Source organism: Burkholderia sp. Bp9031, assembly GCF_003857965.1.
GTDB classification, from domain to species: domain Bacteria; phylum Pseudomonadota; class Gammaproteobacteria; order Burkholderiales; family Burkholderiaceae; genus Burkholderia; species Burkholderia ambifaria_A.
This window is the reverse complement of the sequence record NZ_QTPW01000027.1, coordinates 1-55,594: the sequence shown is the minus strand read 5'-3', so window position 1 is coordinate 55,594 and position 55,594 is coordinate 1. Positions and strand designations below refer to the sequence as shown.

Below are 55,594 nucleotides of genomic sequence, written 5' to 3'. Positions count from 1 at the left end.
ACGAGTTACCGGGCGGCCGCACGATGGCTCGCGCGGATTGCGGCCGGCCAGCGCGACTGGCGATTCGATATCGGTGCGCTGACGCCGGCTTCGGTCACGCCGGTCACGGGGGCAGTCGTGCCGTTCCGGTTTTCCGTACAGGTGCGCTGGCACGACGCGTCGCCGCGGCAGGGCGCAGCGGGAGGCGGTGCATGACAGCGGTCGCGCAACGGTTCATGCCAGGCGTTGCCGGGTCGCTCGGCCGCATGACGCGGGTGTCGCCGGCCACGGCACACGCCGTTGGCTGCGTGGTGGCATTCGTGTTCGTGATGGCGGGCGGCATTCATCTGACGGATGCCGTCGACTGGAGCGGACTCGCACGCAGTCGCGCGCTGCTGGCAACGGCACAGGTGCGTGCCGCCGACACACAGCGGTTGCTCGCGACCGCCGCGCGGCGGCGCGACACCGACCCGGCTGCCGGGCGCAATGTCCGCTCGCCGAGTGCGCTGGCGTGGCCCGCGCTGATGCTGGAGCTGGCCGACTTGGCCGGGGCGAGCGGATTGCGGATCGTGTCGATCGAGCCGCGGCGCCCGGACGAGGCGGCGCCGGATGGCCGGCGCACGGTGCGGATCGTCGCGGACGGTGGCTTTGCAGCGCTGCTGCGGCTGATGGGCGGGCTGGCGGGTTTTCCCGCGCTGGTGGTGCCGTCGGTGCTGTATATCGAGCGAAAACCGCCCACGTCGCGGGTGGACATGACGATCGACGTGTTTCCGGCGCTGACGGGTGCCCGTTTTCCGGGCGGCTCGCTGCCCGTGCTGGCCGGTACACCCGGCGACGATCCATTCGGTGGCGCAGGTTTGCCCACGGTGGCCGACGATGCTGTGCCGCGCCTGGCCGGTACGTTTCGCGACGCGCGCACCGGGCTTGCGTTGTTCGACGCCGGTGACGGCGTGTTCGCGGCCGTCGCGCCGGGCGAAGCGCTCGGGGCGTCGCGAGTGATGCGTGTCGACGCCGAAGCCGTTACGCTTGCGACGGCCGATGGCGCGCGCCGGTTGGTCGTGGACGACGGAGGCCGCCCATGACGAAGTTCGGAGGATGGGCAATCACGTGCTGGATCGGATTGGGCGTGGCTGCGGCACACGCGGCGCTACCGCCTCTGCCGCCCTTGCCACCGGCAGGCTGGCCGATCGCACCGCCGCAGGTGCTCACTCAGGACACGCCGCTGCCGCAGGACGCGCTCGATGGCGCGGCCGGTATGAATGGGACCGCATCCGCGCAGGAGGGGCCACCGCCGTTCGATCAGGCAGCACGTGCAGCGCGTCAGGCGGACACAACCGCACCGGTGCCGCTGCTGGAAGGGCCGCCGGTCCCATTGCCGCCGCCGACGCGCATGAGCGACGCCGCCGCGCGGCACCCCGGCGATGCGGACGACGCGCGGCGGATCTCGCTGAATCTGCAAGGCGCCGGGCTCGCGGCCGCGTTCGACGCGCTCGCGCGCTTCACCGGACTCAACATCATCGTCGGCGAACAGGTGCGCGGCACCGTGACGTTACGTCTGAACAATGTCCGCTGGCGCGATGTGTTCGATACGTTGCTCGACACGCACGGGCTCGCGATGTCCCGGCGCGGCAACGTGATCTGGGTCACGCCGGCGGCCGAGCTCGCCGCGCGGGAGCGCGAGCGCTTCGAAACGCACGCCCGTGCGGCCGAACTGGAGCCGCTCGCGAGCCGGACCTTCGCACTGCGCTACCCGCGCGCGCTGGACGTGCAGCGGCTGCTGGCCGGTGCGACCGGCCAGCGCCTGCTGTCGAAACGTGGTGCCGCCGCGGCCGATCCGCGCACGAACCTGCTGTTCGTCACCGACCTCGAGCCGCGCATCGTGCAGATCGCGGGCCTGATCGACGCGATCGACCGGCCGTCGCGGCAAGTCCGGATCGAGGCGCGCATCGTCGAAGGCGAACAGGGCTTCTCGCGCAACCTCGGCGCACGCGTCGCGCTGCGCGCGCAGGGGCGGGCGCCCGCCACCGACGGTGCGGCATTCGCGACAGACACGCGTAACGCGCTCGACCTGGCCGCGCGGCCGCTCGGCGGGTTCGAGGCGGCGACGGCGGGCTTCACATTGTTCGCCGCGCCGCTCAGCCGCGTACTCGACGTCGAGCTGAGCGCGCTCGAGGCACAGGGGCGGGGCCAGATCGTCTCCAGCCCGCGCGTGGTGACGGCCGACCGCGTGAAGGCGATCGTCGAGCAGGGTTCGGAGCTGCCGTACCAGGCCAAGGTCGGCAACGGCGTGAGCGGCGTGCAGTTCCGCCGCGCGACGCTGAAGCTCGAGGTTGAGCCGCAGATCACACCCGACGGGCGCGTCGTGCTCGACCTGGACGTGACGAAGGACAGCATCGGCGAGCCGACTGCTGCCGGCCCGGCGATTCATACGAAGCACGTGCAGACGCGCGTGGAGGTCGAGGATGGCGGGACGGTTGCGATCGGCGGGATTTATGAGCAGTTGAACAGAGACGATGTGACGCGGGTGCCGCTCTTGGGCAAAATACCGGTTCTGGGCGCGCTTTTCCGGCACCGCGCGCGGCGCGACCAGCGCAGCGAACTGGTCGTCTTCATTACGCCGACGGTCGTCGGCGCGCGTTGCGAGACAGCCAGCGCGGGCGACGCGGATGCAGGAAAAACGGGGCCTGAAGCCGATGGCGCAGGCTCGACAAGGCAGCCGCTTTGCCAGTAAGCTGCGCCACACACCAGCAAGATTCAAGCAGAGGAAGCCGTTGCAAGCGCGGGACCCACATGCAAACGTATTTTTCGTCGGCCTTATGGGAGCGGGTAAGACCACCGTGGGCCGTGCGGTCGCGCGCCGGCTCGACAGGACGTTCTTCGATTCCGACCACGAAATCGAGGCCCGCACGGGTGCGCGCATTCCTGTGATCTTCGAGATGGAAGGCGAGGCCGGCTTCCGCGACCGCGAATCGCAGGTGATCGCCGATCTGACGCAGCGCGAGAACATCGTGCTCGCGACGGGCGGCGGCGCGGTGCTGCGCCCCGAAAATCGCGATTGCCTGAAAGGCAACGGCATCGTGATCTATCTGCGTGCCAATCCGCACGATCTGTGGCTGCGCACGCGCAAGGACAAGAACCGCCCGCTGTTGCAGACCGAAGATCCGAAGGCGCGTCTCGAAGCGCTCTACGAAGTGCGCGACCCGCTGTACCGCGAATGCGCGGACTTCATCATCGAGACCGGCCGTCCGTCGGTCAACGGCCTCGTCAACATGGTGCTGATGCAACTCGAACTGGCAGGCGTCATCGCCAAGCCGCTACAAGCATGATTACCGTCAACGTCGATCTGGGCGACCGCGCCTACCCGATTCACATTGGTGCCGGCCTGATCGGCCGCACCGAACTGTTCGCTCCTCACATCACCGGTTCGTCGGTCACGATCGTCACGAACACGACGGTCGATCCGCTCTACGGCGACGCGCTGCGCGCGGCGCTCGCGCCGCTCGGCAAGCGCGTATCGACGGTCGTGCTGCCTGACGGCGAGGCCTACAAGAACTGGGAAACGCTGAACTTGATCTTCGACGGCCTGCTGACCGAGCGCGCCGATCGCAAGACGACGCTCGTCGCACTCGGCGGCGGCGTGATCGGCGACATGACCGGCTTTGCCGCTGCGTGCTACATGCGCGGCGTGCCGTTCATCCAGGTGCCGACGACGCTGCTGTCGCAGGTCGATTCGTCGGTCGGCGGCAAGACCGGCATCAACCATCCGCTCGGCAAGAACATGATCGGCGCGTTCTACCAGCCGCAGGCGGTGATCGCCGATATCGGCGCGCTGACCACGCTGCCCGATCGCGAGCTGGCGGCCGGCATGGCCGAGGTCATCAAGACGGGCGCGATCGCCGATGCGGAATTCTTCGACTGGATCGAGGCGAACGTCGACGCGCTGAACCGCCGCGAGCCGGCCGCGCTCGCGCATGCGGTGAAGCGCTCGTGCGAGATCAAGGCGAGCGTGGTCGCGGCAGACGAACGCGAAGGCGGCCTGCGCGCGATCCTGAACTTCGGCCATACGTTCGGCCACGCGATCGAAGCCGGGCTCGGCTACGGCGAGTGGCTGCACGGCGAAGCGGTCGGCTGCGGGATGGTGATGGCGGGCGACCTGTCGGTGCGGCTCGGCCTCTTCGACGAAGCGTCTCGGCAGCGGCTCGATGCGGTGATCGCCGCCGCGCACCTGCCGGTCCGCGGGCCGGCACTCGGCGACGCGCGCTACATGGACCTGATGCGTGTCGACAAGAAGGCCGAAGCCGGCGCGATCAAGTTCATCCTGCTGAAGCGATTCGGCGATACGCTGATCACCCAGGCGCCCGACGAAGTCGTATTCGCTACTCTGGCGCAGACGACCCGGTAACGGCGCCCCGGATGCCCCGGCGCCCCTGACGTGGAGGAGACGTGAGCGAGACATCCAGCAGCAAACTGCCCGAGGCCGGCCGTGCATCCGTCGCGGCGCCGGCCGAGCCGCCGACGCTGGCGGCGCTGGAAGCCCATCTCGCTCCGTATGCCGCCCACGCGTCGCAGTCGCGCGGCCGCCGTCATCAGGAAACGCCGCCGGCGGCACGCACCGAATTCCAGCGCGACCGCGACCGCATCGTTCATTCGACCGCGTTCCGCCGGCTCGAATACAAGACGCAGGTCTTCGTCAATCACGAAGGCGACCTGTTCCGCACCCGCCTCACGCACAGCCTCGAAGTCGCGCAGATCGCGCGTTCGGTCGCGCGCAACCTGCGCCTGAACGAGGATCTCGTCGAAGCGATCTCGCTTGCGCACGATCTCGGCCATACGCCGTTCGGCCATGCCGGACAGGACGCGCTGAATGCGTGCATGCGCGAGCACGGCGGCTTCGAGCACAACCTGCAGAGCCTGGCCGTCGTCGACGAGCTCGAGGAGCACTACGGCGCGTTCAACGGCCTGAACCTGTGCTTCGAGACGCGCGAAGGCATCCTCAAGCACTGCTCGCGCGAGAATGCACGCAAGCTCGGCGCGCTCGGCGAGCGTTTCCTGCAAGGCCGCCAGCCGTCGCTGGAAGCGCAGCTCGCGAACATCGCGGATGAAATCGCATACAACAACCATGACGTCGACGACGGCCTGCGCTCCGGCCTGATCACGGTCGAGCAGCTCGCCGAAGTCGAGCTCTGGCAGCGCCACTACGACGCCGCGCTCGCCGAATTCCCGCACCTCGAAGGCCGCCGCCTCGTGCACGAGACGGTGCGCCGCATCATCAACACGCTGATCGTCGACCTGATCGACGAGACCACGCGCAATCTCGCCCGCGTCGCGCCCACGTCGCTCGACGACGTGCGCGCGGCGCCGCCGCTCGTCGCGCACAGCGAAGCGGTCGCCGCGCAGGCGGCCGCCCTCAAGCGCTTCCTGTTCAAGAACCTGTACCGCCACTACAAGGTGATGCGCATGGCGAACAAGGCGCAGCGTGTCGTCACCGGGTTGTTCGACGCGTTCATCGACGATCCGCGCCTGCTGCCGCCGCCATACCAGTCGGACGACGGCGCGCAGCAGCCACGCCTCGTCGCGCACTACATCGCCGGCATGACCGACCGCTTCGCGCTGAAGGAATATCAGCGCCTGTTCGTCATCAACGACAACTGACTGTCACAAACGATCACTAGACTTCGCCGGTTCAATGGCGACGGGAATGTTGCACACGCTGTTGGTAACGTTTTCATAGGAGAGAGGTCGATGAAGAAGAAGCCTGCGGGGACCCTGGTTCGTTCGATCGCGCTTGGCGGCGCGCTGATGTTCGGTGTGCAGCATGCGGCGTTCGCCGTGACGGAGATCCAGTTCTGGCATGCGATGGAGTCGGCGCTTGGCGAGCGCGTGAACGAGCTCGCCGCGCAGTTCAATGCATCGCAGAGCGACTACAAGATCGTGCCGGTCTTCAAGGGCACCTACGACCAGGCGCTCGCGGCGGGCATCGCCGCGTATCGCAGCGGCAATGCGCCGGCGATCCTCCAGGTCTATGAAGTCGGCACCGCGACCATGATGCAGGCGAAGAAGGCCGTCGTGCCCGTCTACGACGTGTTCAAGCAGGCCGGCATGCCGCTCGACGAAAAGGCGTTCGTGCCGACCATCGCGAGCTACTACAGCGATGCGAAGACGGGCCATCTCGTGTCGATGCCGTTCAACAGCTCGACGCCGGTGCTGTACTACAACAAGGACGCGTTCAAGAAGGCCGGGCTCGATCCGAACCAGCCGCCGAAGACGTGGGCCGACGTGCAGGCCGACGCGGAGAAGCTGCGCAAGTCGGGCATGGCGTGCGGCTTCACGACCGGCTGGCAAGGCTGGATCCAGCTCGAGAACTACAGCGCGTGGCATGCGCTGCCGTTCGCGAGCCGCAACAACGGCTTCGACGGCACCGACGCGGTGCTCGAATTCAACAAGCCGCAGCAGATCGCCCACATCGCGTTCCTGCAGCAGATGATGAAGGACGGCACGTTCACGTATGCGGGCCGCAAGGACGAAGCGTCGGCGAAGTTCTACAGCGGCGACTGCGGGATCATGACGACGTCGTCCGGCGCGCTCGCGAACGTGCAGAAGTTCGCGAAGTTCAGCTACGGCACCGGGATGATGCCGTACGACGCGAACGTGAAGGGCGCACCGCAGAACGCGATCATCGGCGGTGCGAGCCTGTGGGTGCTGGCCGGCAAGGATCCGGCGACCTACAAGGGCGTCGCGAAATTCCTCGCGTTCCTGGCCTCGCCGCCGATCGCCGCGAAGTGGCACCAGGAAACGGGCTACCTGCCGGTCACGACGGCCGCGTACGACCTCACGCGCCAGCAGGGTTTCTATGCGAAGAACCCGAGCGCGGAAACCGCGATCAAGCAGATGATGAACAAGCCGCCGCTGCCCTACACAAAGGGGCTGCGTCTCGGCAACATGCCGCAGATCCGCACGGTCGTCGACGAAGAGCTGGAGCAGGTCTGGGCGCAGAAGAAGTCGCCGAAGGACGCGCTCGACTCGGCGGCCTCGCGCGGCGACGAGCTGCTGCGCCGCTTCGAGAAGTCGGGCGGCTGAGCCCGCATCGCGTTCGTGCCGCCGGCCGCCGCGTCGCGCGTGCGCGCCGGCGGCGCGGCTCCCTTTCCGTTTTGCCTGACCGGATGCCCGCGATGCAATCCCGTTCCCGTTTCGGCGCGAGCCTGCTGCCGTACCTGCTGATCGCGCCGCAACTCGCGATCACCGCCGTATTCTTCCTGTGGCCGGCCGGCGTCGCGCTGTGGCAGTCAACGCAGATGCAGGACGCGTTCGGCACGTCGAGCGAATTCGTCGGCTTCGCGAACTTCACGCACCTGTTTGCCGATCCGCTGTACCTCGACTCGTTCCGCACGACGCTGGTGTTCAGTTCGCTCGTCACGGTCAGTGGGCTCGTCGTGTCGCTGCTGCTCGCCGCGTGCGCCGACCGCGTGATCCGCGGCGCGCGTGTGTACCGCACGCTGCTGATCTGGCCGTACGCGGTCGCCCCGACGATCGCCGCCGTGCTGTGGGCGTTCCTGTTCAACCCGAGCATCGGCCTCGTCACCTATGCGCTCGCGAAGGGCGGCATCGTGTGGAATCACGCGCTGAACGGCGGCCAGGCGATGTTCCTCGTCGTGCTCGCATCGGTGTGGAAGCAGGTGAGCTACAACTTCCTGTTCTTCTACGCGGGGCTGCAGGCGATCCCGCGCTCGCTGATCGAGGCGGCGGCGATCGACGGCGCGGGGCCGGTGCGGCGCTTCTTCAACATCGTGCTGCCGCTGCTGTCGCCGACGAGCTTCTTCCTGCTGGTCGTGAACCTCGTCTACGCGTTCTTCGACACCTTCCCGGTGATCGACGCGGCCACCGCGGGCGGCCCCGCGCAAAGCACGAAGACGCTGATCTACAAGATCTTCACGGAAGGTTTCCAGGGGCTCGACATCGGCAGTTCGGGTGCGCAGTCGGTCGTGCTGATGATCATCGTGGTCGGGCTCACGGTAATCCAGTTCCGCTTCGTCGAACGCAGGGTGCAATACGCATGATCGAAAATCGCAAGGGCTTCGACCTGTTCTGCCACGCGGTACTGATCGCGGGCGTCGTGCTGATCGTGTTCCCCGTGTACGTCGCGTTCTGCGCGGCGACGATGAACGCGCAGGAAGTGTTCACGATCCCGCTGTCGCTGGTGCCGAGCACGCACCTGCTGGAGAACATCGCGTACATCTGGGGGCACGGCAGCGGCGGCACGACCGCGCCGTTCGGCCGGCTGCTCGTGAACAGCTTCGTGATGGCGCTCGGCATCGCGGTCGGCAAGATCGCGATGTCGATCCTGTCCGCGTACGCGATCGTCTACTTCCGCTTCCCGTTCCGCAACACGGCGTTCTGGCTGATCTTCATCACGCTGATGCTGCCGGTCGAGGTGCGGATCTTTCCGACGGTGCAGGTCGTGTCGACGCTGCATCTGACGAACACCTACGCCGGACTCACGCTGCCACTGATCGCGTCGGCGACCGCGACGTTCCTGTTCCGCCAGTTCTTCATGACGCTGCCCGACGAGCTGATGGACGCCGCACGCATCGACGGCGCGGGGCCGCTGCGCTTCTTCTGGGACGTCGTGCTGCCGCTGTCGAAGACGAGCATCGCGGCGCTGTTCGTGATCACGTTCATCTACGGCTGGAACCAGTATCTGTGGCCGATCCTGATCACGACGGAGGCGTCGCTGTCGACGGCGGTGGTCGGCATCAAGACGATGATCGCGAGCGGCGACGCCGCGACCGAATGGCAATACGTGATGGCGGCGACGCTGCTGGCGATGATTCCGCCGCTCGTCGTCGTGCTGGCGATGCAGCGCTGGTTCGTGCGCGGCCTCGTCGATTCCGAGAAGTAACCAACGACGGTAACCGGGAGAAGGACCAGGTATGGCTGCGCTGAGCTTGAAGGGCGTCAGGAAATCCTACGACGGCAAGCAGCACGTGTTGCATGGCATCGACGTGGAGATCGCCGATGGCGAATTCATCGTGCTGGTCGGCCCGTCGGGCTGTGGCAAGTCGACGCTGCTGCGAATGATCGCGGGGCTCGAGACGGTGACGGACGGCGAGATCGCGATCGGCGATCGCGTGGTCAACGCGCTGGAGCCGAAGGATCGCGACATCGCGATGGTGTTCCAGAACTACGCGCTGTATCCGCACATGACGGTCGCGCAGAACATGGGCTACGGGCTGAAGATCCGTGGCATCGAGCGCGCGGCGATCGACGCGCGGGTGGCAGCGGCCGCGAAGATCCTCGAACTCGAGCCGCTGCTCGCGCGGCGGCCGCGTGAGCTGTCGGGCGGCCAGCGGCAGCGCGTCGCGATGGGGCGTGCGATCGTGCGCGAGCCGTCGGTGTTCCTGTTCGACGAGCCGCTGTCGAACCTCGATGCGAAGCTGCGCGTGCAGATGCGGCTCGAGATCCAGCGGCTGCATGCGCGGCTCGCGACGACGAGCGTGTATGTGACGCACGACCAGATCGAGGCGATGACGCTCGCGCAGCGCGTGATCGTGATGAACCGCGGCTATGCGGAGCAGATCGGCGCGCCGGTCGACGTGTACGAGAAGCCGGCGACGGTGTTCGTCGCGGGCTTCATCGGCTCGCCGGCGATGAACCTGATGCACGGCCGGCTGTCGGAGGATGGCGCGACGTTTACGGTCGCGGGCGGCGGCCCGGCGCTGCCGGTCGCCGGCGCGCCCGGCATCGGCACCGCGATCGCCACCGGGCGCGACTGGGTGCTCGGCGTGCGTCCCGAACACATGACGCCGCAGCCGGGTGTCGCGCAGGCGGCGCTGCCGGTCGACTCGTGCGAGCTGCTCGGCGCGGACAACCTCGCGCACGGCCGCTGGGGCAACCACGACGTCGCGGTGCGCCTGCCGCACGCGGATCGTCCCGCGCGCGGCACGGCACTCGCCGCCGCGCTGCCCGCGCACCGGCTGCATTTCTTCGATCCCGAGACCGGCAAGCGCGCCGGCTGATCCTGACGAACCTGCTGCGAGGCCCACGATGACTTCCCGTACCGACTGGCCCTATCCGCGCGTCGTCGCCCATCGCGGCGGCGGCACGCTCGCGCCGGAGAACACGCTCGCCGCGCTCGACGAGGGCGCGCGGCGCGGTCACCGGATGGTCGAGTTCGACGCGAAGCTGTCCGCCGACGACGTGACGTTCCTGCTGCACGACGATACGGTCGACCGCACGTCGAGCGGCAGCGGGCCGGCGGCGGGCATGCGTTATGCGGCGCTGGCCGCGCTCGACGCGGGCGCCTGGTTCGACGCGCGCTTCGCAGGCGAACGGATGCCGACGCTCGAGGCGGCGGCGGCGCGCTGCATCGCGCACGGGCTGGCGGCGAACGTCGAGATCAAGCCGTGCCTGGGCCGCGAGCGCGACACGGGGCAGCGGGTGGCGGCCGATGCGGCCGCGTACTGGCGTGGCGCGGCGGTGCCGCCGCTGCTGTCGTCGTTCTCGTTCGACGCGCTGCAACAGGCGCGCGCGAGCGCACCGGCGCTGCCGCGCGGGATGCTGTACGAGGCGGTGCCGGACGACTGGCACGCGCAGGTCGTCGGCGCGCTCGGCTGTGTATCGTTGCACGCAAACCACAAGGAACTCGACGAACCACGCGTGCGAGCGATCAAGGCGGCCGGGCTGCGCATCCTGGTTTATACGGTCAACGACCTCGCCCGGGCGCGCGAACTCGTGCGCTGGGGTGTCGATGCGGTCTGCACGGACCGCATCGACCTGATCGGCCCGACGGCACTCGACGACATCGTGTAACGCTGCGCATCCGGCAAAACCCTGCACGGGAACGTGCCTGACGCGAAAAAACGACGCCCCGGCGGGATTCCGACCGGGGCGTTTTGCATCGCGGGCCCGTTACTCGAGGAAAAATCCGCTACAAATTGCAGCAGGATTAACCATTCCCCAAATATTCGACTACGCTTAGAAGCGGTAGCCGACGTTGAGGTACGTGACGATCGGGTTGAGCGAGATCTTCGCTTTCGACGTCTCGGTCAGGGTGCCGACCGGCGTCCGGCGGGCCGTCGTGAAGGTTGCGGTCACGCTGACCGGAATGTACGAGATCGACAGCCCCCCGAACCAGTGTTTCGTGAAGTTGTACGTGAAGCCGGCATTGAACACGGGCGCCCACTGGTTGCTGGTCGTAGCGCTGGTCGGGCCACCGAGCACGCCGTTCTCGAAGCTGCTGTTTGTGATCTTTGCGCCGGTGAACCAGACATACGTCGCGCCGACGCCGACATACGGACGGAACTTCGCGTTGGCGTCGTTGAAGTGGTAGCGAAGCAATAGGGCGGGGCTCCACTGATACGCGCGGCCGAGTACGCCGAACTTTTCGAACTGACCCTTGCCGGTAATGTCGAACTTCGGCGGTATCCCCATGACGAGTTCGGTGGAGATGTGGTCGGTGACGAAGTAGCCAGCTGCGAGCCCAATCGTATCGGCGTCGTTGATGCCGGCTCCCGTGTTGGGGATCGATTGGTTGATGGGCGTGCCGCCGACACCGTACAGGAACAGCGGGTCGCTGCTGTCCTGCGGCGAAAGGTGCAGCCAGCCGGTGCTGACGTAGAAATCACCGGCGGATTGTGCATGTGCCGTACCGCCCGCGAACGTAAATGCGAGCGCTGCAGCCCCCGTAATGGCCAGTTTTCGTTTCATTGTGTCTCCTCCGATCAAAAGGCGTGCTCATTATGACGACTGCGTTTAAAACCAAACAAGCTCGCAAGTTAGAGTTTTCACCCTAGGATTAGTACGACCGTACGCTTCCGCGCCCCGCAGGGACAGGCATTCTACGCAGGTGCGCAATTTCGGACCTCCGGGTATTTCCTAACGCGTTCAAACGGACATTCAGCATGGCACGGTTAGCACGACTCTACGTTCCCGACCAGCCGCAGCACGTGATACTGCGCGGCCTGGATCAGCAACCCGCGTTCGTCGACGACCAGGACTACGAACTCTTCATCGATTGTCTGAAGGCCGCGGCACGCGATCACCATCTTTCGGTACATGCCTATGTGCTGCTCCCGCGTCAGGTGCAGCTTCTCGTGACGCCGAGCGACGAGGCGAGCCTGCCGAAGGCGATGCAGGCGGTCGGTCGCCGCTACGTCGCGCATTTCAACCGGCGCTACTCGCGCCGCGGCACCTTGTGGGAAGGCCGCTATCGCGCGACCGTGATCGAAGGCGAGCGCTATTTCCTGCTCGCGAGCCGCGTGGTCGAGATGAGTCCCGTGCGTTCGCAGCTGGCCGCGACGCCCGAGGCCTATCGCTGGTCGAGCTACCGGCACCACGTCGGGCTCACCGTCGACAGCCTGATCACCGACCATCCGCTCTACTGGGCGCTCGGCAACACGCCGTTCGACCGTCAGCGCGCGTACAAGGAGCTGTGCGAACAGCCGCTCGACGAACGGCAGGCCGATCAGCTCCAGCAGGCGACGCTCAAGGGCTGGGTGCTCGGCGGCGAGAACTACCGCGAGTGGGCGGCGCGCACCGCGAATCGCCGCGTGTCGCCGCTGCCGCGCGGACGCCCCAGAAAGGTGCGTGAAAACACACCGCCGATCCAGCAGTAATGCAGGAACGGCGGTTCAGGAGGCGGCGCTGCGGGCGCCGCTTCTTTTTGCACCAAGTCGATACAGCCCCAATAAAATGGCACCAGATAGAGGCATCCGTTTAATTGGGGTTCGATCATGCGGTTTTTGTTGCTATTCCTTTGATTCGTCGCGTATATTCCGAATTCCGGTGGCCTGGGCGAAGCTCGCCCAACCACTGTCGGCCGTGCCGTCTCCCGTCGGGAGCGGGATCGACGGCAACAAAAAAATGGTTCAACGGCCCTCGAGGCCCCTTTACGACGGTGTCCCCATGAACGACCACCAGAAGCCGCTCGCCGCGGTGCCCGCCGCACAAGGTCTGTACGACCCGCAAAACGAACATGACGCCTGTGGCGTCGGTTTCGTCGCTCACATCAAGGGCAAGAAGAGCCACGAGATCATTCAGCAGGGTCTGAAGATCCTCGAGAACCTCGATCACCGTGGCGCGGTCGGTGCCGATCCGCTGATGGGTGACGGCGCCGGCATCCTGATCCAGATTCCGGACGCGTTCTATCGCGAGGAAATGTCGAAGCAGGGCGTGACGCTGCCGCCGGCCGGTGAATATGGGGTCGGCATGATCTTCCTGCCGAAGGAAAACGCGTCGCGTCTCGCGTGCGAGCAGGAGCTCGAGCGGACGGTGCGGGCAGAGGGCCAGGTCGTGCTCGGCTGGCGCGACGTGCCGGTCGACCACGCGATGCCGATCTCGCCGACGGTCAAGGCGAGCGAGCCGCTGATCCGCCAGATCTTCATCGGCCGCGGCAAGGACATCATGGTGACGGACGCGCTCGAGCGGAAGCTGTACGTGATCCGCAAGACCGCGAGCCACCGCATCCAGGCGCTGAAGCTCAAGCACGGCAAGGAATACTTCGTGCCGTCGATGTCGGCGCGCACGATCGTCTACAAGGGGCTGCTGCTGGCGGGCCAGGTCGGCGTGTACTACCGCGACCTGCAGGACGAGCGCGTCGTGTCGGCGCTCGCGCTCGTGCACCAGCGCTTCTCGACCAACACGTTCCCGGCATGGGAACTCGCTCACCCGTACCGGATGATCGCGCACAACGGCGAGATCAACACCGTGAAGGGCAACGTGAACTGGCTGAACGCGCGTACCGGCGCGATCGCGTCGCACGTGCTCGCCGATGATCTTCCGAAGCTGTGGCCGCTGATCTACCCGGGCCAGTCCGACACGGCATCGTTCGACAACTGTCTCGAGCTGCTGGTGATGGCCGGCTACCCGCTCGTGCACGCGGTGATGATGATGATCCCGGAAGCGTGGGAACAGCACACGCTGATGGACGAGAACCGCCGCGCGTTCTACGAATACCACGCCGCGATGATGGAGCCGTGGGACGGCCCCGCCGCGATCGCGTTCACCGACGGCCGCCAGATCGGCGCGACGCTCGACCGTAACGGCCTGCGCCCGGCGCGCTACATCGTGACCGACGACGACCTCGTCATCATGGCGTCGGAAGCCGGCACGCTGCCGATCCCCGAATCGAAGATCGTCAAGAAGTGGCGCCTGCAGCCGGGCAAGATGTTCCTGATCGACATGGAACACGGCCGCATCATCGACGACAAGGAGCTCAAGGACAACCTCGCGAACGCGAAGCCGTACAAGAGCTGGATCGACGCCGTGCGCATCAAGCTCGACGAGATCGAGCCGAACGCCGAGGACGTCGCGGCCGGCCGCACGCAGGGCGCCGCGCTGCTCGATCGCCAGCAGGCGTTCGGCTACACGCAGGAAGACCTGAAGTTCCTGATGGCGCCGATGGCGCAGCAGGGTGAAGAGGCCGTCGGTTCGATGGGCAACGACTCGCCGCTCGCGGTGATGTCGAACAAGAACAAGACGCTCTACCACTACTTCAAGCAGCTGTTCGCGCAGGTCACGAACCCGCCGATCGACCCGATCCGCGAGAACATGGTCATGTCGCTCGTGTCGTTCATCGGCCCGAAGCCGAACCTGCTCGACACGAACAACATCAACCCGCCGATGCGTCTCGAAGTGTCGCAGCCGGTGCTCGACTTCAAGGACATCGCGAAGATCCGCGCGATCGACCAGTACACGGGCGGCAAGTTCAGCGCATACGAACTGAACATCTGCTACCCGGTCGCATGGGGCAAGGAAGGCATCGAGGCGCGCCTCGCATCGCTGTGCGCGGAAGCCGTCGACGCGGTGAAGTCGGGCTACAACATGCTGATCGTGTCGGACCGCAAGACGGACGCCGAGCACGTTGCGATTCCGGCGCTGCTCGCCACGTCGGCGATCCACTCGCACCTCGTCCAGCAAGGGCTGCGCACGAGCACGGGCCTCGTCGTCGAGACGGGCTCCGCACGTGAGACGCACCACTTCGCGCTGCTCGCGGGCTACGGCGCGGAAGCCGTGCACCCGTACCTCGCGATGGAAACGCTCGCGAAGATGGCCGAAGGCCTGTCGGGCGACCTGTCGCCGGAGAAGGCCGTCTACAACTTCACGAAGGCGGTCGGCAAGGGCCTGCAGAAGGTGATGTCGAAGATGGGCATCTCGACGTACATGTCGTACACGGGCGCGCAGATCTTCGAAGCGCTCGGCCTGTCGAGCGACCTCGTCGAGAAGTACTTCAAGGGCACGGCCTCGAAGGTCGGCGGTATCGGCCTGTTCGAAGTCGCGGAAGAAGCGATCCGCCTGCACCGCGATGCATTCGGCGACAGCCCGGTCCTGCGCGACATGCTCGACGCGGGCGGCGAGTACGCATACCGCGTGCGCGGCGAAGATCACATGTGGACGCCGGACTCGATCGCGAAGCTCCAGCACGCGACGCGCAGCAACTCGTACCAGACGTACAAGGAGTACGCGCACCTGATCAACGACCAGACCAAGCGTCACATGACGTTCCGCGGCCTGTTCGAGTTCAAGGTCGAGCCGACCAAGGCCATCCCGATCGACGACGTCGAGTCGGCGAAGGACATCGTCAAGCGCTTCGCGACGGGCGCGATGTCGCTCGGTTCGATCAGCACGGAAGCGCACGCAACCCTCGCGATCGCAATGAACCGGATCGGCGGCAAGTCGAACACCGGTGAAGGCGGTGAGGACGAGAAGCGCTATCGTAACGAACTGCGCGGCATTCCGATCAAGTCGGGCGAGACGCTGAAGTCGGTGATCGGCGATGAAATCGTCAGCGATATTCCACTGAAGGACGGCGATTCGCTGCGCTCGAAGATCAAGCAGGTCGCGTCGGGCCGCTTCGGCGTCACGGCCGAGTACCTCGCGTCGGCCGACCAGATCCAGATCAAGATGGCGCAGGGTGCTAAGCCGGGCGAAGGCGGCCAGCTGCCGGGCCACAAGGTATCCGAATACATCGGCAAGCTGCGTTACTCGGTGCCGGGCGTCGGCCTGATCTCGCCTCCGCCGCACCACGACATCTACTCGATCGAGGATCTGGCGCAGCTGATCCACGACCTGAAGAACGTGAACCCGAGCGCGAGCATCTCCGTGAAGCTGGTGTCGGAAGTCGGTGTCGGCACGGTCGCGGCCGGTGTCGCGAAGGCGAAGGCCGATCACGTCGTGATCGCCGGCCATGACGGCGGCACGGGTGCGTCGCCGCTGTCGTCGGTCAAGCACGCAGGCACGCCGTGGGAACTCGGCCTCGCCGAAACGCAGCAGACGCTGGTGCTGAACCGCCTGCGCGGCCGCATCCGCGTGCAGGCCGACGGCCAGATGAAGACCGGCCGCGACGTCGTGATCGGCGCGCTGCTCGGCGCGGACGAATTCGGCTTCGCGACGGCGCCGCTCGTCGTCGAGGGCTGCATCATGATGCGCAAGTGCCACCTGAACACGTGCCCGGTCGGCGTCGCGACGCAGGATCCGGTGCTGCGTGCGAAGTTCAAGGGCCAGCCCGAGCACGTCGTGAACTACTTCTTCTTCGTCGCCGAGGAAGTGCGCGAGATCATGGCGCAGCTCGGCGTCGCGAAGTTCGACGACCTGATCGGCCGTGCCGACCTGCTCGACACCCGCAAGGGCATCGAGCACTGGAAGGCGAAGGGCCTCGACTTCTCGCGCGTGTTCTACCAGCCGGAAGAGTGCGAAGACGTCGCACCGCGTCACGTCGACGTGCAGGATCACGGCCTCGAGCGCGCGCTCGACCACGTGCTGATCGAAAAAGCGAAGGCCGCGATCGAGAATGGCGAGCACGTGTCGTTCATCCAGCCGGTGCGCAACGTGAACCGTACCGTCGGCGCGATGCTGTCGGGCGTGATCGCGAAGAAGCACGGCCACGACGGCCTGTCCGACGACGCGGTGCACATCCAGCTGAAGGGCACGGCCGGCCAGAGCTTCGGCGCGTTCCTCGCGAAGGGCGTGACGCTCGACCTCGTCGGCGACGGCAACGACTACGTCGGCAAGGGCCTGTCGGGCGGCCGGATCATTATCCGTCCGACCAACGACTTCCGCGGCAAGTCCGAGGAAAACATCATCTGCGGCAACACGGTGATGTACGGCGCGATCGAAGGCGAATCGTTCTTCCGCGGTGTGGCGGGCGAGCGCTTCTGCGTGCGCAACTCGGGCGCGACGGCGGTCGTCGAAGGCACGGGCGACCACGGCTGCGAATACATGACGGGCGGCACGGTCGTCGTGCTCGGCGAAACCGGGCGCAACTTCGCGGCCGGCATGTCGGGCGGTCTCGCGTACATCTACGATCCGGAAGGCACGTTTGCGGCTAAGTGCAACAAGTCGATGGTCGCGCTCGAGCCGGTGCTGCAGCAGGCCGAGCAGGAGCGCACGGTCGACCGCGCGCTCTGGCACGAAGGCACGACGGACGAAGCGCTGCTCAAGGGGCTCGTCGAGCGTCATTTCCAGTTCACGGGTTCGCCGCGCGCGAAGTCGCTGCTGGAAAACTGGGACGCGGCGCGCCGCCAGTTCGTGAAGGTGTTCCCGCACGAATACAAGCGCGCGCTAGGCGAGATCGGTGCGAAGAAGGCGGCGAAGGAAGTGCTGGCCGCCTGAGCGACGAACGACATAGCGAATGCCGCGCGCGCATGATTGCCGCGCGCGGCTCCCCCACCCGATACACCGAACAGAAGAGCACCTTATGGGCAAGGCAACCGGTTTTCTGGAGTTCGAACGCCGCCACGAGGCGTACGAAGCACCGCTCACGCGCGTGAAGCATTACAAGGAATTCGTCGCGGCGCTGACCGACGCGGACGCGAAGGCGCAGGGCGCGCGCTGCATGGATTGCGGCATCCCGTTCTGCAACAACGGCTGCCCGGTCAACAACATCATTCCGGACTTCAACGATCTCGTTTACCGCCAGGACTGGCAGCAGGCGATCGAAGTCCTGCATTCGACCAACAACTTCCCCGAGTTCACGGGCCGCATCTGCCCGGCGCCGTGCGAGGCGGCATGCACGCTCGGGATCAACAACGATCCGGTCGGCATCAAGTCGATCGAGCACGCGATCATCGACAAGGCCTGGGCGGAAGGCTGGGTGAAGCCGCTGCCGGCCGAGAACAAGACGGGCAAGAAGGTCGCGGTCGTCGGTTCGGGCCCCGCCGGCCTCGCCGCCGCGCAGCAGCTCGCGCGTGCGGGCCACGACGTGACGGTGTTCGAGAAGAACGATCGCGTCGGCGGCCTGCTGCGTTACGGGATCCCCGACTTCAAGCTCGAGAAGTGGCTGATCGATCGCCGCATGCGCCAGATGGAAGCGGAAGGCGTGACGTTCCGCACCAGCGTGTTCATCGGCAAGGATCCGCTGCCCGAGTCGATCGGCAGCCTCGCGAAGGAAACCATTTCGCCGGAGAAGCTGAAGGAAGAGTTCGACGCGGTCGTGATCGCGGGCGGTTCGGAAACGCCGCGCGACCTGCCGGTGCCGGGCCGCGAGCTCGCCGGCGTCCATTTCGCGATGGACTTCCTGCCGCAGCAGAACCGTGTGAACGCGGGCGACAAGCTCGTCGACCAGCTGCTCGCGAAGGGCAAGCACGTGATCGTGATCGGCGGCGGCGATACGGGTTCGGACTGCGTCGGCACGTCGAATCGTCACGGCGCGAAGCAGGTCACGCAGTTCGAGCTACTGCCGCAGCCGCCGGAAGAGGAAAACAAGCCGCTCGTGTGGCCGTACTGGCCGATCAAGCTGCGCACGTCGTCGTCGCACGAAGAAGGCTGCGAGCGTGACTGGGCGGTCGCGACGAAGCGTCTCGAAGGCAAGAACGGCAAGGTCGAGAAGCTGATCGCGGTGCGCGTCGAATGGAAGGACGGCAAGATGCAGGAAGTGCCGGGCTCCGAGTTCGAGATGAAGGCCGACCTGGTGCTGCTCGCGATGGGCTTCACGCAGCCGGCAGCCACCGTGCTCGAGGCGTTCGGCGTCGCGAAGGACGCGCGCGGCAACGCACGTGCGGCGACCGAAGGCGATCGCTCGTACTACACGTCGGTCGACAAGGTGTTCGCGGCAGGCGACATGCGTCGCGGCCAGTCGCTCGTCGTCTGGGCGATCCGCGAAGGCCGCCAGTGCGCGCGCTCGGTCGACGCGTACCTGATGGGGCATTCGGAACTGCCGCGCTGAGCTGAATCGCTCGAGCGGGTTTCGATGACAACCGGGCGTCCGAAAGGGCGCTCGGTTTTTTTATGGTCGGCACCTGCTGGTGCCGATGTCGGCCAGCCAGCCTCCGGTTCCGCTCGCGCGTGTTCGCGGTTGCCGCATCCCTCGTCATTTTCCCGAGGCGTCGCCTAACCTGATCACATCGGGCGTCGATTTTCCACGATCCTGTTATCTTTCATTTTGTAATGTTCGTTGGAAACGGTCATGTCATGGCGCCCCTTCGGCCGTGTTCGCGCGGTTGCCGCATATGACCGACGCCATTTACAAGGACTCTGGATGGAAGCATTCGTGCAAGGGTTGATCCGGATGCCCGGCGTGTTCGTCGACACGATCGTGATCTGCAGCGCGACCGCATTCGTGATCCTGCTGTCGGGCCAGTACGAGCTCGGCACCGGTATGGTGATGTCCGGCAGCGTCGGGCAGTTGCCGCTCGTGTGGGCGGTGGCCGATACGAGCATGGGGCTGATGGCGATCATCAATCTGGTCGCGATCCTCGCGCTCGGCAAGCATGCGCACGCGGCATGGCGCGATTATCGTCGCCAGCGCGCGGAAGGTGTCGCCGATCCGGTGTTTACGCGCAACATGATCCCGGAACTCGCGAATGTGCCGCCGCCCGACGTGTGGGGCGAGCACGGCCCGCTGCCGCAGCGTCCGGCCGCGGCCGATGCGGACAATACCGTGCGCGTGGCGGTGCGCGCGTCATGAACGGTGACCGGCTGCGCGTGTTTGTCGCGCTGATGCCCGATGCGGCGTCGCGCGATGCGCTGCATGCGTTGCCGGTCACCCGAGGCGCGCGGCGTCCGCTGCCCGCACAGCTGCATGTGACGCTTGCGTTCGTCGGCGCGATCGAACGGGCGCGCTGCGACGCACTGGCCGCGTGCATGCCGGCGCTCGCGGCCGCGCATCCGCTGCCGTCGATGCCGGTCGAACGGATCGCGTGGTGGCCGAGCCTGCCGCGCGCCCGGCTGATCGTCGCGGAACTGGCTGCCGTGCCGGCATGCGAGGCGTTGAATGCCGCGCTGTCGGCAACATTGCGCGAGCTCGGCGTGCCGGCCGACCGGCGGCCGTTCCGTCCGCACGTAACGCTCGCGCGGCTGCCGCACGACGCGGTCGGGCAGCCGGCGCACGGCGGCGCGGTGGGGCGGCCGGTCGCGCTGCGGTTCGACGCGCTCACGCTGTTCGAAAGCCGGCTGTCGAACGAAGGCGTGTCGCATCGGCCGATCGTGTCGGCGCCGATTGCGCGGGCGGACGGCGCGGGGGCGCAATGAAGCGTTCCGGCGACATACGGCGAACGGCCGCCATTCTCGTCAGGCTCCACGCAGCTGTTCCGGCGCGGCGCTTCGACGCTGCTGCCTTCAGTCCAGGCTACCGCCCGTAGCGCGCGAGCGTCAGCCCAGCCAGATCGATCTCCGGTTCCCGCCCCGTGACGAGATCCGCCAGCACCTTCCCCGAACCCATCGACATCGCCCAGCCGGTCGACCCGTGGCCGACGTTCAGCCAGAGTCCGCCGATTCCGCTCGCCCCCAGTAGCGGCGGCCCGTCGGGCGTCATCGGCCGGCGGCCGACCCAGAAGCGCACCGACGCGCGATCGGCCGCTTGCGGGAACCAGTCGTCGAGCACCTTCATCAGCGTATCGAGCGCTTGCTGGCGCAGCGCCGCATGCCGGTTGCCGAGCTCCGCCGTGCCCGCTACACGCAGCGTCGGGCCGAAGCGCGTGATTGCCGTCTTCAGCGATTCGTCCATCAGGGCGGCGCGCGGTGCCTTTTCATCGTCGACGACGGCCAGCGTCGCCGAGTAGCCTTTCACCGGATACAACGGCACGTCGATGCCGTGCGGCCGCAGCAGGCCGGCGCTGTCGACGCCGAGTGCGACGACGATCGCGTCGGCGGCGAGCCGCGCGTCGCGGTGCGTGCCGCCGTCATTCGAGGCGAGTGGATCCGGTCGCCCCCGATCCTGCGACTCGTCGGCGTTTTCTCCGACGATCCGTATGCCGAGCACCTTGCCGGCTTCGACATCGAGCGCCTGTACCGCCGTGCGAAAGCGGAACGTCACGCCGTTCGCTTCGCACAGCGCACGCAGTTCGCGCGTGAAGCGAGCGCAGTCGCCGGCTTCGTCGTCGGGCAGGTAGATGCCGCCGACGGGCGCTTGCCGGGCCCAGCGCAGGCCCGGCTCGATCGCGGTACAGCCGGCCGCGTCGAGTTCGCGAAACGCGATGCCGGCGTCGCGCAGCACCTTCAGCGCGGGCTGCACCATCTCGACGTCGAACGGGCCGCGCAGCAGCTGCAGGTAGCCGCGGCTCGCGCCATAGTCGAACGGATGACGATCGCGAAACGCATGCAGGCACGCGCGGCTGTAGTACGCGATGCGCTGCATTCGCTGCTTGTTCACGCGGAAGCGCTCGAATTCGCATTCGCGCAGCCAGCGCGCGATCCAGCGCCACTGCGCGGCATCGAGCGTTGGCCGGAAGATCAGCGGCGACGCGGGCTTGAACAGGTATTTGAGGATCTTGCCGGGCATCCCGGGTGCAGCCCACGGCGTCACGTAGCCGGGCGCGATCACGCCCGCGTTGCCGAGGCTCGTCGCCTGCGCGACGTCGGCCTCGCGCTCGATCACGGTGACGTCGCAGCCCGCTTCGCGCAGGTGCCACGCGGTGGCGACGCCGATCACGCCGGCGCCGAGAACGATCACATGCATGCGGTTTCCGGAGGGAGGGCGTTCAGGACACGACGGCCGGATCGTCGACGAGCGACTTGCCGCGCGTTTCCGGCAGCACGAGCGCGGCGACGATCACGAGCAGGTAGCCGGCGCCCGCGACGAGGCCGATCGCCTTCACGAGCGACATCGTCTGCGACAGCGAGCCGACGAGGATCGGGAAGAACGACCCGAGCCCGCGGCCGAGGTTGTAGCAGAAGCCCTGGCCCGACCCGCGGATGGCGCCCGGATACAGCTCGGACAGGTAGGCGCCAATGCCCGCGAAGATGCCCTGCACGACGATGCCGAGCGGGAAGCCGAGCAGCAGCATCGCGGTGTCGGTGATCGGCAGCATCGTGTACGCCATGCCGAGCGCGAACGAGCCGACCGCGAACAGGATGAACGACGCGCGCCGGCCGAGCCGGTCGGACAGGATCGCGCCGACCACATAACCGACGAACGAGCCGACGATCAGCACGACGAGATACCCGCTCGTGTTGAACACGGACAGGTGGCGGACGGTTTTCAGGTAGGTGGGCAGCCACGTCGTGATCGCGTAGTAGCCGCCGAGCATGCCGGTGCATAGCACGCTGCCGAACAGCGTCGCGCGCAGGTGTTGCGGCGCGAAGATCTCGAGGAAGTGGCCCGACACGCGGCCTTCGTCGCGCGCGCGGCGGGTGGCCGTGTAGATGTCGGGATCGCTGACGTTGCGACGGATGTAGAGAATCCACAGCGCGGGCACGATGCCGATCCAGAAGCACGCGCGCCACGCGATCTGCTCGGGCAGCAGCGCGAAGAACGCCCAGTAGAGGATCGCGGCCGCGGCCCAGCCGAACGACCAGCTGCTCTGCACGGTGCCGACCGCCTTCGCGCGGTGCTCGGGTGAGCGGATCGTCTCGGCCATCATGATCGTCACGACCGACCATTCGCCGCCGAAGCCGAAGCCCTGCAGCGTGCGCGTGGCGAGCAGTTGCCAGAACGAATGCGTGAAACCGGACAGGCAGGTGAACAGCGCGAACGTCGCGATCGTCCACTGCAGCACGCGCACGCGGCCGTAACGGTCGGCGAGGATGCCGGCGGCCCAGCCACCGATCGCCGACGAGATCAGTGAACTCGTCGCGATCATCCCTGCCTCGCTCTTTGTCATCCCCCACGAGGCGATCAGCGTCGGAATCAGGAACGAGTAGATCATGAAGTCGAACGCATCGACCGCGTAGCCGCCGAAACCGGCGTACAGCGTCCTGCGCTCGCGCGTCGACAGTTCGTGAAACCACTGGATTGCCTGCATCTCGCCATCTCCGTGTCGGTTCGTGTCGTGCTGCCTGGCGTGCTGCCGTGTGGCAACCATTCTACGGGCGCGCTGCGGGGCGCCAAAATGGTCGATGCAGGGTGGTGCGGGAAACGGTAGCGATCGGCGACGCGTCGCGATGCGAATGGCTGGTGCTCGAGGAGCAGTATGTTTGACGCGTCAGAGCGTCAGGCCGCCGTCGACGTGCACGACCTGGCCGGTGATTTGCCGCGCGGCGTCCGACAGCAGGAACGCGATCAGTGCGGCGACGTCGTCGGGTTCGGCGATCCGGCCGAGCGGCGTCGCCTGTTCGGCTTGAGCCCACGCAGCCGCATTGCCGGCGCTCGGGCCGTGATCCTTGCGCGTGAAGCCGGGGGCGACCGCATTGACGGTGATGCCGTGCGCGGCGAACTCGGCTGCCGCGGTGCGCACCAGCGATTCGAGCGCGGCTTTCGCGGCGGCGGTCGCCGCGAACGGCGCATCGGCGCGGTAGCGGTGTGCGACGAACGAACTGACCGCGACGATGCGCGGTGCCGCCGACGCCTCGAGCAGCGGCCGCGCGCGGCCCGCAAGCGCGGAGAACGCGCCGGGCATCGCCGCGAACGCGGACGCGAGCGTGTCGGGCGAAAGATCGGAAAAAGTCTGTCGTGCCGCGAAGCCGGCGTTCGCGACGAGGTGATCGAGCCCGCCGAAGCGCGCGACGGTCGCGTCGACCAGTGCCGCGGCGACGCTGGCTTCGGCGAGATCGCCGGTGAGCGTCACGCATTCCGCGCCTGCCGCCGTGCAGGAGGCGGCAACGTCGTCGAGCCGCTTGCGGGCTGCGTCGTCGGCGCCGCGCGCATGCAGCGCCAGCGCGGTGCCGGGTGCCGCCAGCCGCCGCGCGAGCGCCGCGCCGATCCCCGACCCTGCGCCGGTGATCAGCGCGATCCGTGCGAGGTGCGCGGCGCGTGCGCTCACGCCGCGACCTTGTCGTTGTCGTTCACACGCTCGACGTTGATCGTGCCGACATGGAACGCGGCCAGCGACTCGCGGTGCGCAATGCTGACGATCGCGGCCTTCGGCAGCCGCTCGGCGAACAGGTGATAGAGCCGCGCTTCGTTGTCGGCGTCGAGCGCGCTGGTCGCTTCGTCGAGGAACAGGAAGTCCGGCTTGTGCAGCAGCACGCGTGCACCGGCGAGACGCTGCTGTTCGCCCGGCGACAGCACGCGCGTCCAGTGGCCGGTCTCGTCGAGGCGCTCGACGTAGTCTTCGAGGCGGCACGCGCGCAGCGCGTCGCGGCACGCGTCGTCGGTGAATGCGTCGGGCGCGGCCGGATAGGTGAGCGCAGCCTTCAGCGAGCCGATCGGCAGGTAGCTCGTCTGCGGCACGAACATCATCCGCGCGCCGACCGGCGCGTCGATCGCGCCGTCGCCGAACGGCCACAGGCCCGCGATCGCGCGCATGAACGTGCTCTTGCCGGAACCCGATTTGCCGATCACGAGCCAGCGCGAGCCGGGCTCGATCGTCACGTTGCCGATGTTCGCGAGCGCGTTGCCGTTCGGCAGTGCGAGCTTCAGCGACGACGTCGACAGCTTCGCGGCGTCGACGTAGTGCAGGTTGATGCCGCCGTGCTCGGTCGCGGGCGACAGGCTTTCCTTCAGGTGCGAGGTGCCCATCACGCGCTTGAATTCACGCAGACGGTTGACGGTGGCGCGCCATTCGACGAGGGTCGAGTAACTGTTGATGAACCACGAGAACGAATCGCTGACGGTGCCGAACGCGGACGAGATCTGCATCAGCACGCCGAACGAGAAGGCGCCCGCGAAATAACGCGGCGCCGCGACGACGAGCGGGAAGATGATCGCGATCTGCCCGTAGAAACTCAGCACGAACGTGAGGCGCTTCGTGTACTTCATCACGCGCCACCAGTTGTCGCGGATGCGCATGAACAGGTTCTGCGCGTTGCCGGTTTCGGTTTTCTCGCCCTCGTAGAACGCGATCTGCTCGGCGTTCTCGCGCACGCGAATCAGCCCGAAGCGGAAATCGGCCTCGACGCGCTGCTGCTGGTAGTTGATCGACACGAGCGGGTGGCCGACCTTCTGGATGATCAGCGAGCCGACCACCGCGTACAGCGCGGCTGCCCACACCATGTAGCCGGGGATCGCGATCGGCGTCGCGCCGAGCGACACCGTCAGCGCGCCGGCGAGCGACCACAGGATCGTGATGAACGATACGAGCGTGACGACCGTCGACAGCAGGTCGAGCGACAGCGCGAGCGTCGTCGTCGCGAACGACTGGAGGTCGTCGGTGATCCGCTGGTCGGGGTTGTCGGCGAGGCGGTCGCGTTCGATCCGGTAGAACGCGCGATCGCCGAGCCACTGGCCGAGAAAGCGGTCGGTGAGCCACTGGCGCCAGCGGAACCCGAGCATCTGCCGCAGGTAGCGGCCGTACACCGCGAGGATGATGAAGCCGAACGCGAGCGCGGAGAACTGCATCAGCAGGTTCGGGAAGTCGTGGACGTCCTTCGACTGCAGCGCGTTGTAGAACTGCGCGTTCCACTTGTTCAGCTTGACGTTGATCCAGACTACGCAGAGGTTGATCGCGATGATCGTGATCAGCAGCCCCCATGCGACTTTCCATTCGGACGACACCCAGTAGGGCTTGATGAGACTCCACGCGGATACCGGGCGCTCGTCCTGCGGCGCGTCGGAGGCGGAGCGGACGGGATCGATCGATTGGGTCATGTGCTTCCTGATGAGTAGCCGGCGCGCGGGCCGGGCGAAGCCGGGCGCGCGCCGCGATACGGCATGCCGGGACGAGGTGCCGACTGACGGCGGGCGTCCGGATGGTGGCCCGCGCGTCTTAAACGGCACTTAAGGCCGGCGGTGACGCGGCAACCGGCCGCTCGCGCGGCCGGCCTGCGGGCATTGTGCCAGAGCGGCGCGTCGCGACGGCGAATTTGCCGCAAGGGGACAGTTTGCGGCGCTTTCCGCTTTTATGGTCTAATGGCCGACGACGAAACAGGGGTGCTTCGAGCGCGGCCGACGGGTTATTCCGGGCAACGCGGCGAGGCTGAGAAAGACCCTTCGCACCCGATCCGGGTAATACCGGCGAGGGAAGTTTCTGATCCCGCCGGGCCGCGCTGGCTGCCATCCCACATGGTCAGCGCCCGAGTCCCGCCCGGCCGGCCTTTGCTGCCGGTTTCGTCCTTTTGGGTACGCGCTTTGCGCGTTACGGAAGGAATGATGACCGCTCAATCTTCAGTTTTTTGCGCTGTTCCCGAACCGCTGTCGTGTGCGCTGGCACGGGACGGCGCGCGCGCGTCGACGTCCGTCGCACGGGCCGGCTCGGTTTGCGGGGAGGGCGCGCGATGAACGTCCACGCTTCCCGGCCGGATTTCGCGGTACTCGGCGGCGGCCTCGTCGGCCGCCTGATCGCCTGGCGGCTCGCGGGCGACGGGCATCGCGTCGCGCTGTACGAGCGCGGCGGCCCGGACGGCGAGCAGTCGGCCGCGTGGGTCGCGGCCGCGATGCTCGCGCCGCTCGCCGAGGCGGCGAGTGCCGAGCTGCTGATCACCGAGCTCGGTGCCGCATCGCTCGCGCGCTGGCCGCAATGGCTCGCGGAACTGCCCGAACCGGTGTTCTTCCAGCATCGCGGCACGCTCGTCGTCTGGCATCACGCGGATCGCGCGGAGGCGCCGCTGTTCGAGCGGCGCGTGCGCGCGAATGCGCCGGCCGAGCTGTTCGACGGCGGCTTCGTCGCGCTGGCCGGCGCGCAGGTCGATGCGGCCGAGCCCGCGCTTGCGGGGCGCTTCGCGCGCGGCCTGATGCTGCCGCGCGAAGGTCAGCTCGACAACCGTCAGGCGCTGCGCGCACTCGCGGCGGGCCTCGCGCAGCGCGGGGTCGAACTGCACTGGCACGCGACGATCGACGATGCGAACCGGCCTGACGCGCATTTCACGATCGATTGCCGCGGGCTCGGCGCGAAACCCGCGCTGCCCGCGCTGCGCGGCATCCGCGGCGAAGTCGCGCGCGTGCGCGCGCCCGGCATCGGGCTCACGCGGCCCGTGCGGCTGCTGCATCCGCGCTATCCGCTGTACATCGCGCCGAAACAGGATGACCTGTACGTGATCGGCGCGACCGAGGTGGAGGGCGAGGACATGTCGCCCGTCAGCGTGCGCTCCGCGCTCGAACTGCTGAGCGCGGCGTTCTCCGTGCATCCGGCGTTTGGCGAGGCGCGCATCCTCGAACTCAATGCGCAGTGCCGCCCGACGCTGCCCGACCACCGCCCTGCGGTGATCTGGGACGGCGCGACGACGCTCGCCGTCAACGGCCTGTATCGGCACGGCTTCATGATCGCGCCGGAGGTCGCGCATGCGGCGGCCGCGTTCGCGCAAGCCGCGCTCGGCGGCACGTTCGCCGATGCCGATGCGTTCGTCGCATGGCGCGATGCCGCGCGCTGGCCGACGCTCCTTCATCACCGCGACGACGCGCGCCAGCCAGCCTGACGCGCGCCGCCCACCGAATTCGACCCAGCCTCATGGATATCCAGATCAACCAACAGACCCTGACGCTGCCCGATGGCGCGACGGTGGCCGACGCGCTCGCCGCATACGGCGCACGTCCGCCGTACGCGGTCGCGCTGAACGGCAATTTCGTCGCGCGCACGCAGCATGCGGCGCGCGCGCTCGCGACGGGCGACAAGCTCGACGTGGTGCACCCCGTCGCGGGCGGCTGAGCGCCGCCGGTTCGTCCCCCGCTCTTCCAGGAAAACGACATGACGTCCCTCACATCCGCCGACGCGCTGACGCTGTACGGTGAAACCTTCGCAAGCCGCGTGCTGCTCGGCACGTCGCGCTATCCGTCGCTGCAATCGCTGTCCGACTCGATCGCCGCGTCGCGCCCCGGGATGGTGACGGTCGCGCTGCGCCGCCAGATGACGGGCGGCACCGCCGAGGCCGGCTTCTTCGACCTGCTCAAGCGTCACGCGGTGCCGCTGCTGCCGAACACGGCCGGCTGCCAGACCGTCGCCGAGGCGGTGACGACCGCGCACATGGCGCGCGAGGTCTTCGACACCGACTGGATCAAGCTCGAGCTGATCGGCGACGACTACACGCTGCAGCCCGACCCGGTCGGGCTGATCGAGGCAGCCGCGCAACTGGTCAAGGACGGCTTCAAGGTGCTGCCGTACTGCACCGAGGATCTCGTGATCGGCCGGCGCCTGCTCGACGTCGGCTGCGAGGCGCTGATGCCGTGGGGCGCGCCGATCGGCACCGGCAAGGGCGTCGTGAACCCGTACGGGCTGCGCGTGCTGCGCGAGCGGCTGCCGGACGTGCCGCTGATCGTCGACGCCGGGCTCGGCGTGCCGTCGCACGCGTGCCAGGTCATGGAGTGGGGCTTCGACGGCGTGCTGCTGAACACGGCCGTGTCGCAGGCCACGCATCCGGAGATCATGGCGCGCGCGTTCGCGCAGGGTGTCGAGGCCGGCCGTGCGGCCTACCTCGCCGGGCCGATGGATGCGCGCGAGACCGCGCATGCGAGCACGCCGGTCGTCGGGATGCCGTTCTGGCACCAGGACGGAGGCGGTGCATGAGCGCGCGCTTCGCCGACGCATTCTGGCCGCCCGCCGATGAGCTGGCCGAAGCGGCCGAGCGGATTCGCGCGCGTCTCGGCGACTGGCCGGCAGGCACGAATCCGCGGCGGCTGTGCGTCGCGGCGCCGGACGTGCCGGCCGACGGCGACGTGCTGATCGTGTCGGCCGGCGACCGTGCCGCGCAGGCGCGCGCGTCGGCCGCATCGCGCCCCGCGGCGCCGGATGCGGTCGCGATCGAATTCGACGAGCACGGCGCGGCGCTGCATGCCGCGGGCGTGCGCTACGCGCTGGAAGCCGCGCATCCGCTCGCCGACGACTGGATTGCGGCGCTCGCCGCGTTCCTCGATTGCGGTTTCGCGCCGATCGACGCGTTGGTGCTCGCGCTGGCGTGGCGCGACGGCGACGAAACGCGCGGCGCGGATGCGTGGCCGGTCGACGCCGCGCGGTTCCCGCGCGGCGCCGGCCTGGCCGCCGCGCCGGAGCCGGCATTCCCGCCATGCCCCGCGCAGCTCGGCCTTTATCCGGTTGTCCCCGACGCCGAATGGGTCGAGCGCGTGCTCGATTGCGGCGCGCGGACCGTGCAGCTGCGTGTGAAAGGCGCGACCCCCGACGCGCTGCGCAGCGAAATCGCGCGTGCGGTCGCGGCCGGGCGCCGTTATCCCGATGCGCGCGTGTTCATCAACGATCACTGGAAGATCGCGGTAAAAGAAGGTGCGTACGGCGTACATCTGGGCCAGGAGGACCTCGAGACGGCCGACCTGGCCGCGATCGCGCGCGCCGGCCTGCGGCTCGGGCTGTCGAGCCACGGATATTACGAAATGTTGCGCGCATTGCACGAGCGCCCGAGCTACCTGGCGCTCGGTCCCGTGTACGCGACCGCGACCAAGGCAGTTGCGGCGCCGCCGCAAGGCCTCGCGCGGATCGCCCGCTACGCACGCTTCGCCGGGACGCGGGCGCCGCTTGTCGCGATCGGCGGCGTGGGGCTCGACGCGTTGCCGGATGTGCTGGCGACGGGCGTCGGCAGCGTCGCGGTCGTCAGTGCGGTCACGGGTGCCAGCGATTATCGGGCGGCGATTGTTGCATTGCAGCAATACTTTGCCCGACAATTTGACAATCATTGACCGCAGGGCCCGGAACGGCTTCACGACATCATTCCAAGGCAGGCCCTATAATTCGGCGTTCTGCGTAAAAGGAATGTCAGCTCCGTGAGCCCCACTCCTCCCGACACACTGCTGGAACTTCGCGACGTCGACTTTGGCTACGGCGACCGCCTCGTCCTGTCGAACCTGAACATGCGCTTCGGGCGCGGCCGGGTCGTCGCTGTCATGGGCGGGTCGGGTTGCGGCAAGACGACCGTGCTGCGCCTGATCGGCGGCCTGGTGCGCGCACGCCGCGGCCAGGTGCTGTTCGACGGCGCCGACGTCGGCGCGCAGACGCGCGACGGCCTGTACGCGCTGCGCCGCAAGATGGGCATGCTGTTCCAGTTCGGCGCGCTGTTCACCGACATGTCGGTGTTCGAGAACGTCGCGTTCGCGCTGCGCGAGCATACCGACCTGCCGGAAGACCTGATCCGCGACCTCGTGCTGATGAAGCTCAACGCGGTCGGGCTGCGCGGCGCGCGCGACCTGATGCCGTCCGAGGTGTCGGGCGGGATGGCGCGTCGCATCGCGCTCGCGCGCGCGATCGCGCTCGATCCGCAACTCATCATGTACGACGAACCGTTCGCGGGCCTCGACCCGATCTCGCTCGGCATCACCGCGAACCTGATCCGCACGCTGAACCAGGCGCTCGGCGCAACGTCGATCCTCGTCACGCACGACGTGCCGGAATCGTTCGCGATCGCCGATTACGTGTATTTCCTGGCAAACGGCGGCGTGCTCGCGCAGGGTACGCCCGACGAGCTGCGCGCGTCGACCGATCCGAGCGTGCGGCAATTCATCGACGGCGCGCCGGACGGTCCGTTCAAATTTCATTACACGAGCCCGCCGCTCGCAGCGGATTTCGGGCTCGGTGGAGGGCGCGCATGATCAGCGCGATCGGACGTTACGTCATCGGCGGCCTCGAGCGCGCGGGCTACGGCACGCGGCTGTTCGTGCGCCTCGTGCTGGAATTCTTCCCGCTGCTGCGCCGGCCGCGGCTGGTCACGAAGCAGATCCACTTCCTCGGCAACTACTCGTTCGTGATCATTGCCGTGTCGGGCCTGTTCGTCGGCTTCGTGCTGGGCCTGCAGGGCTACTACACGCTGAACCGGTACGGGTCCGAGCAGGCGCTCGGCCTGCTGGTCGCGCTGTCGCTCGTGCGCGAACTCGGCCCGGTCGTGACCGCGCTGCTGTTCGCGGGCCGCGCGGGCACGTCGCTCACGGCCGAGATCGGCCTGATGAAGGCCGGCGAGCAACTCACCGCGCTCGAGATGATGGCCGTCGACCCGATCAAGACGGTGATCGCGCCGCGCCTGTGGGCCGGCATCATCGCGATGCCGCTGCTTGCCGCGATCTTCAACGCGGTCGGCGTGCTCGGCGGCTATTTCGTCGGGGTCGTGCTGATCGGCGTCGATCCGGGCGCGTTCTGGTCGCAGATGCAGGGCGGGGTCCAGGTGTGGGCCGACGTCGGCAACGGCGTGGTCAAGAGCATCGTGTTCGGGTTCGCCGTGACCTTCATTGCACTGTTTCAGGGGTATGAAGCGAAGCCCACGCCCGAGGGCGTGTCGCGCGCGACGACCAAGACGGTCGTGTTCGCGTCGCTCGCCGTACTCGGCCTCGATTTTCTGCTGACCGCGCTGATGTTCAGCTAAGCCTCAGCCAAGCCAAATTTTGGGATGACGATGAAAAAGACTGCTCTCGACTTCTGGGTCGGCCTGTTCGTGGTGGTGGGCTTCCTTGCGGTGCTATTCCTGGCGCTCAAGGTGGGCAACATGAGTTCGCTGTCGTTTCAGCCGACCTACTCGGTGCGAATGAAATTCGACAACATCGGCGGGCTGAAGCCGCGCGCAGCCGTGAAGAGTGCGGGCGTCGTGGTCGGCCGCGTGAAGGCGATCGGCTTCGATCCCAACACCTACCAGGCGCTGGTGACGATCGATATCGATGGCCAGTACCCGTTCCCGAAGGATTCGTCGGCGAAGATCCTGACGTCGGGCCTGCTCGGCGAGCAATACATCGGCCTCGATCCGGGCGGCGACACCGAAATGCTGAAGTCGGGCGATACGATCACGATGACGCAGTCGGCGATCGTGCTCGAGAACCTGATCGGCCAGTTCCTGTACAGCAAGGCAGCCGACGCGGGCGGTGCGAAGCCGGCCGCCGGCGCATCGGCAGCGCCGGCCGCACCTGCCGCACCCGCGCCGGTCGCGGTGCCGGCGTCCGCGGTGTCCGGTTCGGCCGCCCAATAACCACACGAGAGAAAGACAAGAGGGTAATGACCATGCAGACGATCCGCATCAGGCACGCCGCGCTCGCCGTGGCGGCAGTCGCCGCGTTGAGCGGTTGCGCGACCGTGCAGACGCCGACCAAGGGCGATCCGCTCGAAGGTTTCAACCGGACGATGTACAAGTTCAACGACACGGTCGACACGTACGCGCTGAAGCCGGTCGCGAAGGGCTACCAGTACGTGGTGCCGCAGCCGGTGCGCGACAGCGTGACGAACTTCTTCTCGAACATCGGCGACGTCTATATCGCGGCGAACAACATCGTGCAGCTGCGGGTCGCGGACGGTGTCGGCGACATCATGCGCGTCGTGATCAACACGGTGTTCGGCGTCGGCGGCCTGTTCGACGTCGCGACGATCGCGAAACTGCCGAAGCACACGGCCGACTTCGGGATCACGATGGGCCGCTACGGCATGCCGTCGGGCCCGTATCTCGTGCTGCCGCTGCTCGGACCGAGCACGGTGCGCGATACGGCCGGCCTCGGCGTCGACTACGTCGGCAACCCGCTCACCTACGTGAAGCCGGACGGCCTGAGCTGGGGCCTGTTCGGCGTGAACCTCGTCAACACGCGTGCGAACCTGCTCGGCGCGGGTGACGTGCTGGATGCCGCGGCGCTCGACAAGTATTCGTTCGTGCGCAACGCATACCTGCAGCGCCGCCAGATGCTGATCGACAACGCACGTGGCGAGGCCTCGACGACGTCGAGCAACGATGCGCTGCCGAAGTACGACCTGCCGGACGATGGCGCGGCACCGGCGGCAGCCGGCGCGGCCGGTACGGCGGGTGCCGCGGCAGTCGGCGGCGCGACGGCACCGGCCGGTGCCTCGGGTGCGGCCGTTGCTGCACCGGCGTCGGGCAGCGCCGAAGCGCCGAACCCGGCCAGCGCGACGAACGTGCCGGCCATGCAGATGACGCCGCCCGCACCGGGCGGGATCCGCTTCCCGAGCATCAAGCTGCACTGACCAACTTACATTCGTTACAGCCCGAAACGATTCAGTCGGTAGCGCGCGCGAACTTGCGCGTAAGCTACCGGCTCCAACCTTTGCATCGACTCTTCATGCAGGTCACTATGATGAAAAAACTGTTCCTGATCCCCGTTTTCGCGGCGCTGTTCTCGTTCGGCAGCGCAGCTCACGCGCAAGTCGACCAGTCGAACCCGCAGTCGCTGATCAAGACGGCGACGCAGCAGGTGCTCGACGAGGTCAAGCAGCAGACGATCAAGCAGGGCGACACCAACCGCATCATTACGATCGTCAACAAGGACATCCTGCCGTACACCGATTTCCGCCGCACGACGCAGCTCGCGATGGGCCGCAACTGGCGCACGGCGTCGGCCGAGCAGCAGCAGCAGGTTCAGGAGCAGTTCAAGCTGCTGCTGATCCGCACGTATTCGGGCGCGCTCGCGCAACTGAAGCCGGATCAGCAGATCCAGTACCCGCCGTTCCGCGCCGATCCGGCCGACACCGACGTCGTCGTGAAGACGGTCGCGATGAACAACGGCCAGCCGGTCCAGATCGACTACCGCCTGTACAAGACGGCCAACGGCTGGAAGGTGTATGACCTGAACGTGCTCGGCGCGTGGCTGATCCAGACGTACCAGCAGCAGTTCAACGAGAAGATCCAGCAAAGCGGCGTGGATGGTCTGATCAAGTTCCTGACGCAGCGCAACCAGGAACTTGCCGCCGGCAAGCAGGCGTCGTGAGCGGCTTCGCAGCCAGCTCCTCTCTGACCGTCGCGAGCGCGAAGTCCGCGCTCGCGGACGGTCTCGCGCGCATCGGCGCGGGTGCCACCGCCGTCGATTGCGCGGCGCTGACGCAGTTCGACTCGTCCGCGCTCGCCGTGCTGCTCGCATGGCAACGTGCCGCGAAAGCGCGCGGCGCGACCCTCGACATCCTCAATCTTCCCCCGAAGCTCGCCAGCCTCGCGCGCGCCTACGGCGTCGACGCGCTCATCGAAGGCACCGGGCGACATTGACCCTGTCCGACCGAAGCCTGCCGCGCCACTCGGCACGCGCACGCTTCAGGCCGCGCGCCTCCGGCGCCGGCTCCACCAGCCGGTTTGCCCTATAATCAAGCGTTTTGCGGGGCAGCCAATCGGCGTCCGGCCCCCATTTTCATTCGCAGCAAGCACAGAATAGGCGTCGCGGCCCTTGCGCCGCGCACAGTCATGTCAGCCATAGAAATCCGTCACGTCAAGAAGCGCTACAAATCGCTTCAGGCGCTCAAGGGCGTCAGCCTGTCGGTCGAGGAAGGCGAGTTTTTCGGTCTGCTCGGCCCGAACGGCGCAGGCAAGACCACGCTCATCAGTATCCTCGCCGGGCTCGCCCGGGCCGATGAAGGCAGCATCTCGGTGCGCGGCCACGACGTCGTCAAGGACTTCCGCGGCGCGCGCCGCGCGCTCGGCGTCGTGCCGCAGGAACTCGTGTTCGACCCGTTCTTCACCGTTCGCGAGACGCTGCGGATCCAGTCCGGCTATTTCGGGCTGCGCCGCAACGACGACTGGATCGATGAAGTGATGGCCAATCTCGACCTCACCGAGAAGGCCGACGCGAACATGCGCGCGCTGTCGGGCGGGATGAAGCGCCGCGTGCTGGTCGCGCAGGCGCTCGTGCACCGGCCGCCCGTGATCGTGCTCGACGAGCCGACCGCCGGCGTCGACGTCGAACTGCGCCAGACGCTGTGGAAATTCATCTCGCGGCTGAATCGCGAGGGCCACACGATCGTCCTGACCACCCATTACCTCGAGGAGGCCGAGTCGCTGTGCGACCGCATCGCGATGCTGCGTCGCGGTGAAGTCGTCGCGCTCGACCGCACTGACGCGCTGCTGCGCCGCTTCGCGGGGCTGCAACTGTACCTGCGGCTCGCGACGGGCGCGTTGCCCGCCGAGCTGCGCGGGCTGGAGACCGATCCGGCCGCGCGCGCGCCGGGCGAGCATCTGCTGCGCCTGTCGAACTACGACGACGTCGAGCGTATCCTCGCGCAATGCCGCGCGGCGGGCTGCACGTTCGACGAGATCGAGGTCCGCAAGGCGGATCTCGAGGATGTGTTCGTCCAGGTGATGAACGGGGCCGAGGTGATCGAGGGACTGGCATGAATCAACAACCCCCACGCGACCTGCGTTCGCTCGGAGGGGCGCAGCCCCCCCGTTCCCGCCAAACTCCAGAGCCCGGCGCTGTCGGGCGAGTGTCGGGAAGCGGTTTTCAAACGCTGTTCTACAAGGAACTGCTGCGCTTCTGGAAGGTGTCGTTCCAGACGGTGTGCGCGCCGATCGTGACGGCGCTGCTGTACCTGACGATCTTCGGGCATGCGCTGTCGGGCCGCGTCGAGGTGTATCCGGGCGTCGAGTACGTGAGCTTTCTCGTACCCGGTCTCGTGATGATGAGCGTGCTGCAAAACGCGTTCGCGAACAGCTCATCGTCGCTGATCCAGTCGAAGATCACCGGCAACCTCGTGTTCGTGCTGCTGCCGCCGCTGTCCTACAGGGACATCTTCGGCGCATACGTGCTTGCGTCCGTCGTGCGCGGGCTCGCGGTCGGCACGGGCGTGTTCGTCGTGACGATCTGGTTTATCCCGATGCATTTCGCGGCGCCGTTGTTCATCATCGCGTTCGCGCTGCTCGGCTCGGCGATCCTCGGCACGCTCGGGCTGATCGCCGGGATCTGGGCCGAGAAGTTCGACCAGCTCGCCGCGTTCCAGAACTTCCTGATCATGCCGCTGACGTTCCTGTCCGGCGTGTTCTATTCGACGCACTCGCTGCCGCCCGTGTGGCGCGAGATCTCGCGTCTCAACCCGTTTTTCTACATGATCGACGGCTTCCGTTACGGGTTCTTCGGCGCGTCCGACATCAACCCGCTCGCGAGCCTCGCGATCGTCACCGGTTTCTTCGTGCTGCTCGCGATCTTCGCGATGCGGCTGCTCGCGACCGGCTACAAACTGCGTCATTGATATCGACAGGCAGCGGCCGCCACGGGCGGCGCGCGCCGACAGGAGCCCCTCATGTTGCCGACTCCCGAACAGGTCAAGCAATACATCGCCGGCGGTCTCGCCTGCACTCATCTGGAAGTCGAAGGCGACGGCCAGCATTTCTTCGCGACGATCGTGTCGGCGGCCTTCGAAGGCAAGCGGCCGATCCAGCGGCACCAGCTCGTCTATGCGGCGCTCGGCGATCGCATGAAGCAGGAAATTCACGCGCTCAGCATGAAGACGCTGACGCCCGCCGAATGGCAGAACGCATAACCGGAACCACTGAGTGCAAGTCACCGTCAACGAGCGCGACGCCGTCCAGAGCGTCGCCACGGCACACCCGGCCGCCAACGGGGAATCACAGGGACAGGGGATGGACAAGCTGGTGATCGAAGGCGGTCGCCGGCTGTCGGGCGAGATCGTCGTGTCGGGCGCGAAGAATGCCGCGCTGCCGATCCTGTGTGCGGGGCTGCTCAGCGCCGAGCCGGTCGAGCTCGACAACGTGCCGAACCTGAAGGACGTGCGCACCACGCTGAAGGTATTGAACCAGATGGGCGTGAAGAGCGAAACGGACGGCTGCCGCGTGCAGCTCGACGCGTCGCGCGTCGACAACCTCGTCGCGCCGTACGAGCTCGTGAAGACGATGCGCGCGTCGATCCTCGTGCTCGGGCCGCTGCTCGCGCGCTTTGGCGAGGCGAAGGTGTCGCTGCCGGGCGGCTGCGCGATCGGCGCACGCCCGGTCGACCAGCACATCAAGGGTCTGCAGGCGATGGGCGCCGAGATCAGCATCGAGCACGGCTTCATCGAAGCCCGTGCGAAGCGCCTGAAGGGTGCGCGCATCGTGACCGACATGATCACGGTGACGGGCACGGAAAACCTGCTGATGGCCGCGACGCTCGCCGACGGCGAGACGGTGATCGAAAACGCCGCGCGCGAGCCCGAAGTGAGCGATCTTGCACACTTGCTGGTCGAGATGGGCGCGAAAATCGACGGCATCGGCACCGACCGCCTCGTGATCCAGGGCGTCGAGCGGCTGCATGGCGCACGCCATTCGGTGATTCCCGACCGCATCGAGGCCGGCACGTTCCTGTGCGCGGTCGCGGCAGCCGGCGGCGACGTGATGTTGACGGGCGTGCGCCCGCACATCCTCGACGCGGTGATCGACAAGCTGCGCGAGGCCGGCGTGTCGATCGAGGAAGGCGATAGCTGGTTGCGCGTGAAGATGGACCGCCGCCCGTCGGCGGTGACGATCCGCACGTCGGAATACCCGGCGTTCCCGACCGACATGCAGGCGCAGTTCATGGCCCTCAATTCGGTCGCGACGGGCACCGCGCAGGTCGTCGAGACGATTTTCGAGAACCGCTTCATGCACGTGCAGGAGCTGAACCGGCTCGGCGCGAACATCACGATCGACGGCAACACGGCGCTCGTGACGGGCGTCGACAAGCTGTCCGGCGCGAACGTGATGGCGACCGACCTGCGTGCGTCGGCGAGCCTCGTGATCGCCGGGCTGCGCGCCGAAGGCGAAACGCTCGTCGACCGCATCTATCACCTGGACCGCGGCTACGACCGCATGGAAACCAAACTGACCGCCGTCGGCGCGAACGTGCGCCGCCTCTCCGGGAGCCAAGCATGACCGCGCCGCTGACCCTCGCCCTGTCGAAGGGCCGGATTTTCGAGGAAACCTTGCCGCTGCTGGCAGCCGCCGGCGTGCAGGTGGCCGAGGATCCGGAAACCTCGCGCAAGCTGATCCTGCCGACGACCGATCCGAACCTGCGCGTGATCATCGTGCGCGCGAGCGACGTGCCGACCTATGTCGAATACGGCGCGGCCGATTTCGGCGTGGCGGGCAAGGACGTGCTGGTCGAGCACGGCGGCTCGGGCCTGTACCAGCCGATCGATCTGAACATTGCACGCTGCCGCATGTCGGTGGCCGTGCCGGCCGGCTTTGACTATGCGAACGCGGTGCGCCAGGGCGCGCGCCTGCGGGTCGCGACCAAGTACGTCGAAACGGCACGCGAACACTTTGCCGCGAAGGGCGTGCACGTCGACCTGATCAAGCTGTACGGCTCGATGGAGCTGGCGCCGCTGGTCGGGCTGGCCGACGCGATCGTCGACCTCGTCAGCTCGGGCGGCACGCTGAAGGCGAACAATCTGGTCGAGGTCGAGGAGATCATGGCGATCTCGTCGCGCCTCGTCGTGAACCAGGCTGCGCTGAAGTTGAAGCGCGCGGCGCTCAAGCCGATTCTCGACGCGTTCGAACGCGCGTCGCAGAATGGCAATTGAGCGCATCACCGTAACGGAACTCCCATGGCCATCACCATTCGCAAACTCGATTCGACGAGCGACGGCTTCAACGCCGCGCTGCGTGCGGTGCTCGCGTTCGAGGCGAGCGAGGACGAAGCGATCGAGCAGTCGGTCGCGAAGATTCTCGCCGACGTGAAGTCGCGCGGCGACGCCGCGGTGCTCGAGTACACGAACCGCTTCGACCGGCTGGACGCGAAGAGCGTCGCCGCGCTCGAGTTGCCGCAGGACGCGCTGCAGACGGCGCTCGACGGTCTCGCGCCGAAGGCGCGCGCGGCGCTCGAAGCCGCTGCCGCGCGCGTGCGTGCGTACCACGAGAAGCAGAAGATCGAGTGCGGCACCCATAGCTGGCAGTACACGGAAAGCGACGGCACGGTGCTTGGCCAGAAGGTCACGCCGCTCGACCGCGTCGGCCTGTACGTGCCGGGCGGCAAGGCCGCCTATCCGTCGTCGGTGCTGATGAACGCGATTCCCGCGCGCGTCGCGGGCGTCGGCGAGATCGTGATGGTCGTGCCGACGCCGGACGGCGTGAAGAACGAGCTCGTGCTTGCCGCGGCGCTGCTCGGCGGCGTCGATCGCGTGTTCACGATCGGCGGCGCGCAGGCGGTCGGCGCGCTCGCGTACGGCACCGAAACCGTGCCGGCCGTCGACAAGATCTGCGGGCCCGGCAATGCATACGTCGCATCGGCGAAGCGCCGCGTGTTCGGCACGGTCGGCATCGACATGATCGCCGGCCCGTCGGAAATCCTGGTGCTGTGCGACGGCACGACCGATCCGAGCTGGGTCGCGATGGACCTGTTCTCGCAGGCCGAACACGACGAGCTCGCGCAGTCGATCCTGCTGTGTCCCGATGCCGCGTTCCTCGAGCGCGTCGAGAAGGCGATCGACGAGCTGCTGCCGACGATGCCGCGCCAGGACGTGATCCGCGCGTCGCTCGAAGGCCGCGGCGCGCTGATCAAGGTGCGCGACATGGCCGAAGCGTGCCGGATCGCGAACGACATCGCGCCCGAGCACCTCGAGATTTCCGCGCTGGAGCCGCAGCAATGGGGCCAGCAGATCCGCCACGCCGGCGCGATCTTCCTCGGCCGCTACACGAGCGAAAGCCTTGGCGACTACTGCGCGGGCCCGAACCACGTGCTGCCGACGTCGCGCACCGCGCGCTTCTCGTCGCCGCTCGGCGTGTACGACTTCATCAAGCGCTCGAGCCTGATCGAGGTCAGCGCCGAAGGTGCGCAGACGCTCGGCGAGATCGCCTCCGAGCTCGCGTACGGCGAAGGGCTGCAGGCGCACGCGCGCAGCGCCGAGCTCCGGATGAAGGGGTGACGCGCGCCGGAGCCGATGCCGACGCATCGGTTCCGGTCGACGAGGAGACCCTGCGCAGGGCGGCAGCCGCCGCCTTGCCGACCATTTGACGCCGGCGCGATGCACGCCGGCTTGACACCATGACGACGCCACAAGACATCATCCGCCGCGACGTGCTCGCGATGACGAGCTACCCGGTGCCCGACGCGAGCGGGTTCGTGAAGCTCGACGCGATGGAGAACCCGTATTCGCTGCCCGCGCCGCTCGCGGCGGCGCTCGGCGAGCGTCTCGCGCAGGTCGCGCTGAACCGCTACCCGGCGCCGCGCCCGGGCGCGCTGCTCGAGAAGCTGCGCCACGCGATGGGCGTGCCGGCCGCATGCGACGTGCTGCTCGGCAACGGCTCGGACGAAATCATCAGCATGATGTCGGTGGCGTGCGCGAAGCCGGGCGCGAAGGTGCTCGCGCCGGTGCCGGGCTTCGTGATGTACGAACTGTCGGCGAAGTTCGCGCAGCTCGAGTTCGTCGGCGTGCCGCTCAAGGCCGACCTGACGCTCGACGCCGACGCGATGATCGCGGCGATCGCCGAGCACCGGCCCGCGCTCGTCTATCTCGCGTACCCGAACAACCCGACCGGCACGCTGTACGACGAAGCCGACGTCGAGCGGATCATCGCGGCCGCGCGGCACAGCCTGATCGTGATCGACGAGGCGTACCAGCCGTTCGCGGAGCGCTCGTGGCTGCCGCGCGCCGCCGAGTTCGACAACGTCGTCGTGATGCGCACGGTGTCGAAGCTCGGCCTCGCGGGGATCCGCCTCGGCTATCTTGCCGGGCTGCCCGCGTGGCTGACCGAGTTCGACAAGGTGCGCCCGCCGTACAACATCAACGTGCTGACCCAGGCGAGCGCCGATTTCCTGCTCGACCACCTCGACGTGCTCGACGCACAGGCGGCCGAACTGCGCGCGGAACGCACGCGTCTCGCGCAGGCCGTGGCCGCGCTGCCGGGCACGACAGTGTTCCCGAGCGCCGGTAATTTCCTGCTGGTGCGCGTGCCGGACGCGGCGGCCGTGTTCGATGTGCTGCTCACCGAGCGGGTGCTGGTCAAAAACGTGAGTAAAATGCATCCGTTGCTGGCCGAATGCGTGCGGCTGACCGTCGGTTCTCCCGACGAAAACGCGCGCCTGCTGGCTGCTTTGAAAATCGCGCTGCCCGGTTGAGCCCAGGGCGCGGCGGCGCGCGACGATCAATCCCCATTTACACCAGACTCATTCAAGGAATTGCCATGCGTGTGGCGGAAGTCGTTCGCAATACCAGCGAAACGCAGATCCGTGTGAAGCTCGATCTCGACGGTACGGGCCGGCAGAAGCTGGCCACCGGCGTGCCGTTTCTCGACCATATGCTCGATCAGATCGCGCGACACGGTCTGATCGATCTCGAGGTCGAAGCGCACGGCGACACGCATATCGACGACCACCATACGGTCGAGGACGTCGGCATCACGCTCGGCCAGGCCGTCGCGAAGGCGATCGGCGACAGGAAGGGCATCCGCCGCTACGGCCATTCGTACGTGCCGCTCGACGAGGCGCTGTCGCGCGTCGTGATCGACTTCTCGGGCCGGCCGGGTCTCGAATTCCACGTGCCGTTCACACGCGCGCGGATCGGCACCTTCGACGTCGACCTGTCGATCGAATTCTTCCGCGGGTTCGTGAACCACGCGGGCGTCACGCTGCACATCGACAACCTGCGCGGGATCAACGCGCACCATCAGCTCGAAACGGTGTTCAAGGCCTTCGGCCGGGCGCTGCGTGCGGCGGTGGAGCTCGACGAGCGCGCGGCGGGGCAGATTCCGTCGACGAAGGGCAGCCTCTAACTTCCGAACGGACGGACGCCAGGATTAATCTGACGGCTTCGGCGCGGCGCGCCGGCTTGCGATGGATCTGCTCAAATCGTTCATTTCGCTGCTGGCGCTGATCAACCCGGTCGGCGCGGTGCCGTTCTTCCTGAGCCTGACGGCGCAGCAGACGGACGGCGAGCGGCGCCGCACGATCCGGATCGCGTCGGTGTCGGTGTTCTGCGTGATGACGGTGACGACGTTGCTCGGGCAGCAGATCATCAACTTCTTCGGTATTTCGGTCGGCTCCCTTGAAGTGGGCGGCGGGATCATCATGTTGCTGATGGCGATCAACATGCTGAACGCGCAGATCGGCAACACGCGATCGACACCGGAGGAGCGCCACGAGGCCGAGTTGAAGGACAACATCGCGGTCGTGCCGCTGGCGATTCCGCTGCTCACGGGCCCCGGCTCGATCAGCACGGTGATCATCTATGCGGCGAACTCGCAGCACTGGTATGAACGAGCGGGGCTGGTCGCGATCGGCGCGGTCCTGGCTCTTCTGTGTTTTGTCGCGATGCGGCTCGCCGAGCCGATCGCGAACTGGATCGGCCGCACCGGCATCAACATCGCCACGCGGCTGATGGGTCTGATGCTGTCGGCGCTGGCGGTGGAATTCATCGTCAATGGACTGAGGGCGCTACTGCCTGCACTGAGATGAAAACTTCGATTGCGATTGTGGATTATGGGATGGGCAACCTGCGCTCGGTCGCGCAGGCGCTCAAGAAGGCCGAACCGGCCGCCGACGTGGCGATCGTCGACACGCCGGCCGCGATTCGCGCGGCCGACCGCGTCGTGCTGCCCGGCCAGGGCGCGATGCCGGACTGCATGCGCTGCCTCGGCGAATCGGGGCTGCAGGAAGCGGTGATCGAGGCATCGCGCACGAAGCCGCTGCTCGGCGTGTGCGTCGGCGAGCAGATGCTGTTCGACTGGAGCGCGGAAGGCGACACGAAGGGCCTGGGCCTGTTGCCCGGCAAGGTCGTGCGCTTCGAGCTCGACGGCCAGCTGCAGGACGACGGCTCGCGCTTCAAGGTTCCGCAGATGGGCTGGAACCGCGTGCGCCAGTCGCAGCCGCACCCGCTGTGGGACGGCGTGCCCGACGACGCGTATTTCTACTTCGTGCACAGCTATTACGTGAAGCCGGACAACCCGGCGCACACGGTCGGCGAAACGGCATACGGCGCGCCGTTTACGTCCGCGGTCGCGCGGGACAATCTCTTCGCGACCCAATTCCACCCCGAGAAAAGCGCGGAAGTCGGGTTGCGTCTGTACCGCAACTTCGTACACTGGAAGCCGTGAACGTGGCGCGCGAGCCACAGTCGACGGGGCGGAACACCCTGTCGTGCCGGGCTCTCGCGCTTAAGCGCCGAAAGAGTTGTACTAAACTAGCGAGACGGCGCGGCACCGGTTTGGCCGGTGCGCGCCGGATTCTTTTCATTTTCCACGACGACACCCGATTGCTATGTTGCTGATTCCGGCCATCGATCTCAAAGACGGTCAGTGTGTGCGCCTCAAACAGGGCGATATGGACCAGGCCACGATTTTCTCCGAGGACCCGGCGGCGATGGCCCGCAAATGGGTCGATCTCGGCGCCCGGCGGCTGCATCTGGTCGACCTGAACGGCGCGTTCGCCGGCAAACCGAAGAATCTCGAGGCGATCGAAGCGATCCTCGACGAAGTCGGCGACGAAATCCCCGTGCAGCTCGGCGGCGGCATCCGCAGCCTCGAGACGATCGAGAAGTATCTCGACGCCGGCCTGTCCTACGTGATCATCGGCACGGCGGCCGTGAAGGATCCGGGCTTCCTCCAGGACGCCTGCACCGCGTTCGCGGGCAGCATCATCGTCGGCCTTGATGCGAAGGACGGCAAGGTCGCGACCGACGGCTGGAGCAAGCTGACGGGTCATGAGGTGATCGATCTCGCGCGCAAGTTCGAGGACTACGGCGTCGAATCGATCGTCTACACCGACATCGGCCGCGACGGGATGCTGCAGGGCATCAACATCGAGGCGACCGTGAAGCTCGCGCAGGCGGTCGGCATTCCTGTGATCGCAAGCGGCGGCCTGTCGAACCTCACCGACATCGAGAACCTCTGCGAAGTGGAAGAGGACGGCGTCGAAGGCGTGATCTGCGGCCGTGCGATCTACTCCGGCGATCTCGATTTCGCGGCCGCGCAAAAGCGCGCGGACGAACTGAACGGCGAACTCGACGACGCCTGAGCGCGGTCGTTCCGTTCGCCGGGGCTGCCAGCAGGCGGCCCCGACCGGGCGCCTCGCGCGAGGCGCCCGAACCCGGCCGTCCGCAATCGGCCACCCATCGCGGCATTTGGCGCAACATCATGGCTCTAGCTAAACGCATCATCCCCTGCCTGGACGTGACTGCCGGGCGTGTCGTCAAGGGCGTCAACTTCGTCGAACTGCGCGATGCCGGCGACCCCGTCGAAATCGCTCGCCGCTACGACGACCAGGGCGCAGACGAACTGACGTTCCTCGACATCACCGCGACCTCCGACCAGCGCGACCTGATCCTGCCGATCATCGAAGCCGTCGCGTCGCAGGTCTTCATTCCGCTGACCGTCGGCGGCGGCGTGCGCGCCGTCGAGGACGTGCGCCGCCTGCTGAACGCGGGCGCGGACAAGGTCAGCATGAATTCGTCGGCGGTCGCGAACCCGCAACTCGTGCGCGACGCGGCCGACAAGTACGGCTCGCAGTGCATCGTCGTCGCGATCGACGCGAAGCGCGTGTCGGCCGACGGCGAAGCGCCGCGCTGGGAAGTCTTCACGCACGGCGGCCGCAAGAACACGGGCCTCGACGCGATCGAGTGGGCGCGCAAGATGGCCGAGCTCGGCGCGGGCGAGATCCTGCTCACGAGCATGGACCGCGACGGCACGAAGTCGGGCTTCGACCTCGCGCTCACGCGCGGCGTGTCGGATGCGGTGCCGGTGCCGGTGATTGCATCGGGCGGCGTCGGCTCGCTGCAGCACCTGGCCGACGGCATCAAGGACGGCCGTGCCGACGCGGTGCTGGCGGCGAGCATCTTCCACTACGGCGAGCACACGGTCGGCGAGGCGAAGCGTTTCATGTCCGACCAGGGCATCCCGGTGAGGCTGTGATGAATACGGAAACGAAATCCCTGCCCGCGTGGCTCGACAAGGTCCGCTGGGACGACAACGGCCTCGTGCCGGTGATCGCGCAGGAAGCGTCGACGAACGACGTGCTGATGTTCGCGTGGATGAACCGCGAGGCACTGGCGAAGACGATCGAGACGCAGCGCGCGGTCTATTATTCGCGCTCGCGCAAGCGCCTGTGGTTCAAGGGCGAGGAGTCGGGCCACGTGCAGCACGTGCACGAGGTGCGGCTCGACTGCGACGAGGACGTCGTGCTGCTGAAGGTCGAACAGGTGTCGGGCATCGCATGCCACACCGGCCGGCATTCGTGCTTCTTCCAGAAATTCGAAGGCAACGTGGACAGCGGCGACTGGGTCGCGGTCGATCCGGTGCTGAAAGATCCCGAACACATCTACAAATGACGCAATCGACCGAAGACACGCTGCTGCGCCTCGCGGCCGTGATCGATAGCCGCAAGGGCGGCGACCCCGAGCAATCCTACGTATCGCGCCTGTTCCACAAGGGCGACGACGCGGTGCTGAAGAAGATCGGCGAGGAAGCAACCGAAGTCGTGCTGGCCGCGAAGGACGTGCGCCAGGGCGGCGCGCCGACGGCGCTGGTCGGCGAAGTGGCCGATCTGTGGTTCCACTGCCTCGTGATGCTGTCGCATTTCGACCTGAGCCCGGCCGACGTGATCGCCGAGCTCGAGCGTCGCGAAGGGCTGTCGGGCATCGAGGAAAAGGCGCTGCGCAAGCGCCGCGAGCGCGAGGAAAACGGCGGGTGACGGCCGACGGCCTGCCGCGCCGGCAACAGTGCGGTAAGCTGTAAGAATTGTCATCTGACGAGGGTAGCATCATGACCGATACGCCGAGCCAGTTTCCGACACCGTCGGTGCCGAGCGCAGCGGACGCCGAGCGACTGAACGGTTTGCGCACGCTGACGCATGTGCTGTACGGCCTCTACGCGATTCATTGGCTGACGGGCGGCGTCACCGGCATCATCGCGATCATCATCAACTACGTGAAGCGCGGCGACGTGGCCGGCACGCCGTACGCCGACCATTTCGAGTGGCAGATCCGTACGTTCTGGCGCGCACTGATCGCGTACGTGATCGGCTTCGCGCTGATGTTCGTGGCGGTGGGATTCGTCGTCATGTTTGTCACATGGATCTGGACGCTGTACCGTATCATCAAGGGTTGGCTGTACCTGAACGACAACAAGACGCTCGATCCGCAGGCCTGGTTCTGACCGGCGAGCGGGCGTTTCGCAGGAGCAACATGAGTCACGATCCGAATTGCCTGTTCTGCAAGATCGCGGCGGGCGAGATCCCGAGCACGAAGGTGCACGAGGACGACGAATTCGTCGCATTCCACGACATCCGCCCGGCGGCCGAGACGCACGTGCTCGTGATTCCGCGCCGGCACTTGCCGACGCTGTCGGCGGCGAGCGAGGCCGATGCGCCGATGCTCGGCCGGCTGATACTGCTCGTCGCGCGTCTGGCCGATCAGCTCGGCGTCGCGTACACGGGCGGCGAAACCGGTTTTCGCACGGTGATCAACACGGGCCCGGGCGGCGGGCAGGAGGTCTACCACCTGCACGCGCATATCCTGGCCGGCCCGCGCCCGTGGCTGCGGATGGGTTGACGTGGCGGGGCGTTTCCCCGCATCGATAGTCGAAGCCGGCGTGCCGCCGGCGATTTGCGCCGCGACGCGGCGTGGTTGAGGAGAGGTTTCATCATGGGTGGATTGAGCATTTGGCACTGGCTGATCGTGCTGCTGATCGTCGCGCTGGTTTTCGGTACGAAGAAGCTGCGCAACATCGGCAATGACCTCGGCAGCGCCGTGAAGGGTTTCAAGGACGGCATGAAGGAAGGCGAGACGCCGGCGGACGCGCAGCAACTGCCGCGCTCGGATTCGGTCGACGTCAACGCGAAGGAAACGACGCGTTCCGACTCGAACAAGGCATAACGCCGGCACGCTGACAGGCATTCGCGATGCTGGATCTCGGTCTTTCGAAGATGGCGCTGATCGGCGTCGTCGCGCTCGTGGTGCTCGGCCCCGAGCGCCTGCCGCGCGTTGCGCGCACGGCTGGCGCATTGTTCGGCCGCGCGCAGCGGTACATCAACGACGTGAAGGCCGAGGTCTCGCGCGAAATCGAACTCGACGCGCTGCGGACGATGAAGACCGATTTCGAGACGGCCGCGCGCAATGTCGAGACGACGATTCACGACAACCTGCGCGAGCACGAGAAGGACCTGAACGACACGTGGAATTCCGCGGTCGGCGGTCTTAACGAGGGCTCGGTCGATGCTGGCACGTATGGCTCCGACACACCCGCGGCGCCGTCGTGGCGCGGCAGCGCGGCCGCGCTCGCGCCGAAGCGTCGTAACTGGCGGGTGAAACAGGCGGCGACGCCTGTCTGGTACAAGCGTGCGACGACCCGCCGCACGCACGTGCAGTCGGGCGCCGCGCGTGTCGCGCGCCACCAGCCGGCCAGCCTGCGCCGGCCGACGCGCTTCTTCTGAGCCGAGCGCATGCTCGCTCGTCAATCCTACCGAGGGCCGGTGTGAGCGACCCCCAGCAGAACCCGGGCGACGCCCCGGAAGAAACCTTCATTTCCCATCTCGTCGAGCTTCGCGATCGCATCATTCGCGCAGGGCTGGCCGTGATCGTCGTGTTCCTCGGGCTCGTGTACTGGGCGCCCGACATCTTCCGGCTGCTCGCGCGGCCGCTGATGGAAAACCTGCCGAAGGGCGGCAGGATGATCGTGACCGACGTCACCGGTTCGTTCTTTGTGCCGATGAAGGTCACGATGCTCGTCGCGCTCGTGATCGCGCTGCCGGTCGTGCTGTACCAGATCTGGGCGTTCGTCGCGCCGGGGCTGTATCAGCACGAGAAGAAGCTCGTCGCGCCGCTCGTCGGCAGCAGCTACGTGCTGTTCCTGTGCGGGATGGCGTTCGCGTACTTCCTCGTGTTCCCGACGATCTTCCGCGTGATGGCGCACTACAACGCACCGCTCGGCGCGGAGATGTCGACCGATATCGACAACTACCTGAGTTTCGTGCTCGGGATGTTCATCGCATTCGGGGTCACGTTCGAGGTGCCCATCATCGTCGTGCTGCTCGTCCGGATGGGCGTGCTGACGCTGAAGAAGCTGAAGGAGATGCGGCCGTACGTGATCGTCGGCGCGTTCGTCGTCGCGGCGGTCGTCACGCCGCCGGACGTGTTTTCGCAGCTGATGCTCGCGTTGCCGCTCGTCGTGCTGTTCGAGGTCGGCCTGCTTGCCGCGCGATTCTTCGTGCCGAAGCCGACTGAAGAACCCGAGGCGGAGAACGGCGCCGCAAGTTGACGAAGGAATGGCGCGTGGCGGCAGGCATGGTGACCGCCGCCGATGCGCTCGCACTGCAATGTTGACGCAGGGCGATCGATCGAAAGGGGCGGACGGTGACGGCGAACGCAGCTTCACCGCGACGAAAGCGCTTCGATGCAAAGCAAAAGGGCAGCCGATGAGGCTGCCCTTATTCATTTCCGTCTGCTGTCGCCTGCAAGCGGTGCAGGCGCGCCACCCGGCGGGCGTTACTCGCTGTCGCTGTCCTGTTCGTCGAGCGTCTGCTTCGGCGGCGGCGGGCGCTTGCCGATCACGACGTTCACGTCGAACTCCTTGCCCTTGCGCACGACATGCACCTTGGTGGGCGTGCCCGGCTTGATCTGCGCGACGGTGTTCAGCAGCTTCGTCGTATCGGTGATTTCATCGCCGTTCACGCTCACGAGGATGTCGCCCGGCTTGATGCCGGCCTTGTCGGCCGGGCCGCCCTGCAGCACGCCGGCGACGATCGCGCCTGATTTCTGCTGGAGCCCGAACGACTCGGCGATCTCCGGCGTGACGTCCTGCGGCTCGACGCCGATCCAGCCGCGCGTGACCGAGCCCGTCGTGATGATGCTTTCGAGCACGGTGCGCGCGGTCGATACAGGGATCGCGAAGCCGATGCCGAGCGAGCCGCCCGAGCGCGAATAGATCGCCGTGTTGATGCCGAGCAGGTTGCCGTTCACGTCGACCAGCGCGCCGCCCGAGTTGCCGGGATTGATCGGCGCGTCGGTCTGGATGAAGTTCTCGAACGTATTGATGCCGAGGTGATTGCGGCCGAGCGCGCTGATGATCCCCATCGTGACCGTCTGGCCGACGCCGAACGGGTTGCCGATCGCGAGCACGACGTCGCCGACCCGCGACTGGTCCGAACGGCCGAGCGTGATCGTCGGCAGGTTCGTCATGTTGATCTTCAGGACGGCGAGATCGGTTTCGGGGTCGCTGCCGATCACCTTGGCGGTGGCCGTGCGGCCGTCGGCGAGCGCGACTTCGATCTGGTCGGCGCCGTCCACGACGTGCTGGTTCGTTAGAATGTAACCTTCCGGGCTCACGATAACGCCGGAGCCAAGGTTGGCGGCCGGTTCGTCCTGCTGCTTGCGGGCGTTGCGGTCGCCGAAGAAGTAGCGGAACAGCGGATCTTTCGCGCGCGGATCGGGCGGCAGCGAGCCATCCTTGCTGGAGAATACGTTGACGACGGCGGGCATCGCCTTTTGCGCAGCCTCGGCGTACGACGTGGTCGCCGGTGCCCCGCCGATGCCCGGCGCGACTTCCCGCAGCGCGACGATCGGCGTGGCGAGCTGCTTGCCGAGCTGTCCTTGCCGTTGCAGCCATTGCGGCTTGAGCGTCACGACGATGAACATCAGCGCGAGCAGTACGGTCACCGCCTGCGCGAAGAACAGCCAGAAGCGTCTAAGCATCTGAATGGATTAGAGGTTTATATGGATCGGATCGAACTTGAATTGTACTTGAACAATACCCTTGAAACCGCGCGCTTCAAGGACTATTGCCCGAACGGCCTGCAGGTCGAGGGGCGCCGCAAGATCGAGAAGATCGCTACCGGCGTGACGGCGTCGGTCGCGTTGCTCGAGGCTGCGCTTGAATGGGGGGCGGATGCGGTGCTCGTCCATCACGGCTACTTCTGGCGCAACGAGGCGCCGCAGATCACCGGCCGCAAGTACCAGCGCCTGAAGCTGCTGCTTGCGAACGACCTGAATCTGTTCGCGTTCCACCTGCCGCTCGACGCGCACCCCGAGTTCGGCAACAACGCGCAGCTCGGCGAGAAGCTCGGGCTGATCGGCGAACAGCGTTTCGGCGACGGCGACCTCGGCTGGATGGCCACGCTGCCGATGCCTGTCTCCCTCGAGCACTTCGTCGCGAAGGTCGGGCGCACACTTGGCCGCACGCCGCTGGTGCTCGGCGATCCGGAGATGCAACTGCGCCGCATCGCGTGGTGCACGGGTGCAGCGCAGAGCTATTTCGACGCGGCGATCGACGCCGGCGCCGATGTGTTCCTGACCGGCGAGGTGTCGGAACCGGTCACGCACGCGTCGGCCGAGAGCGGCGTCGCGTTCGTTGCGGCAGGGCACCATGCGACCGAACGCTACGGAATCCAGGCGCTTGGGCGCCACTTGTCCGAAGAATTCGATATCGAACACCTTTTTATCGATATTCATAACCCGGTCTGACTGACGGATTTGCGGCAGCGCATCGAAATTTCACAATGTAGTGGATGCTTAAAAACGAAATGATTTAATCGCTCCGATAGTGGGGGATAACCCTTAACTATCAATCACTTCGAAGGGATTTTCATCTCCGGGCCTTGTAAATGGCGACTCCATTCGAGCAAACTAGCGGCGGAATGGAAAGTCGTGACGGAAAATCCAACTCAGAAGTGGGGCGTGTGATGCGAGACAAGGAAGAGAAACGCGTCGACAGCGGCCGCCGTACCTGGCTGATTGCGACATCCGTAGCAGGTGGCGTGGGAGGCGTAGCCACCGTCATACCTTTCGCGGCGTCGCTTGCGCCGTCCGCGAAAGCGAAAGCGGCCGGAGCCCCGGTCGAGGTCGACATCAGCGGCCTGAAGCCCGGCGAAATGGCCACTGTGCCGTGGCGCGGCAAGCCGGTCTGGATCCTGAACCGCACCGATTCGATGCTGGCCGACGTGGTCAAGGCCGACAAGGAAGTGGCCGATCCGACCTCCGAAAAGCCCTATACGATGCCGTTGCCCGCGTATTGCGCGAACGAATATCGCTCGCGGGCCGATCGCAAGAACATTCTCGTCGTGATGGCCGTGTGTACGCACCTCGGCTGCACGCCAAGCCAACGCTTCACGCCGGGTCCGCAGCCGAACCTGCCGGACGACTGGCCGGGCGGTTTCCTCTGCCCGTGCCATGGTTCGACCTACGACCTCGCCGGCCGTGTGTTCAAGAACAAACCGGCGCCTCAGAATCTCGACATCCCGCCCTACATGTTCACGTCGGCAACGACCCTCGTGATCGGCAAGGACGAGAAAGGAGAAGCGTGATGGCCGACAACAAGGAAGTCTCCACGACAGGTCTCACCGGCTGGATCGATCAGCGCTTCCCGCTCACGTCCACCTGGAAGAAGCACGTTTCCGAGTACTACGCGCCGAAGAACTTCAACTTCTGGTACTTCTTCGGCTCCCTCGCGCTGCTGGTGCTCGTCAACCAGATCGTCACGGGCATCTTCCTGACGATGAACTACAAGCCCGACTCGACGCTTGCGTTCGCGTCGGTCGAGTACATCATGCGCGAGGTGCCGTGGGGCTGGCTGATCCGCTACCTGCACTCGACCGGTGCGTCGATGTTCTTCGTCGTCGTGTACCTGCACATGTTTCGCGGGCTGATGTACGGGTCGTACCGCAAGCCGCGCGAGCTCGTGTGGATCTTCGGTTGTGCGATCTTCCTGTGCCTGATGGCCGAGGCGTTCTTCGGCTACCTGCTGCCGTGGGGCCAGATGTCGTTCTGGGGCGCGCAGGTGATCGTGAACCTGTTCTCTGCGATCCCGTTCGTCGGCCCGGACCTGTCGCTGTGGATCCGCGGCGACTACGTCGTCTCCGACGTCACGCTGAACCGCTTCTTCGCGTTTCACGTGATCGCGATTCCGCTCGTGCTGGTCGGCCTCGTGATCGCGCACCTCGTCGCGCTGCACGAAGTGGGGTCAAATAACCCGGACGGTATCGAAATCAAGGCGAAGAAGGACGCGAACGGCATCCCGCTCGACGGCATCCCGTTCCACCCGTACTACTCGGTGCACGACTTTTTCGGCGTCTGCGTGTTCCTGATGGTGTTCGCGCTGATCGTGTTCTTCGCGCCGGAGATGGGCGGCTACTTCCTCGAGTCGAACAACTTCGTCCCGGCGAACCCGCTGCAGACGCCGCCGGAGATCGCGCCGGTCTGGTATTTCACCGCGTTCTACGCGATGCTGCGTGCGACCACCGACCCGTTCAAGATCGTGTTGATGATCGTGATCGCGCTGCTCGGCGTGCTCGCGCTGATCCGCGCGCGCGGCAAGTGGAAGGTCGGCCTGCCGGTGCTGGCCGCGGCGATCGTCGTGTTCATGTTCCTGACGGAGTCGAAGTTCTGGGGTGTCGTCGTGATGGGCTCGGCGGTGATCACGCTGTTCTTCCTGCCGTGGCTCGACCGCAGCCCGGTGAAGTCGATCCGCTACCGGCCGCTGTTCCACAAGGTGTTCCTCGGGATCTTCGTCGCGGCGTTCCTGACCCTCGCGTTCCTCGGCACACGGCCGCCATCGCCGGCCGCGACGCTGATTGCGCAGGGCTGCGCGCTGATCTACTTCGCGTTCTTCCTCGGCATGCCCGTCTGGACGCCGCTTGGCACGTTCAAGCAGCCGCCGGAACGGGTGCGCTTCAAGCCCCATTAACGTGAGCGAGGAGAGAACGACATGAAGAAACTGCTTTCGACGCTCGCGCTGATCGGGGCGACGGCCGTTGCGCTGCTGGCGGCGCCGGCCGTGCGCGCGGAAGGTAATTTTCCGCTCGACCGGGCGCCCGATAACACGGAAAATCTCGTTTCGCTTCAGCACGGCGCGCAATTGTTTGTAAACTATTGCCTGAACTGCCACAGCGCGAACCTGATGCGCTACAACCGTCTGACGGATCTGGGCATATCCCAGAAGGAGATCGAAACGAATCTCCTGTTCACGACCGACAAGGTCGGGAACACGATGTCCGTTGCGATGCGGCCCGACGACGCGAAGAACTGGCTTGGCACTACGCCGCCCGACCTGTCGGTCGAGGAGCGGGCGCGCGGCCGCGACTGGCTGTACACGTATCTGCGGAGTTTCTACCGCGACGATACGCGGCCGACCGGCTGGAACAACGCGGTGTTCGAGAACGTCGGCATGCCCCATGTATTGTGGCAACTGCAGGGGCAGCGCACTGCCAAATTCGAAGACAAGACGGACGAGGAGACGGGCGAGAAGGTCCACACGCTCGTTGGCTTCCAGCAAGTCACGCCGGGGACGCTGTCGCCGCCGGACTATGACGCTGCGGTGGCCGACCTGGTGGCCTATATGACATGGATGTCCGAGCCGGCCCAGCAGACCCGCAAACGCCTCGGCGTGTGGGTGCTGATCTTTCTCGGTGTCCTGACTTTCCTGTCCTGGCGGCTCAATGCCGCGTACTGGAAAGATATCAAGTAAACACGCCTGACCGGCGTGGGGCCGGCGCAAGGCGGAACCCGTGAAAGGGGTTGCGCCGCGTGCCGGCCCTCGGCTTTTTTGAGGAAACGCAAATATGATGGTTCTGTATTCCGGCACAACTTGCCCGTTCTCCCAGCGTTGCCGGCTGGTGCTGTTCGAGAAGGGCATGGATTTCGAGATCCGTGACGTCGACCTGTTCAACAAGCCGGAAGACATCTCGGTGATGAACCCGTACGGTCAGGTGCCGATTCTGGTCGAGCGCGACCTGATCCTGTACGAATCGAACATCATCAACGAATACATCGACGAGCGCTTCCCGCACCCGCAACTGATGCCGGCCGACCCGGTGCAGCGCGCACGTGCACGCCTGTTCCTGCTCAACTTCGAGAAGGAGCTGTTCGTTCACGTCAGCACGCTCGAAAACGAGAAGGGCAAGGCAGCGGAGAAGAACCACGAGAAGGCACGCCTCGCGATCCGCGATCGCCTGACGCAGCTCGCGCCGATCTTCGTGAAGAACAAGTACATGCTCGGCGAGGAGTTCTCGATGCTCGACGTCGCGATCGCGCCGCTGCTGTGGCGTCTGGATCACTACGGCATCGAGCTGTCGAAGAACGCTGCGCCGCTGATGAAGTATGCCGAGCGGATCTTCAGCCGTCCGGCCTATATCGAAGCACTGACGCCGTCCGAAAAGGTCATGCGTCGTTGAATGCAATGAGGGCATGACGGAGCGGGCGGCGCGGCTTGCCGCGTGCCCGCTCCGGGTTCGAGGATTGTGATGCAAGAGATTTCAACGAAGCCTTATCTGCTGCGCGCGCTGTACGAGTGGTGCACCGATAACGGTTACACGCCGCATATTGCGGTGAGGGTCGACAACTCGACGCGCGTGCCGCGTCAGTTCGTGCGTGACGGCGAGATCGTGCTCAACATCAGCTTCGAGGCGACGAGCCAGCTGCAGATGGGTAACGAGTGGATCGAGTTCACCGCCCGGTTTTCGGGCAAGGCGCACAAGATCGAGATTCCGGTGGCCAACGTGCTCGCGATTTATGCGCGGGAGAACGGGCAAGGGATGGCGTTCCAGGTCGATGTGGTGGCGGGTGAGGGCGAGGATTCGGGCGCGTTCGAAGACGATGCCGCGCAGGCCGACGAGGCCCGGCGTGACGAGTCGCCTGCCGTGCTGACGCCGGTCGCCGAGCGCGGTGCGAATGAAGAACCGTCCGAAGGTGCCGACGAACCGCCGAAAACCGACGGAGATGGGTCGAAAGGCAGCAGCAGGCCTCGCCTCAAGATCGTGAAATGAGGTAGAATCTCGCGCTTACGCCGGCTTAGCTCATCTGGTAGAGCAGTTGATTTGTAATCATCAGGTGGCGGGTTCGAGTCCTGCAGCCGGCACCAATAAAATCAAGGGGTTACGTGAATTTCACGTAACCCCTTGTGCTTTCTGGGCGTTGAAAAGTACATTTTCGGTACAGTCAGCTCTCAGAGCAGGTACATGGCAACCATCGTCAAGACACCTTCCGGGACGTGGAAGGCGGTCATTCGCAAGATTGGTTGGCAAAGCAAAGCCGCCGGGCACTTCGGTGCCGGCGGCTTTTTTGCGTCTGGCGCCCATGCACGCGCGCGGCGGTTTATAGCGCCTCTGGGCGGCCGCCGCCTAGATGCATCCCATGGCTCGGACCAGCCTGCCGCAGGGCCGTGGCGGGCCGCTTGGCGCGTCGGCGGGGCATCCCAAGGGCCGGACCCCTGCCCTTGGGATGACGATTCAGACCCGGCGCGCGCAGTTGTGACCCCGCCCCACCTGCCCGCAAAAATGAACGTTTTTATGCACTCATGCGCCCAGTGCTCGGGGCCGCCCGGCGCGGGCCACGTGGCGATCGGCGGGGCGATTCTTCCATGCACTTTTACGCGCCCTGATTATGCAGTCTCGGCATTTCGTGATCGCGAGCGGTCTGCTCCCCTGGTCGCTCAGGTGAGGCTCGAGATCAGGTGACAGCCGCACGTTGCGCGGTGGCCGTGCCGAGCGATCGGGACGCCGTCGTCCGTCATCGACGGGTCACCTTCCTCGATGACGTTGGGCGACACCTCGGGATGCTGCGGGCACGACACGCGATCACCCTTGCGCGCGACGAAGCGGCCGTCGAAGCGCATCGTCGTGGAGCCCGTTTCGACCTTGCCGCCGTGGTCGGTGTCGTCGCCGACGCGGATAAGATTCATCATGATTGCCTCCTCACCGAATGAGATTCGTTGTCGAAATCCCGTCTCATCATTGGTAGTCGGCCCTGAACAATTCACTTTTCCTTGCGGATGAGTTCATGCCGCCGACAGCGCAGCGGTTGTGACGCTGAGC

Annotated in this window: 57 protein-coding genes, 1 tRNA gene, 1 pseudogene and 1 riboswitch (1 of these 60 cut by a window edge); of the genes and pseudogenes, 52 read left to right on the top strand and 7 right to left on the bottom strand. The window is 66.5% G+C overall.

Annotated features, from left to right (window positions below; genetic code table 11):
- From DIE15_RS27670 to ugpQ, 11 genes are all read left to right on the top strand, one after another.
- A protein-coding gene (locus DIE15_RS27670) for a fimbrial protein (RefSeq protein WP_124834837.1) crosses the window boundary here: on the top strand, positions 1–195 show its final stretch. It extends 441 nt beyond the left edge of the window; the window shows 195 of its 636 coding nt (coding positions 442–636); its start codon lies beyond the left edge, outside the window; the stop codon is at positions 193–195.
- Positions 192–1,061, top strand: coding sequence for a hypothetical protein (locus DIE15_RS27665; protein WP_057924797.1), 870 nt, complete (start codon positions 192–194; stop codon positions 1,059–1,061). Before DIE15_RS27670 ends, DIE15_RS27665 begins: the two co-directional genes overlap by 4 nt.
- Positions 1,058–2,710, top strand: coding sequence for a type IV pilus secretin PilQ (locus DIE15_RS27660; RefSeq protein ID WP_124834836.1), 1,653 nt, complete (start codon positions 1,058–1,060; stop codon positions 2,708–2,710). Before DIE15_RS27665 ends, DIE15_RS27660 begins: the two co-directional genes overlap by 4 nt.
- 40 nt (positions 2,711–2,750) lie before the next feature.
- Positions 2,751–3,305 (top strand): shikimate kinase, encoded by a 555-nt coding sequence (locus DIE15_RS27655; RefSeq protein ID WP_063124306.1) that lies wholly within the window; start codon positions 2,751–2,753, stop codon positions 3,303–3,305.
- Positions 3,302–4,381, top strand: coding sequence for a 3-dehydroquinate synthase (gene aroB / locus DIE15_RS27650; protein ID WP_124834835.1), 1,080 nt, complete (start codon positions 3,302–3,304; stop codon positions 4,379–4,381). The genes DIE15_RS27655 and aroB overlap by 4 nt, the downstream gene beginning before the upstream one ends.
- A gap of 41 nt (positions 4,382–4,422) precedes the next feature.
- Complete coding sequence (locus tag DIE15_RS27645; RefSeq protein WP_124834834.1) at positions 4,423–5,631, top strand: deoxyguanosinetriphosphate triphosphohydrolase; 1,209 nt, start codon at positions 4,423–4,425, stop codon at positions 5,629–5,631.
- Positions 5,632–5,721: 90 nt separating this feature from the next.
- Entirely contained in the window at positions 5,722–7,056 is a 1,335-nt protein-coding gene (ugpB, locus tag DIE15_RS27640; RefSeq protein ID WP_057924792.1) for a sn-glycerol-3-phosphate ABC transporter substrate-binding protein UgpB, read from the top strand.
- Positions 7,057–7,148: 92 nt separating this feature from the next.
- Entirely contained in the window at positions 7,149–8,033 is an 885-nt protein-coding gene (gene ugpA / locus DIE15_RS27635) for a sn-glycerol-3-phosphate ABC transporter permease UgpA (protein ID WP_057924841.1), read from the top strand.
- Entirely contained in the window at positions 8,030–8,875 is an 846-nt protein-coding gene (gene ugpE / locus DIE15_RS27630; RefSeq protein WP_057924791.1) for a sn-glycerol-3-phosphate ABC transporter permease UgpE, read from the top strand. Before ugpA ends, ugpE begins: the two co-directional genes overlap by 4 nt.
- A 31-nt stretch (positions 8,876–8,906) precedes the next feature.
- Entirely contained in the window at positions 8,907–9,992 is a 1,086-nt protein-coding gene (locus tag DIE15_RS27625) for a sn-glycerol-3-phosphate import ATP-binding protein UgpC (RefSeq protein ID WP_124834833.1), read from the top strand.
- Positions 9,993–10,020: 28 nt separating this feature from the next.
- Positions 10,021–10,785: a glycerophosphodiester phosphodiesterase gene (gene ugpQ / locus DIE15_RS27620; RefSeq protein ID WP_124834832.1), complete on the top strand. Its 765-nt coding sequence runs from the start codon at positions 10,021–10,023 to the stop codon at positions 10,783–10,785.
- Positions 10,786–10,950: 165 nt separating this feature from the next.
- Here the strand turns inward: ugpQ and DIE15_RS27615 are convergent, their stop codons facing one another.
- The gene (locus tag DIE15_RS27615) at positions 10,951–11,682 is read right to left on the bottom strand and encodes an OmpW family protein (RefSeq protein ID WP_057924788.1); all 732 of its coding nucleotides are present in this window, start codon (positions 11,680–11,682) and stop codon (positions 10,951–10,953) included.
- 194 nt (positions 11,683–11,876) lie between these two features.
- On the opposite strand from DIE15_RS27615, the gene DIE15_RS27610 reads away from it, so the two are divergent.
- The 5 genes and pseudogenes from DIE15_RS27610 (at position 11,877) to thpR (ending at position 20,439) form a co-directional block, all read left to right on the top strand.
- Positions 11,877–12,590 carry a transposase gene (locus DIE15_RS27610; RefSeq protein ID WP_057924787.1) on the top strand — a complete coding sequence of 238 codons (714 nt, stop codon included), beginning with the start codon at positions 11,877–11,879 and terminating at the stop codon, positions 12,588–12,590.
- A 289-nt stretch (positions 12,591–12,879) separates the two neighbouring features.
- Positions 12,880–17,583, top strand: coding sequence for a glutamate synthase-related protein (locus DIE15_RS27600; protein ID WP_124834831.1), 4,704 nt, complete (start codon positions 12,880–12,882; stop codon positions 17,581–17,583).
- An 85-nt stretch (positions 17,584–17,668) separates the two neighbouring features.
- Positions 17,669–19,135, top strand: coding sequence for a glutamate synthase subunit beta (locus DIE15_RS27595; RefSeq protein ID WP_124834830.1), 1,467 nt, complete (start codon positions 17,669–17,671; stop codon positions 19,133–19,135).
- Between the two features lie 327 nt (positions 19,136–19,462).
- Positions 19,463–19,876: pseudogene (locus DIE15_RS27585) on the top strand (alanine:cation symporter family protein); the annotation flags it as partial.
- Positions 19,873–20,439, top strand: coding sequence for an RNA 2',3'-cyclic phosphodiesterase (gene thpR, locus DIE15_RS27580; RefSeq protein ID WP_057924783.1), 567 nt, complete (start codon positions 19,873–19,875; stop codon positions 20,437–20,439). The pseudogene DIE15_RS27585 and the gene thpR, both read left to right, overlap by 4 nt.
- A 97-nt stretch (positions 20,440–20,536) precedes the next feature.
- On the opposite strand, the gene DIE15_RS27575 is transcribed toward thpR, so the two are convergent.
- The 4 genes from DIE15_RS27575 to DIE15_RS27560 form a co-directional block, all read right to left on the bottom strand.
- Positions 20,537–21,865, bottom strand: coding sequence for a D-amino acid dehydrogenase (locus DIE15_RS27575; RefSeq protein WP_124834828.1), 1,329 nt, complete (start codon positions 21,863–21,865; stop codon positions 20,537–20,539).
- Between the two features lie 22 nt (positions 21,866–21,887).
- Positions 21,888–23,150, bottom strand: coding sequence for an MFS transporter (locus DIE15_RS27570; protein WP_057924781.1), 1,263 nt, complete (start codon positions 23,148–23,150; stop codon positions 21,888–21,890).
- A gap of 180 nt (positions 23,151–23,330) precedes the next feature.
- Positions 23,331–24,107, bottom strand: coding sequence for an SDR family NAD(P)-dependent oxidoreductase (locus DIE15_RS27565; RefSeq protein WP_124834827.1), 777 nt, complete (start codon positions 24,105–24,107; stop codon positions 23,331–23,333).
- Positions 24,104–25,873: an ABC transporter ATP-binding protein/permease gene (locus DIE15_RS27560; RefSeq protein ID WP_057924779.1), complete on the bottom strand. Its 1,770-nt coding sequence runs from the start codon at positions 25,871–25,873 to the stop codon at positions 24,104–24,106. The genes DIE15_RS27565 and DIE15_RS27560 overlap by 4 nt, the downstream gene beginning before the upstream one ends.
- A 268-nt stretch (positions 25,874–26,141) precedes the next feature.
- Positions 26,142–26,265: riboswitch (TPP riboswitch) on the top strand.
- A gap of 234 nt (positions 26,266–26,499) precedes the next feature.
- Between DIE15_RS27560 and DIE15_RS27555 the strand changes: the two genes are divergently transcribed.
- The 29 genes from DIE15_RS27555 (at position 26,500) to tatC (ending at position 48,051) form a co-directional block, all read left to right on the top strand.
- Entirely contained in the window at positions 26,500–27,636 is a 1,137-nt protein-coding gene (locus DIE15_RS27555; protein ID WP_057924778.1) for an FAD-dependent oxidoreductase, read from the top strand.
- A 32-nt stretch (positions 27,637–27,668) separates the two neighbouring features.
- Complete coding sequence (gene thiS / locus DIE15_RS27550) at positions 27,669–27,866, top strand: sulfur carrier protein ThiS (protein WP_014898319.1); 198 nt, start codon at positions 27,669–27,671, stop codon at positions 27,864–27,866.
- A 39-nt stretch (positions 27,867–27,905) separates the two neighbouring features.
- A complete protein-coding gene (locus tag DIE15_RS27545) occupies positions 27,906–28,721 on the top strand; it encodes a thiazole synthase (protein ID WP_039322226.1) in 816 nt (271 codons plus the stop codon).
- Positions 28,718–29,842, top strand: coding sequence for a thiamine phosphate synthase (thiE, locus tag DIE15_RS27540; RefSeq protein WP_124834826.1), 1,125 nt, complete (start codon positions 28,718–28,720; stop codon positions 29,840–29,842). The genes DIE15_RS27545 and thiE overlap by 4 nt, the downstream gene beginning before the upstream one ends.
- Before the next feature lie 84 nt (positions 29,843–29,926).
- Positions 29,927–30,748, top strand: coding sequence for an ABC transporter ATP-binding protein (locus DIE15_RS27535; protein WP_124834825.1), 822 nt, complete (start codon positions 29,927–29,929; stop codon positions 30,746–30,748).
- A complete protein-coding gene (gene mlaE / locus DIE15_RS27530) occupies positions 30,745–31,512 on the top strand; it encodes a lipid asymmetry maintenance ABC transporter permease subunit MlaE (RefSeq protein WP_057924776.1) in 768 nt (255 codons plus the stop codon). Before DIE15_RS27535 ends, mlaE begins: the two co-directional genes overlap by 4 nt.
- A gap of 24 nt (positions 31,513–31,536) precedes the next feature.
- Positions 31,537–32,106, top strand: a complete 570-nt coding sequence (gene mlaD, locus DIE15_RS27525; RefSeq protein ID WP_057924775.1) for an outer membrane lipid asymmetry maintenance protein MlaD — start codon at positions 31,537–31,539, stop codon at positions 32,104–32,106.
- A 32-nt stretch (positions 32,107–32,138) separates the two neighbouring features.
- Entirely contained in the window at positions 32,139–33,104 is a 966-nt protein-coding gene (locus DIE15_RS27520; protein WP_124834846.1) for a VacJ family lipoprotein, read from the top strand.
- A 110-nt stretch (positions 33,105–33,214) separates the two neighbouring features.
- Positions 33,215–33,844 carry a phospholipid-binding protein MlaC gene (locus DIE15_RS27515; protein WP_057924839.1) on the top strand — a complete coding sequence of 210 codons (630 nt, stop codon included), beginning with the start codon at positions 33,215–33,217 and terminating at the stop codon, positions 33,842–33,844.
- Positions 33,841–34,116, top strand: coding sequence for a lipid asymmetry maintenance protein MlaB (locus DIE15_RS27510; protein ID WP_057924773.1), 276 nt, complete (start codon positions 33,841–33,843; stop codon positions 34,114–34,116). Before DIE15_RS27515 ends, DIE15_RS27510 begins: the two co-directional genes overlap by 4 nt.
- Before the next feature lie 192 nt (positions 34,117–34,308).
- The gene (locus DIE15_RS27505) at positions 34,309–35,235 is read left to right on the top strand and encodes an ABC transporter ATP-binding protein (RefSeq protein WP_057924772.1); all 927 of its coding nucleotides are present in this window, start codon (positions 34,309–34,311) and stop codon (positions 35,233–35,235) included.
- A complete protein-coding gene (locus DIE15_RS27500; RefSeq protein WP_242431758.1) occupies positions 35,232–36,086 on the top strand; it encodes an ABC transporter permease in 855 nt (284 codons plus the stop codon). Before DIE15_RS27505 ends, DIE15_RS27500 begins: the two co-directional genes overlap by 4 nt.
- 51 nt (positions 36,087–36,137) lie before the next feature.
- Complete coding sequence (locus DIE15_RS27495) at positions 36,138–36,377, top strand: BolA family protein (protein ID WP_006477131.1); 240 nt, start codon at positions 36,138–36,140, stop codon at positions 36,375–36,377.
- Positions 36,378–36,390: 13 nt separating this feature from the next.
- Entirely contained in the window at positions 36,391–37,740 is a 1,350-nt protein-coding gene (murA, locus tag DIE15_RS27490) for a UDP-N-acetylglucosamine 1-carboxyvinyltransferase (protein ID WP_057924770.1), read from the top strand.
- A complete protein-coding gene (gene hisG / locus DIE15_RS27485) occupies positions 37,737–38,390 on the top strand; it encodes an ATP phosphoribosyltransferase (protein ID WP_006751807.1) in 654 nt (217 codons plus the stop codon). Before murA ends, hisG begins: the two co-directional genes overlap by 4 nt.
- A gap of 24 nt (positions 38,391–38,414) precedes the next feature.
- Positions 38,415–39,731 (top strand): histidinol dehydrogenase, encoded by a 1,317-nt coding sequence (gene hisD / locus DIE15_RS27480; protein WP_057924769.1) that lies wholly within the window; start codon positions 38,415–38,417, stop codon positions 39,729–39,731.
- Positions 39,732–39,850: 119 nt separating this feature from the next.
- Positions 39,851–40,924, top strand: a complete 1,074-nt coding sequence (hisC, locus tag DIE15_RS27475) for a histidinol-phosphate transaminase (protein ID WP_124834824.1) — start codon at positions 39,851–39,853, stop codon at positions 40,922–40,924.
- Positions 40,925–40,989: 65 nt separating this feature from the next.
- Complete coding sequence (gene hisB / locus DIE15_RS27470) at positions 40,990–41,577, top strand: imidazoleglycerol-phosphate dehydratase HisB (protein WP_057924767.1); 588 nt, start codon at positions 40,990–40,992, stop codon at positions 41,575–41,577.
- A gap of 61 nt (positions 41,578–41,638) precedes the next feature.
- The gene (locus DIE15_RS27465; RefSeq protein WP_057924766.1) at positions 41,639–42,259 is read left to right on the top strand and encodes a MarC family protein; all 621 of its coding nucleotides are present in this window, start codon (positions 41,639–41,641) and stop codon (positions 42,257–42,259) included.
- Positions 42,256–42,897 carry an imidazole glycerol phosphate synthase subunit HisH gene (hisH, locus tag DIE15_RS27460; protein WP_057924765.1) on the top strand — a complete coding sequence of 214 codons (642 nt, stop codon included), beginning with the start codon at positions 42,256–42,258 and terminating at the stop codon, positions 42,895–42,897. The genes DIE15_RS27465 and hisH overlap by 4 nt, the downstream gene beginning before the upstream one ends.
- A 163-nt stretch (positions 42,898–43,060) precedes the next feature.
- Positions 43,061–43,816, top strand: coding sequence for a 1-(5-phosphoribosyl)-5-[(5-phosphoribosylamino)methylideneamino]imidazole-4-carboxamide isomerase (gene hisA, locus DIE15_RS27455; protein ID WP_057924764.1), 756 nt, complete (start codon positions 43,061–43,063; stop codon positions 43,814–43,816).
- 119 nt (positions 43,817–43,935) lie between these two features.
- Positions 43,936–44,709 (top strand): imidazole glycerol phosphate synthase subunit HisF, encoded by a 774-nt coding sequence (hisF, locus tag DIE15_RS27450; protein ID WP_057924763.1) that lies wholly within the window; start codon positions 43,936–43,938, stop codon positions 44,707–44,709.
- Positions 44,709–45,125: a phosphoribosyl-AMP cyclohydrolase gene (gene hisI, locus DIE15_RS27445; RefSeq protein WP_048251404.1), complete on the top strand. Its 417-nt coding sequence runs from the start codon at positions 44,709–44,711 to the stop codon at positions 45,123–45,125. Before hisF ends, hisI begins: the two co-directional genes overlap by 1 nt.
- On the top strand, positions 45,122–45,487 hold the full coding sequence (locus DIE15_RS27440) for a phosphoribosyl-ATP diphosphatase (RefSeq protein ID WP_044845953.1): 366 nt from the start codon (positions 45,122–45,124) through the stop codon (positions 45,485–45,487). Before hisI ends, DIE15_RS27440 begins: the two co-directional genes overlap by 4 nt.
- A gap of 71 nt (positions 45,488–45,558) precedes the next feature.
- Positions 45,559–45,951 (top strand): hypothetical protein, encoded by a 393-nt coding sequence (locus tag DIE15_RS27435; RefSeq protein WP_057924762.1) that lies wholly within the window; start codon positions 45,559–45,561, stop codon positions 45,949–45,951.
- Between the two features lie 29 nt (positions 45,952–45,980).
- On the top strand, positions 45,981–46,346 hold the full coding sequence (locus tag DIE15_RS27430; RefSeq protein WP_124834823.1) for a histidine triad nucleotide-binding protein: 366 nt from the start codon (positions 45,981–45,983) through the stop codon (positions 46,344–46,346).
- A gap of 93 nt (positions 46,347–46,439) precedes the next feature.
- Positions 46,440–46,670: a Sec-independent protein translocase subunit TatA gene (gene tatA, locus DIE15_RS27425; protein ID WP_057924760.1), complete on the top strand. Its 231-nt coding sequence runs from the start codon at positions 46,440–46,442 to the stop codon at positions 46,668–46,670.
- A gap of 26 nt (positions 46,671–46,696) precedes the next feature.
- Positions 46,697–47,227, top strand: coding sequence for a Sec-independent protein translocase protein TatB (gene tatB, locus DIE15_RS27420; RefSeq protein WP_057924759.1), 531 nt, complete (start codon positions 46,697–46,699; stop codon positions 47,225–47,227).
- 41 nt (positions 47,228–47,268) lie between these two features.
- The gene (gene tatC, locus DIE15_RS27415) at positions 47,269–48,051 is read left to right on the top strand and encodes a twin-arginine translocase subunit TatC (RefSeq protein ID WP_057924758.1); all 783 of its coding nucleotides are present in this window, start codon (positions 47,269–47,271) and stop codon (positions 48,049–48,051) included.
- Between the two features lie 227 nt (positions 48,052–48,278).
- Here tatC and DIE15_RS27410 read toward each other — a convergent pair whose 3' ends face one another.
- On the bottom strand, positions 48,279–49,484 hold the full coding sequence (locus DIE15_RS27410; protein ID WP_057924757.1) for a Do family serine endopeptidase: 1,206 nt from the start codon (positions 49,482–49,484) through the stop codon (positions 48,279–48,281).
- 21 nt (positions 49,485–49,505) lie between these two features.
- Here DIE15_RS27410 and DIE15_RS27405 point away from each other — a divergent pair, with 21 nt between their 5' ends.
- The 7 genes from DIE15_RS27405 (at position 49,506) to DIE15_RS27375 (ending at position 54,642) form a co-directional block, all read left to right on the top strand.
- Positions 49,506–50,252, top strand: coding sequence for a Nif3-like dinuclear metal center hexameric protein (locus DIE15_RS27405; RefSeq protein WP_057924756.1), 747 nt, complete (start codon positions 49,506–49,508; stop codon positions 50,250–50,252).
- A 218-nt stretch (positions 50,253–50,470) separates the two neighbouring features.
- Positions 50,471–51,091 carry a ubiquinol-cytochrome c reductase iron-sulfur subunit gene (petA, locus tag DIE15_RS27400; RefSeq protein WP_124834845.1) on the top strand — a complete coding sequence of 207 codons (621 nt, stop codon included), beginning with the start codon at positions 50,471–50,473 and terminating at the stop codon, positions 51,089–51,091.
- Positions 51,088–52,470, top strand: a complete 1,383-nt coding sequence (locus DIE15_RS27395; protein ID WP_124834822.1) for a cytochrome bc complex cytochrome b subunit — start codon at positions 51,088–51,090, stop codon at positions 52,468–52,470. Before petA ends, DIE15_RS27395 begins: the two co-directional genes overlap by 4 nt.
- 21 nt (positions 52,471–52,491) lie before the next feature.
- Positions 52,492–53,250: a cytochrome c1 gene (locus tag DIE15_RS27390; RefSeq protein WP_057924753.1), complete on the top strand. Its 759-nt coding sequence runs from the start codon at positions 52,492–52,494 to the stop codon at positions 53,248–53,250.
- Positions 53,251–53,344: 94 nt separating this feature from the next.
- Positions 53,345–53,956: a glutathione S-transferase N-terminal domain-containing protein gene (locus DIE15_RS27385; RefSeq protein WP_006400565.1), complete on the top strand. Its 612-nt coding sequence runs from the start codon at positions 53,345–53,347 to the stop codon at positions 53,954–53,956.
- Between the two features lie 69 nt (positions 53,957–54,025).
- Positions 54,026–54,547 (top strand): ClpXP protease specificity-enhancing factor, encoded by a 522-nt coding sequence (locus DIE15_RS27380; protein ID WP_057924752.1) that lies wholly within the window; start codon positions 54,026–54,028, stop codon positions 54,545–54,547.
- 19 nt (positions 54,548–54,566) lie between these two features.
- Positions 54,567–54,642 (top strand) — tRNA-Thr (locus DIE15_RS27375).
- Between the two features lie 570 nt (positions 54,643–55,212).
- Here DIE15_RS27375 and DIE15_RS27365 read toward each other — a convergent pair.
- Positions 55,213–55,464 (bottom strand): PAAR domain-containing protein, encoded by a 252-nt coding sequence (locus DIE15_RS27365; RefSeq protein WP_124834821.1) that lies wholly within the window; start codon positions 55,462–55,464, stop codon positions 55,213–55,215.
- Positions 55,465–55,594 lie beyond the last annotated feature (130 nt).

What these genes read in the sequence shown, in the direction of transcription:
- hisC (WP_124834824.1), top strand. Translation starts at nt 39,851, where the DNA reads ATGACGACGCCACAAGACATCATCCGCCGCGACGTGCTCGCGATGACG.
- thiS (WP_014898319.1), top strand. Translation starts at nt 27,669, where the DNA reads ATGGATATCCAGATCAACCAACAGACCCTGACGCTGCCCGATGGCGCG.
- ugpE (WP_057924791.1), top strand. Translation starts at nt 8,030, where the DNA reads ATGATCGAAAATCGCAAGGGCTTCGACCTGTTCTGCCACGCGGTACTG.
- tatB (WP_057924759.1), top strand. Translation starts at nt 46,697, where the DNA reads ATGCTGGATCTCGGTCTTTCGAAGATGGCGCTGATCGGCGTCGTCGCG.
- DIE15_RS27610 (WP_057924787.1), top strand. Translation starts at nt 11,877, where the DNA reads ATGGCACGGTTAGCACGACTCTACGTTCCCGACCAGCCGCAGCACGTG.
- hisF (WP_057924763.1), top strand. Translation starts at nt 43,936, where the DNA reads ATGGCTCTAGCTAAACGCATCATCCCCTGCCTGGACGTGACTGCCGGG.
- DIE15_RS27520 (WP_124834846.1), top strand. Translation starts at nt 32,139, where the DNA reads ATGCAGACGATCCGCATCAGGCACGCCGCGCTCGCCGTGGCGGCAGTC.
- DIE15_RS27390 (WP_057924753.1), top strand. Translation starts at nt 52,492, where the DNA reads ATGAAGAAACTGCTTTCGACGCTCGCGCTGATCGGGGCGACGGCCGTT.
- mlaE (WP_057924776.1), top strand. Translation starts at nt 30,745, where the DNA reads ATGATCAGCGCGATCGGACGTTACGTCATCGGCGGCCTCGAGCGCGCG.
- thiE (WP_124834826.1), top strand. Translation starts at nt 28,718, where the DNA reads ATGAGCGCGCGCTTCGCCGACGCATTCTGGCCGCCCGCCGATGAGCTG.
- DIE15_RS27430 (WP_124834823.1), top strand. Translation starts at nt 45,981, where the DNA reads ATGAGTCACGATCCGAATTGCCTGTTCTGCAAGATCGCGGCGGGCGAG.
- DIE15_RS27365 (WP_124834821.1), bottom strand. Translation starts at nt 55,464, where the DNA reads ATGATGAATCTTATCCGCGTCGGCGACGACACCGACCACGGCGGCAAG.
- DIE15_RS27465 (WP_057924766.1), top strand. Translation starts at nt 41,639, where the DNA reads ATGGATCTGCTCAAATCGTTCATTTCGCTGCTGGCGCTGATCAACCCG.
- ugpQ (WP_124834832.1), top strand. Translation starts at nt 10,021, where the DNA reads ATGACTTCCCGTACCGACTGGCCCTATCCGCGCGTCGTCGCCCATCGC.
- DIE15_RS27575 (WP_124834828.1), bottom strand. Translation starts at nt 21,865, where the DNA reads ATGCATGTGATCGTTCTCGGCGCCGGCGTGATCGGCGTCGCCACCGCG.
- ugpA (WP_057924841.1), top strand. Translation starts at nt 7,149, where the DNA reads ATGCAATCCCGTTCCCGTTTCGGCGCGAGCCTGCTGCCGTACCTGCTG.
- DIE15_RS27595 (WP_124834830.1), top strand. Translation starts at nt 17,669, where the DNA reads ATGGGCAAGGCAACCGGTTTTCTGGAGTTCGAACGCCGCCACGAGGCG.
- hisG (WP_006751807.1), top strand. Translation starts at nt 37,737, where the DNA reads ATGACCGCGCCGCTGACCCTCGCCCTGTCGAAGGGCCGGATTTTCGAG.
- DIE15_RS27600 (WP_124834831.1), top strand. Translation starts at nt 12,880, where the DNA reads ATGAACGACCACCAGAAGCCGCTCGCCGCGGTGCCCGCCGCACAAGGT.
- tatA (WP_057924760.1), top strand. Translation starts at nt 46,440, where the DNA reads ATGGGTGGATTGAGCATTTGGCACTGGCTGATCGTGCTGCTGATCGTC.
- DIE15_RS27385 (WP_006400565.1), top strand. Translation starts at nt 53,345, where the DNA reads ATGATGGTTCTGTATTCCGGCACAACTTGCCCGTTCTCCCAGCGTTGC.
- petA (WP_124834845.1), top strand. Translation starts at nt 50,471, where the DNA reads ATGCGAGACAAGGAAGAGAAACGCGTCGACAGCGGCCGCCGTACCTGG.
- DIE15_RS27515 (WP_057924839.1), top strand. Translation starts at nt 33,215, where the DNA reads ATGAAAAAACTGTTCCTGATCCCCGTTTTCGCGGCGCTGTTCTCGTTC.
- DIE15_RS27615 (WP_057924788.1), bottom strand. Translation starts at nt 11,682, where the DNA reads ATGAAACGAAAACTGGCCATTACGGGGGCTGCAGCGCTCGCATTTACG.
- thpR (WP_057924783.1), top strand. Translation starts at nt 19,873, where the DNA reads ATGAACGGTGACCGGCTGCGCGTGTTTGTCGCGCTGATGCCCGATGCG.
- DIE15_RS27410 (WP_057924757.1), bottom strand. Translation starts at nt 49,484, where the DNA reads ATGCTTAGACGCTTCTGGCTGTTCTTCGCGCAGGCGGTGACCGTACTG.
- DIE15_RS27560 (WP_057924779.1), bottom strand. Translation starts at nt 25,873, where the DNA reads ATGACCCAATCGATCGATCCCGTCCGCTCCGCCTCCGACGCGCCGCAG.
- DIE15_RS27555 (WP_057924778.1), top strand. Translation starts at nt 26,500, where the DNA reads ATGAACGTCCACGCTTCCCGGCCGGATTTCGCGGTACTCGGCGGCGGC.
- mlaD (WP_057924775.1), top strand. Translation starts at nt 31,537, where the DNA reads ATGACGATGAAAAAGACTGCTCTCGACTTCTGGGTCGGCCTGTTCGTG.
- hisA (WP_057924764.1), top strand. Translation starts at nt 43,061, where the DNA reads ATGTTGCTGATTCCGGCCATCGATCTCAAAGACGGTCAGTGTGTGCGC.
- DIE15_RS27570 (WP_057924781.1), bottom strand. Translation starts at nt 23,150, where the DNA reads ATGCAGGCAATCCAGTGGTTTCACGAACTGTCGACGCGCGAGCGCAGG.
- DIE15_RS27660 (WP_124834836.1), top strand. Translation starts at nt 1,058, where the DNA reads ATGACGAAGTTCGGAGGATGGGCAATCACGTGCTGGATCGGATTGGGC.
- hisD (WP_057924769.1), top strand. Translation starts at nt 38,415, where the DNA reads ATGGCCATCACCATTCGCAAACTCGATTCGACGAGCGACGGCTTCAAC.
- DIE15_RS27505 (WP_057924772.1), top strand. Translation starts at nt 34,309, where the DNA reads ATGTCAGCCATAGAAATCCGTCACGTCAAGAAGCGCTACAAATCGCTT.
- DIE15_RS27625 (WP_124834833.1), top strand. Translation starts at nt 8,907, where the DNA reads ATGGCTGCGCTGAGCTTGAAGGGCGTCAGGAAATCCTACGACGGCAAG.
- DIE15_RS27545 (WP_039322226.1), top strand. Translation starts at nt 27,906, where the DNA reads ATGACGTCCCTCACATCCGCCGACGCGCTGACGCTGTACGGTGAAACC.
- hisH (WP_057924765.1), top strand. Translation starts at nt 42,256, where the DNA reads ATGAAAACTTCGATTGCGATTGTGGATTATGGGATGGGCAACCTGCGC.
- DIE15_RS27665 (WP_057924797.1), top strand. Translation starts at nt 192, where the DNA reads ATGACAGCGGTCGCGCAACGGTTCATGCCAGGCGTTGCCGGGTCGCTC.
- DIE15_RS27440 (WP_044845953.1), top strand. Translation starts at nt 45,122, where the DNA reads ATGACGCAATCGACCGAAGACACGCTGCTGCGCCTCGCGGCCGTGATC.
- hisI (WP_048251404.1), top strand. Translation starts at nt 44,709, where the DNA reads ATGAATACGGAAACGAAATCCCTGCCCGCGTGGCTCGACAAGGTCCGC.
- ugpB (WP_057924792.1), top strand. Translation starts at nt 5,722, where the DNA reads ATGAAGAAGAAGCCTGCGGGGACCCTGGTTCGTTCGATCGCGCTTGGC.
- DIE15_RS27405 (WP_057924756.1), top strand. Translation starts at nt 49,506, where the DNA reads ATGGATCGGATCGAACTTGAATTGTACTTGAACAATACCCTTGAAACC.
- DIE15_RS27500 (WP_242431758.1), top strand. Translation starts at nt 35,232, where the DNA reads ATGAATCAACAACCCCCACGCGACCTGCGTTCGCTCGGAGGGGCGCAG.
- DIE15_RS27435 (WP_057924762.1), top strand. Translation starts at nt 45,559, where the DNA reads ATGACCGATACGCCGAGCCAGTTTCCGACACCGTCGGTGCCGAGCGCA.
- DIE15_RS27380 (WP_057924752.1), top strand. Translation starts at nt 54,026, where the DNA reads ATGCAAGAGATTTCAACGAAGCCTTATCTGCTGCGCGCGCTGTACGAG.
- hisB (WP_057924767.1), top strand. Translation starts at nt 40,990, where the DNA reads ATGCGTGTGGCGGAAGTCGTTCGCAATACCAGCGAAACGCAGATCCGT.
- DIE15_RS27495 (WP_006477131.1), top strand. Translation starts at nt 36,138, where the DNA reads ATGTTGCCGACTCCCGAACAGGTCAAGCAATACATCGCCGGCGGTCTC.
- aroB (WP_124834835.1), top strand. Translation starts at nt 3,302, where the DNA reads ATGATTACCGTCAACGTCGATCTGGGCGACCGCGCCTACCCGATTCAC.